The following is a 57,671-nucleotide window of genomic DNA, read 5'->3' as shown; positions in this document are numbered from 1 at the left end:
GTGCACTCCGGTGCCTTCGGGCTCGACGGGATCGCACTGTCGATGCCGTCGGTCGTCGGGGGGAACGGCGCGTTCCCGATCGCCGAGACGCCTATGTCCGAAACCGAGGCGGGACTGCTCGCGGCATCCGGCGACGCGATCCGCGCGACCATGCAGACGCTCGGTCTCTGACGCCGCAGAGGGCTCACGCCGGGAGCGTCGCAACGCCTGCAACAGCGGCCGCTGACGCGAGCGCGGCATCGCGAGTCGCGAGCGGAAGCCCTTCGCGCTCGGCGACGATCAGGTAGGCCGCGTCGTAGGCGCTCAGGGCGTGTTGCCGCGCCGACTGCAGGAGCGAGGCGGGATCGAGGTCTCGCACGACGTGGATCGGCAACGAACGGAGGAGCGTCGAGCGGCGGGCCACCTCAGCCTCGCTGAGGCGTCCTCGCCGCTCCGCAACGGCGAGGACGTTCGCGACCTCGTACTCCCAGATGACCGGCACGATCGCGCCCCCGTCGGCGAGTCGATGGAGCAGCGCGTCGGACTCGGGCCGGGCTTCGTCCTCGAAGCACCAGCTGAGCGCGACCGACGCGTCGAGCACGAAGGCGCTCGTCACGCCCGACCCTCCTCGATCAGGCGCCGCACGTCCGCGCCGAGGCGCGACCCGGATCGTGCCGAAAGCAGGGCGGCGACGGTCTCAGCTGCGGGGGCGGACGGCTGGTCGGTCGGAACGAGCCGGGCCACCGGCATGCCGTGCCGCGTGATGGTGATCTCCTCGCCGGCCTCGACGCGCTCGATCAGCGCGGGCAGGTGGGTCTTCGCCTCGTACGCTCCGACGGTGGACATGAGGACAGACTAGTCGGAGACCGGTCGGAATGGAATGGGAGCGGGCCTCTCACGCGAATTCCGATGCCGTGTCGATCGGGCGTCTACCCGTTCGACGTCATCAGTGAGAGGGTCGAGACGCGACCCCGACGCGAGGAGCGAACCACCATGACGAAGTACATGATGATCATGCGAGCCACCGACGACGCCGTCGAGGCCTTCCAGGACATGCCGTTCGACGAGGTCATCGCGGCGATGGGCCGCTACAACGAGGAGATGATGAAGGCCGGCATCATGCTGGCGGGCGAAGGCCTCTCCGACGCGAGCGAGGGCTTCGTCGTCGACTTCACGGCCGAGGCGCCGCTCGTCACCGACGGCCCCTACGGCGAGACGAAGGAGCTCTTCAACGGGTTCTGGATCATCGACGTCGCCTCGAAGGAGGAGGCCGTGGAGTGGGCGCGACGCTGCCCCCTCGGCCCAGGCTCGAAGCTCGAGGTGCGGCGCGTGAACGACATCGAGGACTTCCCGCAGGACAACGAGTGGATCCGGAAGGAGGTCGGCTGGCGGGCCGAGCAGGCCGAGCGCCTCGCCGCCGACGCCCGTCGCGGTGCCGCTCAGGCCTGACCTGCCCGGGCGCACGTGACCGACGAGACGGACGCCGCGGCGGCGCGGCCGGCGGACCCCGAGTCCGCCCGGCGCGCCGTCGCCGCCGTGTGGCGCATCGAGTCGGCACGCATCGTCGCGACCCTCACGCGCATGGTCGGCGACTTCGCGCTCGCCGAGGACCTGGCCCAGGACGCGCTCGCCGAGGCGCTCGCGCAGTGGCCGGCCTCGGGGATCCCCTCGAACCCGGGCGCGTGGCTCACCGCGGTGGCCAAGCGCCGGGCGATCGACGGCTGGCGCCGCCGGGAGCGCTACGACGAGCGGCTCGCGGCGATCGCGCACGACCTCGAGCGCGAGCAGGCCGAGGCGACGGATGCCACGGGCGACCTGCCCTACGACCCCGACGCGATCGACGACGACGTGCTCCGGCTCGTGTTCGTGTCGTGCCATCCGGTGCTCTCGCGCGAAGCGCGCGTCGCGCTGACGCTCCGCGTGGTCGGAGGTCTCACGACCGAGGAGATCGCGCGGGCGTTCCTCACGCCCGTGTCGACCGTGCAGCAGCGCATCGTTCGGGCGAAGAAGGCGCTCGGCGCGGCCGGGGTGCCGTTCGAGGTGCCGCCGCGCGACGAATACCCGGAACGCCTCGGCACGGTGCTCGGCGTGCTGTACCTGATCTTCAACGAGGGGCACTCGGCGTCGGCGGGTTCCGACCTGATGCGGCCCGAGCTCAGCCGTGAGGCGTTGCGGCTCGCCCGCGTGCTCGCGTCGCTCGTGCCCCGCGAGCCCGAGGTGCACGGGCTCGTCGCCCTCATGGAGCTCACCGCGGCTCGGTTCCCGGCCCGGCTCGACGCGAACGGCGACGCGGTGCTGCTGGCCGACCAGGATCGCCGTCGGTGGGATCGCTCGGCGATCACCCGGGGCCGTGCGGCGCTGGCGCGTGCCGACGCGCTCGGCCGCGGCCGGGGGCCGTACGCCCTGCAGGCGGCGATCGCCGAGCAGCACGACGTCGCGGCATCCGTCGACGACACCGACTGGGCCGCGATCGTCGCGCTCTACGAGGCGCTCGGGCAGGTCGCGCCCTCGCCCGTGGTCGAGCTGAACCGGGCCGTCGCGGTCGCGATGGCCGACGGACCGGAGGCGGGACTCGCGATCGTCGACGAGCTCGCCGCCGACGGCCGATTGGCGCGGTACCACCCGCTGCACGCCGTGCGCGGCGAGCTGCTCGAGCGGCTCGGGCGGGCGGATGACGCGCGCGAGGCGTTCGCGGAATCGGCGCGCCTCACGGCGAACGAGCGCGAGCGCGCGGTGCTGCTCGCGCGCGCTGCGACCGGGCGCTGAACGCGGAACGGGCCGCCCCCGAGGGGACGGCCCGTTCGCGAGTGCGGCGCGGTGAGCGCTAGTCGCGCGTGATCGCGAGGATGCGCAGGATCTCGAGGTACAGCCAGATGACGGTGACCATGATGCCGAAGGCGCCGGTCCAGCCGTACTTCTTCGGGAGGCGGTTGCGCACGCCCTGCTGGATGAAGTCGAAGTCGAGCACGAGCGAGTACGCGGCCATGATGACGACGAGCACGCCGATGATGAGACCCAGCGGGATGCCGGCGATCTCGGCGCCGCGGAGGCCCCACGGGTCGTCGGTCACGCCGAAGAGCATGAGGCCCATGTTCACGAGCGAGAACACCAGGTAGCCGACCATGGCGACGAGGAAGATCTTCGTCGCCTTCTTCGACGCGCGGATCTTGCCCGAGGCGAACAGCGCGAGCGTCACGCCGACGACCACGAGCGTCGCGATGACGGCCTGCGCGACGATGCCGCCGCCGTAGGCCATCTCGTACCAGGCCGAGATGCCGCCGACGAAGATGCCCTGCACGCCCGCGTACGCGAGGATCAGCGCGGGCGACGGCTCCTTCTTGAAGATGTTGACGAGGGCGAGCACGAAGCCGACGAGGCCGGCGCCGATCCAGAGGAACGGCACGGACTGGACCGTGAGCCAGCCGATCGCGGCACCCACGAGGAGCACGCCGAAGGCGGCGGCCGACTTGGCGATCGAGTCCTCGATCGTCATGACGTCGCGGTCGGGGAGCGTCGCGGGCTGGTTGTACATGTCCTGCAGCTGCTGGGCGGACATGTCCTGTGCGACAGCCACCGCCCCCTGGCCGGAGGTGAACGCCTCGTTGCGTGAGAAGGCGGGGTTGTTGAGAGCCATTGCTGTGGTTCCTCTGCTTTCGGCTTTCCGTCGTGTGGAGGGGAATCGCGCGACCTCGCGGTCGCGTTGATCAAATCTACCCGTTCCAGCGGTGACAACGCCGTGAAATCCCCCGGCATTCCGGGGCGGATGCCGCGTCGGCCCTCGCTACGCTTTCTCCATGCTGCGCGATCTCGCCGAGCGTCCGTTCGTCATCGGGCATCGCGGCGCGTCCGGCTACCGCCCCGAGCACACCGAGGCCGCGTACCGGATGGCGTTCGCGCTCGGCGCGGATGCGATCGAACCCGACCTCGTCGCGACGCGCGACGGCGTGCTCGTGCTGCGTCACGAGAACGAGATCTCGGGCACGACGGATGTCGCCTCCCGCGCCGAATTCGCGTCGCGCCGCACCACGCGCGAGGTCGACGGCCGCCCGCTCGCGGGCTGGTTCACGGAGGACTTCACGTGGGCCGAGCTCGCGACGCTCCGCGCGACCGAGCGGCTGGGCGGCATCCGCCTGCACAGCGCGAGCTTCGACGGCCGGTACCCGATCCTGCGCTTCCGCGACCTCCTGGGGCTGCTGGATGCCGCGACCGACGAGTCGCGGCGGATCATCCGCCTCGTCGCCGAGTTCAAGCACGCGACGCACTTCGCGGCCCTCGGGCTGCCGCTCGAGGAGCTCTTCGCCGCCGAGCTCTCGGCCGCGGGCTGGGGGCGCGGCGACGACCGCCTCGTGTCGGAGTCGTTCGAGCCCGGGCTGCTCGACCGACTCGTGTCGGCGGGGGTGCGCGGCACGCGCGTGCTGCTGGTCGAGGACCGTGGTGCGCCGTTCGACCTGGTGGCCGCCGAGGGCTCCGCGGCGAGGAAGTACGACGCGTTCGTCAGCGAACGGGGGCTGCTCGCGCTCGGCGGCGTGGTGCACGGGGTGAGCGTCGGCAAGGGGCGTCTCGTGGGCGGCGGCGGCACGTCGGCGTCCGCGACGGTGACGACGGATGCCGCGGCGGCGCGCCGCGCGCGCCCCGATGCCGCACTGCGCGGGTCCGACCTCGTCGACGCCGCGCACGCCGCCGGGCTCGCGGTGTACACGTGGACGCTCCGCCCCGAGAACCGCTTCCTCGCGCCCGAGTTCCGGCGCGGCTCTTCGCGGAGCGCGTGGGGCGACTGGCTCGGCGAGTTCATGCGGATCATGGACACCGGCGTCGACGGCGTGTTCGTCGATCACCCCGACCTCGGCCTCGAGGCGCGGCGGGCGTACTTCGACGCCGAGGAGCAGGTCTGAGGCGCCGCCACCGTCCTCCGAATGGCCGTGCCGCGCTGTCGGATGCCGCGCCTAGACTTGTCGCGACATGACGCTGATCCTCGACCCCGACGACCCCACCGGCTGGCGCGAGGCGCCCGGCGCGGCCGACCGCGAGCGAGCCGACGAGGCGCGCGGCGCGCGCCACGCGGCATCCGATCGCCTGACCGCCGGGCTCAACCCGCAGCAGCGCGAGGCGGTCGAGTACCGCGGGCCCGCGCTGCTCATCGTCGCGGGCGCCGGGTCGGGCAAGACCCGCGTGCTGACCCATCGCATCGCGAGCCTGATCGACGGGCGCGAGGCGTGGCCGAGCCAGATCCTCGCGATCACGTTCACCAACAAGGCCGCGGCCGAGATGCGCGAGCGCGTCGAGGCGCTGCTCGGCGAGGCCGCGGGCGGCATGTGGATCTCGACGTTCCACTCGGCGTGCGTGCGGATCCTGCGGCGCGAGGCCGAGGCCATCGGGTTGAGCTCGACGTTCACGATCTACGACTCGGCCGACCAGCGCACCATCCTGAAGCGCATCATCAAGGAACTGGACGCCGACACGCTCGGCTTCACGCCCGCGAGCGCGCAGGCCAAGATCTCCAAGCTGAAGAACGAGCTCTCCGACGTCGAGAGCTACGCGCGGAACGTGAACACGAGCGATCCGAACGACGTGATGTTCCTCGAGATCTTCCGCCAGTACACGCGGCGGCTGCGCGATGCGAGCGCGCTCGACTTCGACGACCTCATCAGCGAGACGGTCTACCTGTTCCGCGCGTTCCCGAAGGTCGCCGCGCTCTACCAGCGGCGCTTCCGGCACATCCTCGTCGACGAGTACCAGGACACCAACCACGCCCAGTACGCGCTGATCCGCGAGCTCACGAGGCCGGTCGAGCCCGACGTCGTCGCCGAGCTCGACGCGCACGGCGTGCTCGTGCGCGGGCTGACGGATGCCTCGGGGGCGATCCCGGGCGCGAGCCTCACGGTCGTCGGCGACTCCGACCAGTCGATCTACGCCTTCCGCGGCGCAGACATTCGCAACATCGTCGAGTTCGAGCGCGACTTCCCGGGCGCGAAGGTCGTACTGCTCGAGCAGAACTACCGGTCGACGCAGAACATCCTCTCGGCCGCGAACGCCGTCATCTCCAACAACTTCGACCGCAAGGACAAGAAGCTCTGGACGGCCGACGGCGACGGCGACAAGATCACGGGCTATACCGGGTACTCGGCGCACGACGAGGCGCAGTTCGTCGCCGACGAGATCGAGGCGCTGCACCGCGCCGGTGTCGCGTACCGGGACATCGCGGTGTTCTACCGCACCAACGCGCAGACGCGCGCGCTCGAGGAGATCTTCGTGCGCTCGGCGCTGCCGTACCGGGTGGTCGGCGGCACCAAGTTCTACGAGCGGGCGGAGATCAAGGACGCGATGGCGTACCTCATCGCCGTCGCGAACCCGCTCGACGAGCTCGCCCTCCGCCGCATCCTGAACACGCCGAAGCGCGGCATCGGACCGGCCACCGAGACGTCGATCGCGAGCTTCGCCGAGCAGAACGACCTGTCCTTCCGGCAGGCGATGCGGGCCGCGGACGGCCTCGGGCTCGGGCCGAAGATCACGAAGGCGATCCTCGACCTCGCGACCCTGCTCGACGCGGCCGCCGCGATGCTCGTGCCCTCGCAGAAGGGCATCGACGAGGGTACGAACGAGGGCGCGTCGAAGGTGTCCGACGTGCTCGCGTTCCTCATCGAGGGGTCGAAGCTCGTCGAGACCCTCCGCACGAGCCGCGATCCGCAGGACGAGACACGGGCCGAGAACGTCGAGGAGCTCGTCGCCCAGACGAAGGACTTCGACCGGGAGAACCCCGGCGCGAGCCTCGTCGACTTCCTCACCCAGGTGTCGCTCGTGGCCGCCGCCGACGAGCTCGACGACGCGTCGGGCACGGTCTCGCTCATGACGCTGCACACCGCGAAGGGTCTGGAGTACCACGCGGTCTTCCTCACTGGCATCGAGGAGGGGCTGCTGCCGCACCAGATGTCGGCCTCCGAGCCCGGCGGCCCCGCCGAGGAGCGCCGCCTGTTCTACGTGGGCATCACGCGCGCCCGCAAGCGCCTCTACCTCTCGCTGGCGATGAGCCGTGCCCAGTTCGGCGAGGTCTCGGTGGCCATGCCCAGCCGGTACCTGCAGGAGATCCCCGACGAGCTCATCGACTGGAAGCAGTCGCCGGGCATGGCGAACAGCCGCGGCGGCAACCAGCCCCGCGCCCTCAACGCGCGGCGCGGGTTCGGCGGCGGCGCGGGCGGTGGCGGCGCATGGGGCACGCGAGACCGCGACCTCGAGCGGTTCAGCGTCACGAAGTCCGCGGCGCCGAAGACCGAATGGGCGAACCGGGTCACGGGCACCGTGCGCGACAATGGCGACCTCACCCTCGAGGCCGGCGACCGCATCCGCCACACCGACTTCGGCGAGGGCACCGTCCGCCAGGTGACCGGCGAGGGCACCAAGCGCATCGCGCACGTCGCGTTCGACTCGGCCGGCCAGAAGAAGCTGCTCATCAAAATCGCGCCGATCGAGAAGCTGTGAGCTGGCCGATCCGCGCGCAGCGCACCGTGTACGAGAACCCGTGGATCCGCGTCGTCGAGGACGACGTGGTCCGGCCCGATGGGGCCGAGGGCATCTACGGCGTCGTCGAGATGCGCAACCCCGCGGTGTTCGTCGTCGCGATGACGGACGCCGAGGAGGTCCTGCTCGTGACCGTCGACCGGCACACCGTCGGCCGGTCGATCGAGGTGCCGGCAGGAGGCTCCGACGGGGAGGAGGCGCTCATCGCCGCCCGGCGGGAGCTGCTCGAGGAGACCGGGTTCGAGGCCGACGCATGGCGCGAGATCGGCGCGATGACCGCGCTCAACGGCATCTGCCGGGCGCCCGAATCGGTCTGGCTGGCGACCGGCCTCCGCGCCGCAGCGGGCGGGACGGGCGGGCATGCCCACGGCCAGGCTGAGGAGGGGATCCACGACGTCCGCGCGGAACCCTGGGGCGAGGTCATGCGGATGATCCGGGACGGCGAGATCACCGACGGCGAGAGCGTGGCGGCGCTCATGTACGCGGCGCTCGCACTCGGTCGCGTCGGGTGACCGTTCCCAGCAACCGCATAGCCATCGCACGGGGAGGGGATAGACCCCGGGCGCACCATCGGGACATGGCATTCCTCGTCCACGACGCTCGACACCTCGAGCGACCCACGCGGCCGATCGGCGGTGACGAGCGAGCGCGTGCCGGGCGACGGCTGTGGCGCGTCGACCTGCTGCAGGCGGCGGCCGTGGCATCCGTCGCCATCGCCGTCGCGTTGTTCCTCGCCGAGGGCGGGGCCACGCGCTTCGGCGACCCGGGCGCCGCACTCACGTCGCTGGGCATCATCGCCGGCCTCGCCGCGACCGACCTCGTGCTCGTCATGCTGCTGCTCGCGGCCCGGGTGCCGCTCATCGAGCGCGCCGTCGGGCACGATGCGGCGATGGCATTCCACGGCAGGCTCGGGAAGCCGGTGCTCTACCTCCTCCTCGCCCATGGCGTGCTCCTGCTCGCCGGATACGCGATCGCCGACGGCATCGATGTCTGGGCCGAAGCGGTCGCGATCTGGAACCTGCCCGACCTCCCGCTCGCGATCCTCGGGTTCGCGCTGTTCCTCGCCGTCGTCGTGAGTTCGCTCGTCGCGGTGCGCCGGAAGTTCCGGTACGAGGTGTGGCACGTCATCCACCTGCTCGTCTACGTCGCGGTCCTCGCCGCGCTGCCGCACCAGTTCAGCGTCGGCGGCCTGTTCGTCGTCGGCACCTGGCAGTGGGCGTACTGGCTCGTGATCACGTTCGGCACCTTCGCGGCGGTGATCGGATGGCGCGTCGTCGCGCCCCTCGTGGCGTCGCTGCGTCATGGGCTCGTGGTCGAGCGCATCGATCCGGTCGGCGACCCGCGCGACGGCGTGGTGTCGGTGACCATGCGAGGCCGACGGCTCGCCGCGCTCCGCGCGACGGGCGGGCAGTTCTTCATCTGGCGCTTCCTCTCCGCCGGCCAGTGGTGGCAGGCGCACCCGTACTCGCTCTCCGCGGCCCCGCGCGGCGACCGGCTCCGCATCACCGTGCGGGCGCTCGGTGACGGGTCGGCGAGCCTCGGCGGCATCCGCCCGGGTACGCGCGTCGCGCTCGAGGGGCCGTACGGCATCTTCAGCGAGGCCTCCCGCAGTCGCCGACGGCTGACGCTCGTCGCCGCGGGTATCGGCGTCACGCCGATCCGTTCCCTGCTCGAGTCGGCGACGTTCCGGCCAGGTGAGGCGACCGTGGTGCTCCGCACGCAGGGACCGGCCGAGGGGTGGCTCCTCGACGAGGTGCGCGAGCTCTGCCACCAGCGGGGCGCCACGCTGATCACGGTGCCCGGCGGTCGCGGTCGCGGCTGGCTCACGCCGTCGGCCGAGCGCCAGGGGCTGCACCTGCTCGCCCTGGCCCCCGCCGTCGCCGACAGCGACCTCTACGTCTGCGGGCCGCGCGGCTGGGCCGAGGGCGTCATCTCCGAGGCCCGCGCCGCGGGCCTGGCACCCGAGCAGATCCATCACGAGAGGTTCGACTGGTGAGAACGCGCGCACTCCTCCTCGCCTCCGCGGCCTCGGCGGCGGCCATCCTCGGCGGCTGGCAGCTCGGCGACGCCGCGACGACGTCGCTCACGGTCGGCAGCACGACCACGACGGACACCTCGGGCACCGGTGGCACGAGTTCGTCGCAGTCGTCGGATGCCGCGGCACCCGCCGGCTCGTCCGCCTCCGCCTCGGGGGCCGCCGACGGCACGTACACCGGCACCAGCGTCTCGACCCGGTTCGGGAACGTGCAGGTGCAGGTGACGATCTCGGGCGGAGCGATCACCGACGTGACCGCGCTGCATCTGACCGACAGTGACGGGCGATCGATCCAGATCAGCAATCGCGCGGCGCCGATGCTCCGGTCGGAGGTACTGCAGGCCCAGTCGGCCTCGGTATCGATGATCGGCGGGGCGACCTACACGAGCGCCGCGTACCTGCAGTCGCTCCAGGCGGCGCTGGACCAGGCAGGGTTCTGACGGTGGACGCCGTGGAGCCTCGCACGGGTCGCGTCTCCGGCGACGGGCTTCCTCCCGGAGTGTTCGAGGCGATGGGCACCGTGGTGAGTATCCGGGTCGGGGGGACGGGCGAGCACGCGGATGCCGCGACGGCCGCGGCGTCCGCGGTCTTCGCCAGATGGGAGGCGCACTGCAGCCTGTTCGACCCCGATTCGGAGCTCAGCCGGGTCGGCCGCGGCGAGCTCGCGCTCGTCGACGCGAGCGCCGACGTCCGTGACGCCTACGCACTGGCGCTGCATTGGCGGGATGCGACGGACGGCGCGTTCACGCCGCATCGCGGCGACGGACTGATCGACCTCAACGGCGTGGTGAAGGCGCTCGCCGTCGAGGAGGCGGGGGAGGCGCTCGACCGCGCCGGGTTCAGGGGCTGGGCGATCGGCGCCGGTGGCGACGTGCTCGTCGCGCAAACGCACGGCGATCCGGCCGGGCCGCCGATGGGCATCGGCATCGTCGACCCGGCGGACCGGTCGGCCCTGCTCGCGCGAATCGACCTCGACCCCCCGCGTCGTCGCGCGGTCGCGACGTCGGGCAGCGCCGAGCGCGGCGACCACATCTGCACCCTGCCCGGTGCAGGGCCGTCTCCGTTCCTGCAGGTGAGCGTGGCCGCGGCCGACCTCGTGACCGCCGATGTGCTGGCGACCGCGATCGTCGCGGGCGGCCGCACCTCGCTCGACGACCTCGCCGATCGACACGACATCGACGTGCTCGTGGTGGCGCGCGGTGGCGGCCTGCTGGCGACACCGGGGTGGCCTCGCGGCGCGCATGCGGGCGGTGATCGATCCGGGGCGACCGTTGCCGGTGGTCAGCATCCGCAGTCGGCGGCGTCCTCCGTGGGCAGTGTCAGCTGAAGCGTGGTCGAGTAGTCTCCGTCGAGGTGGGAGTGTCCGAGCTTCAGCGTGACCTGCTTTCCCGCCTTGCCGGGCACGCCGACGAAGCGCAGCTGCGTCGAGGTCGTCTCGCCCGCGTCGATGTGGCGACGATGGGTGCTCAGCCGACCGATGGGCTCGCGCCCGCCGAGCTTCGCGGAGACGATCTCGACCTCCTCTGCGGCGGTGAGGCCGTAGTTGGTCGTCCGGATGAGGGCGACCAGCTCGCCCGCGGTGTCGCGCGAGAGCTCGACGTTGACACCGAGATCGATACCGAGTGCGTGCAGTTGGTTGGGCCGGTCCCGTTCGGGCTGATTTCGCTGCGTGGTCTTCTTCGCAGACGGTGCGGGTGCTGGCGAGGCGAACACCGCCGTGTCGGAGGTGCCGGTGACGGCGGCCGCGGCGAGGGTGGCGTGCGACCCCGAGATGACGCCCTTCGATCCACCGACGGTCCAGGGATCGGGTACGTCCGAGCAGCCAGAGTTGATCTTGGAGGTGCCGGCGCCGCCGAGCCGCGGCCAGCCGTGGCGGGCCGCGATCACGTCGATCAGGTTCGCGCCGAGTGGGAATACGCCGTGCGACAGCTCGTACGGGTCGAAGAGGGTGTGCAGCACCTTGTCGTCGATGAGGGTGGTCACGCCCTGCCTCAGCATGTAGAAGGCGCAGAGGACGCTGAGGTCGTCGTCGTTGCTGGCGGGCCATGGTACGTACCCGTTCGTCAGCCAGAACCAGCCGTTGTCGTAGTACAGCTCGCCGTTGACCTCGAGCAGGTCCGGTGCGCCGAGGGGCTCGTCTCTGCCGCAGACCGACCATTTCCATCCGGCGGTTGCGGCGAGTGCCTTCCATGCGGACATGGCGTATTGGCGTTGGCCCGCGATCATGAGCGTGTCGCGGTCGGTGCTGTTCCAGGTCCAGGCCGGTGCCTGGCTGATGATCTGTCCGCCGATCGCGGCGAGGAGACCGTAGTCGCGGGTCGCTGCAGCCTTCTGCGCGTCCATCGACAGGAGCGAGCTCTCGAACGCGTCGATGAGCTGCTGGTCGAGGTTCGCGATCGTGTCCTGCACCTGGTCGCTGTCGGATCCGCTGGTCGAACCGGCGAGGGTGCATGCCGCGCCGATGATGCCGGCGACGGCGCCGGCCATCGGGGTCGCCGTCAGGCTGAGCCCCGCGGCGGCGACGTTGGCGACGAACGACAGGATGGACAGCGTGAGCGAGGTGCTCGACGGGTTCGTCAGTTTGATCGTATTGCCGACCGCTTGGAGGGCGATGTCGTCGCCGGTGTAGGTGGCCGTGAGGAGGGAATTCACGTTGTCATACCATGTGTTCACCTGGTCGGCCCAGTTAAGCTCGGTGGTGAGCTGTTCGCAGACCGCGGCCCACTGGGCGGGGTCGATCGTCGATCCCGCGGGCAGGGCCGGGGTCGGGTGGAGCTGTTCCTCGTATGTGGACAGGTCGTCGCTGTTGCCGTAGATGTCCCGCACGTTCTTTCCGGGGATGCCGAGCAGCTCTGCGGCGTATGCGTACGCGGCCGGGTCGAGCGTCGGCCACGGTGCCGACGTCGGTGCCCAGCTCGCCTCGGGCAACATGCGGAAGGTCTCGATCGACATGGAGGAGCGGCCGAAGAGCACGTCGACGGTGCCCGACTCGGTGGCCGGCATGTGCGGGTTGGCGGCCGCGCTCGTCTTGACCCGCGCAGGTTGGATCGTCCGGTAGTACTGGCTGGCGTTCCATCCGTCGGCGTCCGACCATGCGGGGCCGATCGGCAGGAACTGCCAGCCGGTGTCGGTGTACTTCCACGCCAGGATCTCGTAGCCGCTGCGGACCAGGATCTCAGCTCGTCCGTCGCCGTCGAGGTCCGCGGCTTGGAGGGTCACGTAGTACTGCGGGTTGGCCCAGCCGTCGCTGTCTTCCATCATCGGCCCCGGGGGCAGTTCCTGCCAGCCGGTGCCGGTGAACTTCCACGCGCGGATCTGGGTGTTGTTGCGGATGAAGATCTCAGCTCGTCCGTCGCCGTCGAGATCCGCGGCCTGGAGGGTCCGGTAGTACTGCGGGTAGTTCCACTCTTCGGCATTCGAGAGCCCCGGCCCCGCAGGCAGCGCCACCCACTGCCCCGCGCTGTACCGCCACGCGACGATCCCGTCGGCGCTGCGCGCGAAGACCTCGGCCCGGCCGTCGCCGTCGAGATCGGCGCACTGGATCGTCTCGAACATGCTCGGGTCGATCCATCCGGCACCATCCGACATCGCGCTGATGGTGGTGAGCTGCGTCCATGACGTGCCGGTGAGCTTCCACGCTCGAAGACCGTCGGTGTACCGCACGAGCAGTTCGTCCTGGCCGTCGCCGTCGATGTCGGCGCACTGCATCGTAGAGAAGTACCACGGGAACGCCCAGAGCAAGCCGGTCATCGGATTCGTGACGCCGAGATCGGTCCAGGTCTCGGTGGCCGGATCGTAACGGTGCACCTCGACACCCTTCGGGCCCCAGCCGATCAGCTCGGCCCGACCGTCGCCGTCGAGGTCGGCCGTCTGGATGGTGGTGTAGTACCACTCCTCGTCCCACCCGGCCTCGTCGCCGAAGACCGTCGAGGGCGGCAGCGCGAGCCACTGCCCGGTATCGGCGTCGAAGCGGAAGGCACTGATGCCGGCCGGACCGCGATAGATGAGCTCGTCCTGACCGTCGCCGTCGATATCGGCATTCTGCCGCGTCTTGCAGAACACGCGCCGACCCGCCTGGATCGTCTCGTAGTACTGGGGCTGGTCGAGGTTCAACCCGTCGCTGAGCATCGGCAACGCGAGACCCGACCCCCCATTCGCCGGAGCAGCGAATGCGCGCACGGACGGACCCGTCGATGCCATCACGGCCGCGGCCGCGCTCCGATCGAGGAGGCCCGGCAACGCGCCGGCACCGAGGGCGACCGCGGTCGACCCCTGCAAGAAAGTCCGCCTCGAAAATGCCTGACCCGCACCCGACATGGTGACCCCCGCAGTCCGCTCGCCCGCGCGAGACGTCGATGCGGACGCTACGCCCCGCTTCGAGGATCCGCACGACCCCCGTTCGGTGGACGAACGGACCCGCCCGTCAGACCGCCCCGCCGAGCAGGGCGCCGATGATCCACGTCACGACGAGGGCGAGCGCGCCGCCGACCACCACCCGGGTGATCGCACGTGTGCGCGGGGCACCGCCGATCCAGGCCGAGAGCCAGCCAGTGATCGCGAGGGCGATCACGACGGCGACGAAGGTGGTGATGATCCGCCACTCCGGCGGCGGGAGCAGGATCGCGAGCATCGGGAGGACGGCGCCCGTGAGGAATGCCGCGGCCGACGCCCATGCCGCGTGCCACGGGTTCACGACATCCGTCTCGGAGATGTGGAGCTCGGCCTCGAGGTGCGCCGCGAGTGCGTCGTGCTCGGTGAGCTCGCGGGCGACGCGGTCCGCCGTCTCCTCGGAGAGCCCCTTCGCGCGGTAGATCGCCGTCAGTTCGGCGAGCTCCTGCTCGGGCATCGTGGCGAGCTCGCCCTTCTCCTTGGCGATCAGGGCGTGTTCGGTGTCGCGCTGGCTGGAGACCGAGACGTACTCGCCGAGGCCCATCGAGATCGCGCCGGCGACCACCGAGGCGATGCCCGCGATGAGGATGGCTGCGACATCCGTCGTCGCCGCGGCGACGCCGACGACGAGCGCAGCGACCGAGACGATGCCGTCGTTCGCGCCGAGCACGCCCGCCCGCAGCCAGTTGAGCTTCTCGTGGACCTTCCCGTCGTGGGGATCGGTGCGGTGCACCGGTTCGGCCGTGGCATCCGTCATGGCGGCAGTCTCGCAAAGCGGAGCGCCGCTCGCCAGCATGGTGAGCCTCACCTGAGCAGGCGCGGTCGCACGCGCCGCGACGGAGACCCGCGGGTTCGGCGGCCCGTCGACGACGGAGTACCATGGTCGCGGTTCGACTTATCTCGACATCGAGGTATCTTGACGTCGAGACTCTCACAGCCGGGCCCCTCACCCACCCATCCCTGCGCGCATTCCGCGCGAACGATAGGAAGCAGAGCGTGGATCTTTACGAGTACCAGGCCAGAGACCTCTTCGAGAAGTACGGAGTGCCGGTGCTCCCGGGCATCGTCGCCGACACCCCCGAAGACGTGCGCGCCGCAGCCGAGAAGCTCGGCGGCGTCGTCGTCGTCAAGGCCCAGGTGAAGACCGGCGGCCGCGGCAAGGCGGGCGGCGTCAAGGTCGCCAAGAACCCCGACGAGGCGGAGGAGGCCGCGAAGGCGATCCTCGGTCTCGACATCAAGGGCCACGTCGTCAAGCGGGTGATGGTCGCCGGCGGTGCGCGCATCGCGCAGGAGTTCTACTTCTCGGTGCTGCTCGACCGCGCCAACCGCTCCTACCTCTCGCTCACGAGCGTCGAGGGCGGCATGGAGATCGAGCAGCTCGCGGTCGAGAAGCCCGAGGCGCTCGCCCGCATCGAGGTCGACCCCGGCACGGGCATCAGCCCCGAGAAGGCCCGCGAGATCGCGGTCGCCGCGAACTTCCCGGCCGAGCTGGTCGACAAGGTGGCCGACGTGTTCGTCAAGCTCTACGACGTCTACACCGGTGAGGACGCGACGCTCGTCGAGGTGAACCCGCTCATCCTGTCGGAGGACGGCGAGGTCATCGCCCTCGACGGCAAGGTCACGCTCGACGAGAACGCCGAGTTCCGTCACGCCGGCCACGCCCTCCTCGAGGACAAGGCTGCAGCCGACCCGCTCGAGGCCAAGGCCAAGGAGCTCGACCTGAACTACGTCAAGCTCGACGGCGAGGTCGGCATCATCGGCAACGGCGCGGGCCTGGTCATGTCGACCCTCGACGTCGTCGCCTACGCGGGCGAGAACCACGGCGGGGTGAAGCCCGCGAACTTCCTCGACATCGGCGGCGGCGCCTCGGCCGAGGTCATGGCCAACGGCCTCTCGATCATCCTCGGCGACGAGCAGGTGAAGTCGGTCTTCGTGAACGTCTTCGGCGGCATCACCGCGTGCGACCAGGTCGCCAAGGGCATCGTGGGCGCGCTCGCCGAGCTGGGCCACGAGGCGAACAAGCCGCTCGTCGTGCGCCTCGACGGCAACAACGTGGCCGAGGGCCGTCGCATCCTCGAGGAGGCGGCGCACCCGCTCGTCACCCTCGCCGACAACATGGACCAGGGCGCCGACAAGGCCGCCGAGCTGGCGAACGCCGCGTAAGCGCAGAAGGACAGGATCACTGCAATGACGATCTTCCTGAACAAGGACAACAAGGTCATCGTCCAGGGCATCACCGGCGGCGAGGGCTCGAAGCACACCGCGCGCATGCTCGCCGCTGGCACCCAGGTGGTCGGCGGCGTGAACGCCCGCAAGGCCGGCACCACTGTGCTGCACAAGGACAAGGACGGCAACGACGTCGAGCTGCCCGTGTTCGCGTCGGTCACCGAGGCGATCGAGGCCACCGGCGCCGACGTCTCGATCGCGTTCGTGCCGCCGGCCTTCACCAAGGACGCGGTCGTCGAGGCCATCGACGCCGAGATCCCGCTCCTGGTCATCATCACCGAGGGCGTGCCCGTGCAGGACTCGGCCGAGTTCTGGGCCTACGCCAAGGAGAAGGGCGGCCTGACCCGCATCATCGGGCCGAACTGCCCCGGCATCATCAGCCCCGGCGAGTCGCTCGTCGGCATCACCCCGGCGAACATCACCGGCAAGGGCCCGATCGGCCTGGTCTCGAAGTCGGGCACCCTGACGTACCAGATGATGTACGAGCTCCGCGACCTCGGCTTCTCGACCGCGATCGGCATCGGCGGCGACCCTGTGATCGGCACGACGCACATCGACGCGCTCGCGGCGTTCGAGGCCGACCCCGAGACCAAGGCGATCGTCATGATCGGCGAGATCGGCGGCGACGCCGAGGAGCGCGCGGCCGACTTCATCAAGGCGAACGTGACGAAGCCGGTCGTCGGCTACGTCGCGGGCTTCACCGCGCCCGAGGGCAAGACCATGGGCCACGCGGGCGCCATCGTCTCGGGTTCGGCGGGCACCGCGCAAGCGAAGAAGGAGGCCCTCGAGGCCGCCGGCGTGAAGGTCGGCAAGACGCCGTCCGAGACGGCGCGCCTGCTCCGCGAGGTCTACGAGGCGCTGAGCGCGTAGGCAGCGGATGCCGCGGCCGGCGCACTCGCGCCCGGTCGTGCCGCACCGGAGGAGCCCCGTCGGCGAATGCCGGCGGGGCTCCTCGTGTCAGGCGTGAGCTGCCTTCTCAGCTCACGGGTCGATGATGATCACGCAGGTGTAGGTGCCCGGCTGCAGGTTGTTCTTGGTGAGCGACCCGTCGCCGTTCGCACCGGTCGTGGCCTCGAAGGGCGGGTCGGCTGCGGCGTCGCAGTCGATCGTCGACGCCGTGCCGCCGTCGATCTGCGAGTCGACCGTGATCGTGAAGTTCGTCAACGGCATGTTGGTGAACGTCACGGGCGTGGCGGTGTCGCAGGTTGTGTCGGCCACCACTGTCGCGTTCTGCGGGTTGGCGGAGGTCACCGCGTAGCCGGTCGGCACCTGCTCGGTGACGGTATAGCTGCCTGCGTCGATGCCGGCGATGCACGCCACGCCGCTGGCGTTGGTCGTCGCCGTGGTGCCTGCGGGCAGCGAGCCGCCCGAGACGTTGAACACGACGCCGGCGTGCGGCTGCGTGGTCGGCGTCGCCGCCGCGTGCTTCTTCGTCTTCACGATCTTCAGGGCACCGCAGTTGTTGATGCCGGTCTCGAGCGGTGCGATGAAGTCCTTCATCGCGGCCGTGAACGAGTCTGACGAGCGGCTCTTCAGGTAGGCGCTGCCGAAGGCGACGCAGTCGTCGCCGACGATTGCCGAGAAGTCGACCGTCGCCTCGCCGAACGTGCGCGGCGAGATATCGCCGAGTCCGTCGGCCTCAGCGGAGGGGATCGCCGACGTGTTGATCGACCCGGTCGCGTCATTCGTCGCGCTCAAGTTCACGCGCGTGCCCCAGCACGGAGTGCTGTTGGCCGCCTCGCACTGCGACTTCGGTCCGCTGGCGACCCAGGTGGAAAGGAACAACTGCGGGTTGGTGCCCCCCTGGGACAGGTCGTATTGGATGAGCAGGTCGCCCGCGGTTCGCTCTGGAGTGACGCCGTTCGACGAGATGGTCTCCGACTGGTTGAACTCGAAGTCCATGTTCGTCGTGCCGGAGGGATCCTGCACGCGGTGCCAGAACATGTGGAGGAAGTCGCCGCCGGCCGTCTCTTCGAGGTACGTGCCGAAGTTCTTCAGGTCGGACTTGTTCGGCGGAATGCTCCCGTCGACGACGCTCGGAACGAGCGTGTCCTCCTTCGAGCCCTGGCCGAACGAGTCGTCGCCCGAGCCGCTCGCGAGGTCGGCCTTGCGGGCCTCGGCCACGTTCGCCCAGTCGAGGGACGGCGGGGCCGTGTGGTCGACCTTGAGGTTGGCGTCTGTGTCGATCTCGAAGTTGCTGCCCGCCAGGCTCACATCGCCGTGGGCCGCGAGCGCCGGCCCGCCGATCAGGGCCGTCGCGCCGAGCGCGAGGAAACCGGTGACGGCGGCTGCGCGTAGACATCGCCGCCGGAATGTCGCGCGATCCTCGGATGTGCGGGGTCGGGGTGTGGATGGCATCATCGCCTCCGGTGTCGCAGGTTCGTCCGGTCCGGTCGGACCGGACGGCCTCTGCGGGCGGTGGGCGGACTCGGGCGGTCCGCAACGGCGCGTCCGACGAGGTGGGTAGGAGCTTCACCGGGCGTGCATCGCGCCGTAGGGGTCTCTCACGCCATTCCGCACGTTACTCGCGAGCAACCACCACCGGAAGATAACCTGAGGAATACTCAATACCCCCAGATCGGGGGACGCACGCAAGGGTCCCGCCGGCCCAAGCCGGCGGGACCCTCTGGATCAGTGATCTGCTCCCTCCTCAGTTCACGGGTCGATGATGATCACGCAGGTGTACGTCCCCGGCTGGAGGTTGCTCTTGCTGAGCGACCCGTCGCCGTTCGCACCGGTCGTCGCCTCGTACGGCGGGTCGGCTGCGGCGTCGCAGTCGATCGTCGACGCGGTGCCGCCGTCGATCTGCGAGTCGACCGTGATCGTGAAGTTCGTCAACGGCATGTTGGCGAACGTCTTGACCGCGCCGGCAGGCGTGTCGCTGCAGTCAGCAGCGCTCTCGGATACCGAGGCGGTCTGCGGGTTCGTCGACAGAGCGACGTAGCCCGACGGGACGGACTCGGTCACGGTGTAGTTGCCGACGAGGCTGCTGACCACGAGGTTCGGGACGCACGCGATACCTTGGGCGTTCGTCTGGACGACGATTCCCTGCGTGAGGTTGCCACCCGTGACCGTGAAGGTCACGCCTGCGTGCGGGTGGTCGCCCGGCCCGGACGCGGCGTGCTTGCGGGTCTTCACGATCTTTATGGCGCCCTTCTCACGCGCGTTCGTGAACGTGCAGGTCACGGTCTCGCCGGCCTGCAACGAGATGGACTGCGGATCAGACGAGTCGCTGCAGGTCTCGCTGGTGAGGTTCCAGCCGGCCGGCACCGTCTCCGAGACGTCGTATGAGCCCGGCGTCAGGTTGGCGTACGTGTTGGAGTCCTTGCCCCCTGCGCCGGCGGCCGTCGTGGTGAGCGTGAATGCGGCATCCGGCAGCGTGCCCGACGTGAAGTCGAACGCGCCGAACCCGTCACTCGTGATCTTCTCCACGATGATGCTGCCCTTCGCCTGGTTGGTGTAGGTGCACTCGAGCACGTCGTCCGCGTCATCCAGGTCGAACGTCACCGTTCCGGTCAGAAGATCGATGTCTTCCGGGTCCACGGTCACCCCGACGCTGTCGGAGCAGTCGATGCCGATCAGCGTCCAGCCGCTCGGCGGTGTCGACTCGGTCACCGTCAGGCCGGTGCCGAAGAAGACGTTCTCGTACTCCTGGGTGTCGCTTCCGGTCTCACCGGTCAGGCTGAAGATCGGGTTGTCCCCGTCATCCTGCGTCTCGATCGCGGTCGTGAAGTCGAACGTCGTCGAGTCGCCGGCGGGATCGGTCTCCTTGTGGATGACCACTTTCGCGCAGTTGGTGAGGTCCGTCGGGGCCGGCGCGATGTAGTCCTTCATCGCCGCCGTGAACGAATCGGAGGACCGGCTCTTGAGGTACGCGCTTCCGAACGAAACGCACTCGTCGTCGCCGACGATCGCCGAGAAGTCGACGGTCGCCTCGCCGAACGTCCGGGCGGACACGTTGCCGAGTCCGTCTGTCGCTCCGGCGAGGATCGCGGTGGTGTTGATGGATCCGGTCGCGTCGCCCACCTCGCTGAGGCTGTCACGTACGCCCCAGCATGGGGTCGCGTTCGCGGCCTCGCATTGCTCCTTGGGTCCGGTTGCGACCCACCTGGAGAGGAAGAGCTCTGGATTGGTGCCACCATTCGCGAGGTCGTACTGGATCAGCAGGTCCCCGTCCGTGCGCTCGGGTGTGACCCCGTTGCCAGAATCGACATCGGACTGGTTGAACTCGAAGTCCATGTTCGTCGTGCCGCTGGGATCCTGCACGCGGTGCCAGAACATGTGCAGGAAGTCGCCGGCCGGCGTCTCCTCGAGGTACGTGCCGAACGTCTTCAGGTCGCTCTTGTTCGGTGGGATCGATCCAGAAACCGGTGAAGGCACAGGGGTGTCTTCCTTGGAGCCCTGGCCGAACGAGTCATCACCGGTGCCGGACGGCAGGTCCGTCTTCCGGTTCTCGTCCACGGTGGCCCAATCGAGGTCACCGGCCACATCGACCACGAGGTTCGCGTTGGCGTCGATCTCGAAGTCGCTCCCCGTCAGGCTCGGAGGCGGCGCCTGCGCAGATGCCGGGGCGCCGATCAGTGCCGTACCTGCGAGGGCGAGGAAGCCGACGCTCGCGGCTCCGCGCAGACATCGCCGCCGGAACGTCATCCGTTCGTCGGGCGTTCGGGTTGTTGTGAGGGGCATCATCGCCTCCCGGTTCGCAGTTTCGTCCGGTCCGGGCGGGCCGGACGCTCCGCTGCGGGCGAGCGGGCGAATCTCGGGTGGTTCGTCTTCGGCGCGTCCGGCGACGGGGGTAGGTCGTCGCGGGCGTGCGTCGCGCCGTAGTGGTCTTAACGCCATTCCGCACGGTACTCCGATATGAGGAATGCTCAGTACCCCAGATCGGGGCACGCGCGTGGCAGAGTTGAGGACATGAGTGGGGTCGATCGGGGTGTGGGCGGTTCGCAGCGCCGCACGACGGATCGGAGACCGTCACCGCCCTCGCCCGCCGAGGTCCTCCGCACCAGCTTCGTGACCGAGGAGTCGGTCTACGGCGTCATCCTCGTCTCGGGCATGATCGTCGTCGCGGGCGGGCACGGCGAGAGTTCGTGGCGCGTGTTCTGGACCGTCGTCATCACGGTCATCGTGTTCTGGGCCGCCCACGTGTACGCCGGCACGGTCGCGCACCACGGCTTCGACGACCACCGCATGGTCAGCCTCGGCGAGGCGTTCCGCGGCGCGCTCCGTCGTTCGTTCGGCATGCTCGTCGCGGCGCTCATCCCGTCGTCGATCCTGCTGCTCGGCGCGGCGCGCGTCGTTCCTGACCTCTGGGCCATCTGGACGGCGCTCTGGGTCGGCGTGATCGTGCTCGCCGTCCTCGGCTTCATCGCCTTCCGGCGTCGGGGGTCGAGCCTCCTCATCCAGGTCGCGGGCGCGCTCGGCACCGCGACGTTCGGCTTCGCGATGATCCTGCTGAAGGCCATCATCCACTGACGACGGATGCCGCGGCGGCGTGTCGCGGGACCATCGGCCCGCCCGCGGGAGGCGACCTCGATATCGTCGGCAGCGAAGCCGAGCCGGGGGAGTGGGCGCAGATGAGCGACGCGACGAACACCGACGACGACCTGCGCGCCAGGATCGCCGAACTCGAGGCCGAAAACGCCAGGCTGCGCGCCGACGCCGCGGAGACGCGCGACCTGTCGGCCGACGTGGCGGCCGCGGCATCCGTCTCACCCGAACGCCCGAAGCGCCGACGCGGCCGGACCGTCGCGGCCGTCGTGCTCGTGGTGATCGGGCTCCTGCTCGCACCCGTCGCCGTCATCAGTGCCTGGGCGCGCGCCGAGCTCGTCGACACCGACCGCTTCGTGGCGACCTTCGGTCCGCTCGCCGACGACCCCGACGTGCAGAAGTTCCTCGCCGACGAGGTGACCACGGCGATCGAGGCGCAGGTCGACATCCCGCAGCTCACCTCCGACGTCTTCGACGGCATCCGCACGCTCGACCTGCCGCCGCGGGCGGAGGACGCACTGGGACTGCTGGAGGCCCCGGCGGCGCAGGGCCTCAGCGCCTTGCTCTCGTCGACCGTGGACGGCTTCATCGCCTCGGAGGCGTTCGCGAACGTCTGGGATGCCGCCTTGCGCGCGAGCCACACGCAGTTCGTCGCCGCACTGCAGGGCGACCCCGACGCGATGCTCCAGATCGGCGGTGACGGCACCCTTTCCATCCAGCTCGGGCCGATCATCGAGGCCGTGAAGGATCGCCTGAGCGAGCAGGGCGTCGGCTTCGCCGCGGCGATCCCGGTGATCGAGGGCAGCGTGCAGATCGCGCAGGCCGACTCGTTGGTCCTGGTGCAGACGATCTACGCACTCGCCGTGGGAGTCGGAACCTGGCTGCCGCTCATCACGCTCCTGATCCTCGCCGCCGGTGTCGTCGTCGCCAAGCGACGCAGCGTCGCGCTCGCCTGGACCGCGGGCGGGTTCGCGCTCGTCATGCTCCTGACCCTCGCCGGCTTCGGCACGGGCCGGATCTTCTTCGTCGGCGCGGTGAGTCCGACGATCATGACGCGCGGCGCGGCGGAGGCCATCTTCGGCGGGCTGACCGAGCTCATGGTCTCGACGATCACCGCGCTCACGGTGCTCGCGATCGCGCTCGCGATCATCGCCTGGCTCTCCGGGCCCTGGTCGGCGGCGCGGCGCGTGCGCGGGTTCTCGGATGACACGTTCAACGCGGTCCGGCGCAGTGCCGCCGACCACGGCATCACGACGGGCCGATTCGGAATCGGCCTGCACCGTTGGCGGATCGCGGCCTACGCGGGCATCGCGGTGATCGCCTCGCTCGTGCTGTGGTTCTCGAGGCCGCTCACGGTGTCGGCCGTGGCGTGGACGGTGGTGATCGCCCTGCTGGCCGTGCTGGTCGTCGAACTCGTGCGCCGACCCGACGAAGTCGTGCTGGTGGAGGTCGAACCCGAACCCGAGCTCGAGTCGGAACCGCTCGCGAGCCCGTGATCGCGTCCGCTCCCGCCGCCTGAGGCGCGGGAGCGGCATCCGCTCGCACGGGACCGCACGTCGTGCACGGCGCCCGGCCGCGCCCGGGTTAGGCTCGCGTGCGATGAGACGCACGACGATCGCCCTGCTGGCCGCGCTCGAGGCCACGGTCGCGGTCCTCGTCGGCCTCGGCCTCGCACTCGTGCCGCTGATGCTGCTCTGGGCCGTGCACTTCGGCCTCGCCGCCCCGGTCGACGCGTTCTTCCGCGCCGCGGCCGACGCCTGGCTCCTCGGCCACGGCGTCGACCTCGTCGTGCAGCTCGACCCCGCGACCGCGGCCACGGTCGGGATCGCCGGGGCGGACGCCCCGTTCACCATCGGCATCGCACTGCTCGGCTTCGCGGCGATCACGTTCCTCTTCGGCCTGCGCATCGGCCGCCGCGCGACCGCGACCGGCACGCCCGTCGTGGGCGCCGTCTCGGCGGTGCTCGTGACCGCCCTGCTCGGAGCGGGGCTCGCGGTGCTCGTCGCGCATCCGATCGCGCAGCCGGTGCTCTGGCAGGCGGCGGTGCTGCCGGGCCTCGTCATGGGCGGCGGGGTGCTCGCGGGCGTGGCGGTCGCCTTCGGCCGGTCGGGTTGGGCGACGGATGCCACGACGAGCGCCGTGCGCGATCGACTCGACACCCTTCCGTTCGTCGCCTGGGCGGGCATCCGCTCGGCGATCCGGATCGGGGTGGGGTCGGCGGTCGGAGTGATCGGCGTCGCGGCGGCCATGCTCGCGGTGCGCATCGTGATCGACCATCCGACGATCATCGGGCTGTACCAGACGCTCGGCGCGGGCGTCGACGGCGGAATCGTGATCACGCTCGTCGAACTCGCGCTGCTGCCGAACCTCGTCGTCTGGGCCGCGTCGTGGATGCTCGGACCCGGTTTCGCGGTCGGCGCCGGCACGCTCGTGTCGCCGAGCGTGACCCTCATCGGGCCGGTCCCGGGGCTGCCGATCCTCGGCGCGCTGCCCGCGGACGGGGCACCGCTCGGCGTGCTCTGGCTCGCGTTGCCCGTGCTCCTCGGGTTCGGCGGTGCGGTCCTCGTCGGGCGCGGCAAGCGCGAACGCGACCACGAGCCGTGGTGGGCCACGCTCGCGGTCGGGGCGGGCGCCGGCGTGGTCGCGGGTCTCCTCATGGGAGCGCTCGCGTGGGGCTCTGGCGGTGCCGTCGGACCGGGGAACCTGGTCGAGGTCGGGCCGGACGCCCTGCTCGTCGCCGGCGTCACCGCGGCGAGCGTCGGCGTCGGGGCGATCGCGGGTGCATTCGCGGCGCGCGCTCGCTCCCGCGGTGCGGACGACGCACCGGCGGAGTCGCCGGGTGGTCCGTGGTGGCGCGAGGCCGGTGGCGACGAGCCCCGCGAGGCGCCGGCGGAGCCGTCGTCGGATTCGGCGACCGCCGGACGCAACTCGTCGGACGACGTCGAGACGGTCGAGATCGAGGGCCTGACGCGGGGGAGCCGCGGCCGCTGAGCGGCGATTTCAGCGCCATCCGCCGCCGTGTTATCCTCACGGACAACAAGCCCCCGGTTCCCCTGACGCGCTGCGGCGCGCCCCGGCGGCTGCGCATCATCGCGCCACCCCGCACCGCACTCGATGAGGAGTCACATGACCGAGACCGCTGCCCGACCGCGGCCCGCCTCCGCCCCCGACCCGGCCATGGGCCCCGCCTCCGGCCGCCACGACGGCAAGGGCCTCGCGACCGGAACCCTCGGCCTCTGGGGCTCGACGGTCATCGGCCTCGCTTCGACGGCGCCCGTCTACTCGCTGGCGGCGACGCTCGGCTGGGTCGTGCTCGCCGTCGGCGCGCAGGCGCCCATCGCGTTCATCATCGCGTTCGCGCCGATGCTCCTGATCGCCTTCGCCTACCGCGAGCTCAACCGAGAGATCCCCGACTGCGGCACCACGTTCACCTGGGGCACCAAGGCGTTCGGCCCGTGGATCGGCTGGATGGGCGGATGGGGCGTCGCGGTCGCAGGCGTCGTCGTGCTCGCCAACCTCGCCCAGATCGGCGGCATCTACTTCTGGCTGCTCATCGACGAATCGCTCGCCGAGGACCCGGTCGTCGTGACCGTCACCGGCGTCGTCTTCATCGCCGCGATGACCTGGATCAGCTGGCGCGGCCTCGAGATCGGCGAGCGCCTGCAGAACGTGCTGCTCGCCATCCAGTACGTCGCGCTCGCCGCGTTCGTCGTGCTCGTCATCGTGCAGTTCGCGACGGGCACCGCGCCCGCGAACGCCATGCTCCCGACCCTGGAGTGGTTCAACCCGTTCGGCTTCGAGGACTTCTCGGGCTTCGTCGAGGCGATCCTGCTCGCCCTCTTCATCTACTGGGGCTGGGACACCTGCCTCGCCCTCAACGAGGAGACGAAGGACCCGAAGCGAACGCCCGGCCGTGCCGCCGTGCTCACGACCGTGATCCTGCTCGTCACCTACGTCGGCGTCACCGTCGCCGCGATGGCGTACGCGGGCCTCGGCAGCGAGGGCTTCGGGCTCGGCAACGAGGCCAACGCCGACGACGTGTTCTTCGCGCTGAAGGACGCGGTCTTCGGCCCGTGGTCGTGGCTGCTCGTCGTCGCCGTGATGATCTCGGCGGTCTCGTCGACGCAGACGACCATCCTGCCCACGGCCCGCGGCACGCTCGCGATGGCGGTCTACCGCGCGCTCCCGGAGAAGTTCGCGAGCGTGCACCCGCGCTTCAAGACGCCGGCGTTCTCGACGCTCCTGATGGGCGCGGTCGCGATCCTCTTCTTCGTGGGCATGTCGCTCATCAGCGACAACCTCATGCAGGACACGATCCTCTCGCTCGGCCTGGCCATCGCGTTCTACTACGCGATCACCGGGTTCGCCTGCGTCTGGTACTTCCGGAGGACGCTCCGCGACAGCGCCCGCAACCTGTGGTTCCGCGGCATCCTGCCCTTCATCGGCGCACTGCTGCTCTCGGCGGCGTTCGTGTTCTCGGTCGTCGACATGCTCGACCCCGACTACGGGTACACGGTGCTCTTCGGCGTCGGCGGCGTGTTCGTCGTCGGCGTCGGATCGCTCGCGCTCGGCGCGGTGCTCATGCTCGTGTGGGCGGTGTTCCCGGCGTCGAAGCCGTTCTTCCGCGGCGAGGCGCTGAACGAGGAGACCGACGTCCTCGTGCCCGACGACGACGAGCTCGTCATCGCCGACGCTGAGCGTCAGGTCGCGGGCCGGTAGTCCCGGTCCGACACGGCGAGCGGATGCCGCGGCGCGAGCCCGCGGCATCCGCTCGCCGTTGTCTCGGGCCGGCCGCGCGGATCGGCGCGCACGTGCGCGGGCGGGTGCGTGTCATCCGCTCACCTGCGCGGCGGGTACCCTCGTAGGGTGCTGAAGCTCGTCGTGCTGATCTCGGGCACGGGATCGAACCTCCGCGCGCTCCTCGAGGCGTCGGAGGACGCCGAGTTCCCCGCGAGGGTCGTCGCCATCGGCGCCGACCGCGACTGCGAGGGCCTGGCGCTCGGCGAGGAGTTCGGGATCCCGGCCTTCACCGTCCCCTTCACCGCCTACGACTCGCGCGACGCGTGGGGCGAGGCGCTCATCGCGCAGGTCCGCGCGTGGGGCGCCGACCTCGTGATCCTGTCGGGGCTCATGCGGCTCGTGCCGCCCGCCGTGGTCGACGCGTTCAGCCCGAACCTCATCAACACGCACCCGGCGTACCTGCCCGAGTTCCCCGGCGCGCACGGCGTGCGCGACGCGCTCGCCGCGGGTGCCACCGAGACCGGCGCGAGCCTCATCGTCGTCGACAACTCGGTCGACGGCGGCCCGATCATCGCGCAGGAGCGCGTGCCCGTGCTGCCCGACGACACCGAGTCGACGCTCCACGACCGCATCAAGCCCGTCGAGCGGCGCCTGCTCATCCAGGCCGTCATCGACATCGCCAACTCGCACCTCGACCTGAAGGAGCTCGCCCGATGAGCGGAGCCAAGATCGACCCGAGCCTCTACCGCGAGCGGGATCTCGTTCCCGTCAAGCGCGCGCTCATCGCCGTGAGCGACAAGTCCGGGCTCGTCGAGCTCGCCTCGGCGCTCGTCGAGGCGGGCGTCGAGATCGTGTCGACCGGCGGCACCTCGAAGGCGATCGCCGACGCGGGGCTCCCGGTGACCCAGGTCGCGGACGTCACGGGCTACCCGGAGCACCTCGACGGGCGCGTGCGCACGCTGCACCCCGCGGTGCACTCGGGCCTCCTCGCCGACCTCCGGCTCGAGCACCACGAGCGCGAGCTCGCGCAGCTCGCGATCGCGCCGTACGAGCTCGTCATCGTGAACCTCTACCCGTTCGTCGAGACCGTCGCCTCGGGCGCCGAGGCCGACGAGATCGTCGAGCAGATCGACATCGGCGGACCCGCGATGGTGCGCGCCTCGGCGAAGAACCACGCGAACGTCGCCGTCGTCGTCTCGCCCGACCGCTACGACGAGGTCGCCTCCGCCGTGCGCGATGGCGGCACCACGCTCGCGCAGCGGCGCGACCTCGCGCGCGAGGCGTTCCGCCACACGGCGACCTACGACATCGCCGTGGCCTCGTGGATCGGCAGCGTCGTCGCGCCCGACCAGGCGGTCGAGGAGTCGCCGTTCCCCGCGTGGGTGGGCGCGGCCTGGACCAAGGACGCCGACCTCCGCTACGGCGAGAACGCGCACCAGAAGGCCGCGCGCTACTCGGCCGTCGGCGGCCGCCCGGGCATCGCCCAGGCGCGGCAGCTGCACGGCAAGGAGATGTCGTACAACAACTACGTCGACGCGGATGCCGCGGTGCGGGCCGCCTACGACTTCGACGCGCCGGCCGTGGCGATCATCAAGCACGCCAACCCGTGCGGCATCGCCGTCGCGGCATCCGGTGCGGCCGACCCGATCGCCGACGCCCACCGGCGCGCGCACGAGTGCGACCCCGTCTCCGCCTTCGGCGGCGTCATCGCGGCGAACCGCACCGTCACCCGCGAGATGGCCGAGACCGTCTCGGGCATCTTCACCGAGGTGCTCGTCGCGCCGGGCTTCGAGCCCGACGCGGTCGAGATCCTCACGCAGAAGAAGAACATCCGCCTGCTCGAGCTGCCCGAGGGCTTCACGCCGCCCGTGACCGAGATCCGGCAGGTCTCCGGCGGCCTCCTGCTTCAGCAGGCCGACCGGTCGTTCGCGCCCGCCGCCGAGTGGACGCTCGCCGCGGGGGACCCGGCCGACGAGGCGACGCTCGCCGACCTCGAGTTCGCGTGGCGCGCGTGCCGTGCCGTGAAGTCGAACGCGATCCTGCTCGCCTCCGGCGGCGCCTCGGTCGGCGTCGGCATGGGCCAGGTCAACCGCGTCGACTCGTGCAAGCTCGCCGTCGAGCGCGCCGGCGAACGTGCGGCCGGCTCGGTCGCGGCGTCCGACGCGTTCTTCCCCTTCGCAGACGGGCTGCAGATCCTGCTCGATGCGGGCGTGACGGCCGTGGTCCAGCCCGGCGGGTCGGTGCGCGACGAAGAGGTCGTCGCCGCCGCGAAGGCCGCCGGCGTGACCATGTACTTCACGGGCGAGCGGCACTTCTTCCACTGACGCCGGGGCGGCGCCGAGCGGTGGCTCCGCGGCGGTACCCTTGAGGTGAAGGCGCCCACGAAGCGCCCGCACAGCCGCGCCCACAAGGCGATGAGTACAAGGAGCCGATCGATGTCGATCACCCACGCCCCCGCGCCGTCCCCCTCCCACGGGGTCCACGCCGCACTGCCCGTCGAAGCCCCCGACCACGAACGCGTGCTCATCACGCGCGGTCCCCGTTCCGGGCTCACCATCATCGTCGCGGTGCACTCCACCGCACTCGGCCAGGCCCTCGGCGGTGCCCGCGTCTGGCACTACGAGCACTGGACCGACGCGCTCGCCGACGCGCTGCGCCTCTCGCAGGCCATGACCCTGAAGAACGCCGCAGCGGGCCTCGCGCGCGGCGGCGGCAAGTCGGTCGTCTGCATCCCCGCCGGCGAGACCCTCGACGAGGCGCGTCGCCACGACGCGATGCTCGACCTCGGCGACGCCGTCGAGTCGCTCGGGGGTGCGTACATGACCGCCGAAGACGTCGGCACGAGCGCCGAGCTCATGTCGGTCGTGCACGAGCGCACCGAGCACGTCTGCGGCCTGCCCGCCCACGAGGGCGGCGTCGGCGAGCCGGCGGATGCCACGGCGGCCGGCGTCCACGCGGGCATCCTCGCGACGCTCGACCACGTGTTCGGGTCGCGCGACGTCGCGGGCCGCCACTTCGTCATCGCCGGGCTCGGCCAGGTCGGCGGACGACTCGCCCGCGCGCTCGCCGCGGGCGGCGCACGCCTCACCGTGGCCGACGTGCACGAGGGCAAGCGCGCGCTCGCCGAGGAGCTCGGCGCCGAGTGGGTCTCGCCCGCCGACGCGCACCGGGTCGAGGCCGACATGTTCGTGCCGTGCGGCCTCGGCGGCGTGCTCACGCCCGAGGTCGTGCAGGAGCTCCGCGTGCGGGCCGTCGTGGGCGCGGCGAACAACCAGCTCGCCGAGCGCGACGTCGCGCGGATGCTGCGCGGCCGCGGCATCGCGTGGGCGCCCGACTTCGTCGTGAACGCCGGCGGCGTCGTCTACCTCGACCTCGCCTCGGCACCCGGCATCGGCCAGGACGAGCTCGACCGGCGCATCGCCGGCATCGGCGACGTCGTGGGTGCGGTGCACCGCGACGCCGACGCGGCCGGGATCACGACGCTCGAGGCCGCCGAGCGGCTCGCCGCGGCGCGTCTCGACGCGGCGCGCTGACCTGATCAGGAGTGCGGGGCGACGGTCTGCCGTCGCCCCGCACCGTCGTCCCCGGACGACGTCGACGGCGACGTCCGGGGCGCTCCGGCGCGTGCGCGACGCCTCCCGCCCGGCCGATAGGCTCGTCCGCATGACGCCCCCCGCGACCCAGCCCCCGGCCGTGCCCGCCCTCGATCCCGCGCAGGCGACGGTCGCCCGGCGCTCGATCGCGGCCATGGCCTCCGCGGGGGCGGTCGCGCTCATCGCGTTCGGTGCGGGCGTCATCGCCAACCTGCTCGCGCGCGAGCAGAACCCCGCCGTGCTCGCCCAGTCGGTGCCCTACTTCGCGCTCGCCACGGTCGTGCTGTGGGGCCTGCTCTGCATCGGCAACGCGCTCGGGGCGCTCCGCGCCTGGTTCCTCGCCCTGCCCGTCGGGCTCACCTCGGCCGTGCTCGCGACGCTGCTCGCCGCGAGCGCGAACGTGATCACGAGCGGGGTGCAGGTCTCCGCCCAGGTGTTCTCCCTCGTGCTCTCGAGCCTCCTCGGGTTGAACCTCCTCTTCATCGTCGCGGCCGTGCTGGCCGAGGTGTTCGTCGCCCCGCGCGTTGCCGCGTGGGTGCTCGCGCACCGCCCGCGTCGCGCCGCACGCCGCGTCGCGTTCGTGCGCATCCCCGCCTCGAACCTCGACGAGGGCGAGCTCACCCACCTCGAGCGCCGGCCCGTCGACCAGGCGCTCGCCGACGAGCAGTGGGACGACTACTGCGCGGCGCTCGTGGCAGAGGGGTGGGAGACCGTCGAGGTCGACGCCGCACCCGACCTGCCCGACTCCGTCTTCATCGAGGACACCGTGGTGTTCTTCGGCGGCCTCGCCGTGCTCGCGAGCCCAGGCGCCGAGTCCCGCCGCGCCGAGGTCGAGGCCGTCGAACGCGCCGTCCGCGCCATGCCCGGCGTCTCGATCGCGCGCATCGCCGCGCCGGGCACGCTCGACGGCGGCGACGTCCTGAAGGTCGGTTCGATCGTCTACGTCGGAGCGTCCTCGCGCACGAACGCCGAGGGCATCCGCCAGCTCCGCGGCATCCTCTCACCGCTCGGCTACACCGTCGTCGCCGTGCCCATGACGAAGGCGCTGCACCTGAAGAGTGCTGTGACGGCGCTGCCCGACGGCACGATCATCGGCGACCCGGCGCTCATCGAGCACACGTCGCTGTTCCCGCGCTTCCTCGCGGTACCCGAGCCCGAGGGCGTCGCGGTCGTGGTCCTCTCCGACGAGACCCTGCTCATGTCGGCGTCGGCGCCCGAGACCGCCGCGCTCCTCTCCGGCCTCGGCTACCGCGTCGTCACGGTCGACATCAGCGAGTTCGAGAAGCTCGAGGGCTGCGTCACGTGCCTGTCGGTGCGGGTGCGCTGAGCCGATCGCGCACGCGAGCGCCGCGGTCGGGCGCTCGAACTCAGCTCTTGCGTCACCCGCGGGCTGGGGCATAATCTGAAGGGCTGTCCGCTCGGGGAACCATCCGGCGGGCGATGGGCTCGTGACCACGACGCAGGAGGACGACATGAAGTACACCGGCATTCCCGCCCGCACCGTCGCGGCGTTCGGTGCATTCGTCCCGGCGCTCGCCTCCACCGCCACGGTCGCCCGGGGCTAGCTCCAGACACCGTCCAGCCGGCGGGACGCCGGCCGTTTCCCGCGAGGCCCGACGCCTCGCCGCTCTCGTCCGCGCGCGATCACGTGCGCGACATCCGCGTCTCCCTCCGACGAGTCCGCACCCTCGCGACCCGTCGCGCTTCCCGGAAGGAACCCGGCGTGACCGCCACCCGACCCACTCTCCATCCACCCCACGCCGAGCGCACCGGAACGGTGCGCGCCCTCATGCGGCTCCGCACGTACGTCGGCCCTGCCATGCCCGCGATCTACGCGAGCATGGCCGCCTACCTCGTCGCGCAGCTCATCGCCCTCGCGATCCCGCAGGTGCTCGAGGCGATCGTCGACGGCCCGCTCGCCGACGGCGACCGCGACGCGATCGTGCCGCTGGCGCTGCTCGTGCTCGCCCTCGGCGCGGGCGAGGCCGCGATGTTCGCCTTGCGCCGCTGGCTCGTGATCGGCCCGACCACGAGGGTCGAGGCGCGCATGCGCGACGCGCTGTACGCCAAGCTGCAGGACCTCCCGGTGAGCTTCCACGACCGCTGGCCGAGCGGCCAGTTGCTCTCGCGTGCGGTGAGCGATCTCGGCCTCATCCGCCGGTGGCTCGCCTTCGGCCTCGTGCTCCTCGTGATGAACCTCGTCGTCATCGTCGTCGGGGCCGTGGTGCTGATCTCGATGAGCTGGATGCTGGGACTCGTGTTCCTCGCCTGCTCGATCCCGCTGTGGATCGTCGGCTACCGGTTCGAGGGGCGCTACTCCGAGGTCTCGCGTCGCAGCCAGGACCAGTCGGGCGACCTCGCCACCGCGGTCGAGGAGTCGGTGCACGGCATCCGCGTGCTCAAGGCGTTCGGCCGGGGCAAGCACGCCCTGAGCTCCTTCCGTGCCCAGGCCGAGCAGCTCCGCTCGACCGAGATCGAGAAGGCGCGCCTCGACGCGAACATCTGGGTGTGGATCCTCATCGTGCCGGCGGTGGCGCTCGCGATCTGCCTGGTTCTCGGCGTCCAGCTCGCCGCACAGGGCGAACTGTCGGTCGGGCAGCTCGTGGCGTTCTTCGCGACCGCCGCCGTGCTCGCCTGGCCCATCGAGTCGATCGGCTTCCTGCTCGCGTTCTCGCTCGATGCGCGGACGGCGACGGACCGCTACTTCGACATCATGGACAGCGAGAACGCCGTCCGCGACCCGGAGCGACCCGCGGCGCTCGACGCGCCGCGCGGCGAGCTCGCGTTCACCGACGTCCACTTCCGCTACCAGGATTCGCCGGAGCGCTTCGGCGACCTGCTCGACGGCGTCGACCTCGTGCTGCGGCCCGGCGAGACCATGGCGCTCGTCGGCCTCACCGGGTGCGGCAAGACGACGATGACGGCGCTCACCACGCGCCTCTACGACGTCACGAGCGGTTCGGTGACGCTCGACGGGGTCGACGTGCGCGCGTTCCGGCGCGAGGAGCTGCGCCGGCACATCGCGATGGCGTTCGAGGACGCCACGCTGTTCTCCGCGTCCGTGCGCGAGAACGTGCTGCTCGGCAGGCCCGAGCTCACGGGAGACGCAGCGGCCGACCCGGCGGTCGCGGCCGAGGCGGAGCGCGTGCTCGACGAGGCGCTGCGCATCGCGCAGGCCGGGTTCGCGTACGACCTGCCCGACGGCGTCGACACCAAGGTCGGCGAGGAGGGCATGAGTCTGTCCGGCGGGCAGCGCCAGCGGCTCGCGCTCGCGCGCGCCGTGGCCGCCAAGCCCGCGGTGCTCGTGCTCGACGACCCGCTGTCGGCGCTCGACGTGGCGACCGAGGCGCGCGTCGAGGCCGAGCTGCGCACCGTGCTCGCCTCGACGACCGCGCTGATCGTCGCGCACCGACCGTCGACGGTGATGCTCGCCGACCGCGTCGCCCTCCTGGAGGACGGGCGGATCACCGCGGTCGGCACCCACTCCGAGCTCCTGCACGAGTCGGAGCACTACCGCTTCGTGATCTCGAGCCTGGAGGACGAGGAGCGCCGCGCCCAGGCGGAGGCATCCGACCTGATCGACGGCGAGGGTCTCGAGTCGCGGCCGACTGCGTCGGTCGCGACTCGACCGGCGGAGCAGACCGAACCGAAGGAGGCGATCCGATGAGCACCGTGAACGGCGTGCAGGGCGAGGAGCGCGACGAGTACACCAAGGCGGAGTCGCGCTGGATCCGCAGGCGGAGCCTGCGCCTGCTCGGCTCCCTGCTGCACCCGCTGCGCGCGCAGCTCTGGGTGACGATGGCCGTCATCGTCGTCTCGACGGCGGCCCAGGTCGCCGGCCCCGCGATCATCGCGTACGGCATCGACCAGGGCCTCCCGGCGCTCATGCGGCAGGACTGGCTGCCCGTCGGCCTCGCGGGGCTCGCATACCTCGTGACGGGCGCCGCCGGCGCGTTCCTCATCGCGTGGTACATCCGCATGGCCGCGCGCGTCAGCCAGGCCGTGCTCATCGACCTGCGCACGCGCGTGTTCCTGCACACGCAGAAGCTGTCGCTGGAGTTCCACGAGTCGTACACGTCGGGCCGGATCATCTCGCGGCAGACGAGCGACCTCGATGCGATCCGCGAGCTCATGGACGAGGGCATCAACCAGCTCGTACGAGGCCTGCTGTACATGCTCTTCACGGCGATCGCGCTCGTGTGGCTGGACTGGCTCTCCGGGCTCGTCCTGCTCGCGACACTGCTCCCGCTCGTGGCGCTCACGCGCTGGTTCCAGGTGCGCTCGCAGAAGCTGTTCCGGCGCTCGCGCGTCGCGAGCGCGAAGCTCATCGTGCAGTTCGTCGAGACCATGACGGGCATCCGCGCGGTGCAGGCGTTCCGGTCGGAGCGTCGCAACGAGCGCGTCTTCGGCGACCTCGTCGAGGACTACCGCGACGTGAACGCCCGCGCGCTCGGGCTGTTCGCCGTGTACAACCCGGCGCTCAACTTCATGGGCTACGTCGCGGTCGCCGGCGTCCTGCTCATCGGCGGGTTCCGCGTGGCCGACGGGGTGCTCGAGGTCGGCGTGCTGCTCGCGGCGGTGCTCTACACCAAGCGCTTCTTCGACCCGATGGAGGAGCTGGCGATGTTCTACAACTCCTACCAGTCGGCCGCGTCGGCGCTCGAGAAGATCTCGGGCGTCCTCGAGGAGCAGCCGAGCGTGCCCGACCCGGCCGAGCCGGTCGACCTCTGGACGGCCGACGGCCGGGTGCGGTTCGAGTCGGTCGAGTTCGCCTACACGCCCGACCGCGTCGTGCTGCCGCGCTTCGACCTCGATGTGCCGGCCGGGCAGACGGTCGCGCTCGTCGGCTCGACGGGCGCGGGCAAGTCGACGCTCGCGAAGCTGATCTCGCGCTTCTACGATCCGACCGACGGGGTCGTCGAACTCGACGGCGTCGACCTCCGCCGGATGCACCCGAAGGACCTGCGCCGCGCGATCGTCATGGTCACGCAGGAGGCGTACCTGTTCTCCGGGTCGGTCGCCGACAACATCGCGCTCGGCAAGCCCGAGGCGACCTTCGACGAGATCGTGTCGGCCGCGAAGGCGGTCGGTGCGCACGAGTTCATCGAGGGCCTGCCGAACGGCTACGACACCGACGTGAACAAGCGCGGCGGGCGCGTCTCGGCGGGCCAGCGCCAGCTGATCTCGTTCGCGCGCGCGTTCCTCGCGGACCCGGCGGTGCTGATCCTCGACGAGGCGACGAGCTCGCTCGACATCCCGAGCGAGCGCCTCGTGCAGGAGGGCCTGCAGACGCTGCTCGCCGACCGCACGGCGGTCATCATCGCGCACCGCCTCTCGACGGTCGCGATCGCCGATCGCGTGCTCGTCATGGAGCACGGCCGCATCGTCGAGGACGGCTCGCCCGCCGACCTCATCGGCGGCACGGGCCGGTTCGCAGCGCTGCACGCCGCGTGGCGCGACTCGCTCGTGTAGCGGTAGCGGTGCGGCGGGGCGGATGCCTCGGGCGCGAGCTCGAGGCATCCGCCCCGGTATCGCCCGGCGACGCACGGTCGGCGCGGCGCCGTCAGGCGGGCGAGACCTCGACGACCGGCGTCCGCGCGATGCCGTTGAAGCCCGTCGCGGTCGCCCAGGTGTAGGCGCCCATCATCGGCGACACCAGCAGGTCTCCGTCGGCGAGCGGCGGCAGCGGCAGGTGCCGCGCGACGACGTCGACGCTGTCGCACGTCGGCCCCGCGAGCGTCACGGGCACGCGCATGCGGGTGAGCACGCGTCGCGCGGCCCGCTCGGCCGCGTCGTCGCCGACCGGCTGCACGCCGAGTTCCGCCGCGGCGAAGAGCAGCGCGTGCACGTCCTCCGCGGGGATGTTCGAGTAGGCGCCGTACAGGCCCTCGTCGAGGTGGTGCCAGCGGCCGTCGGCGCGGTCGTTGGTGCCGATCACGCGCGTGACGAGCGTCATCGCCGGCGCGGCGACGAAGCGGCCCGGTTCGATCACGACGCCCACGTGCGCGGGCACGGCCGCGAGGGCCGGGCGGATGCCACGGGCGAGCTCGGCGAGCGTCGGCACCGGTTCGTCGTAGCCGACGGGGAACCCGCCGCCGAGGTCGAGCAGCTCGAAGCGGAGGCCGTGCCGCGCCTCGAGCGAGCGCATGAGCCGCAGCGTCGTCTCGATCGCCCGCACCCACGGCGCGGCCGACGTGGTCTGGCTGCCGACGTGGAAGGTGAATCCGCGGACCGTGAGCCGGAACCGAAGGCAGCGCTCGACGAGCGCGGCCGCGTCCTCGGGGGCGACGCCGAACTTCGAGGACAGGTCGGACTTCGCGTCGGGATTCGGGAACGACAGGCGCACGAGCACGCCCACGTCGTGCGTCGGGAGCCCCGCGAACTTCGCGACCTCCGACGGACTGTCGACGACGAAGGTGCGGATGCCGCGGAGGTACGCACCCGTGATGTCGGCCACCGACTTCACCGGATGGGTGTGCAGGCACCGCCCGATCGGGACGCCCTCGCGCTCGAGCAGGTCGATCTCGCCGCGCGAGGCGACCTCGAAGGACGCGCCGAAGCCGTGGACCGCGCGGATCACCGACGGGTGGGGGAGCGACTTGGTCGCGAAGTGGATCGCGGCGTCCGGCAGCTCCCGACGGAGTGCGAGCAGCTGCGTCGCGACGCGGTCGACGTCGAGCAGGAACAACGGCGACCCGTGCTCGCGCACGAGTGCGGCGAGCCGGATGCGCTGCGCGTAGGCCGCGAGCTCGCGCCGCACGAGCTCTCGGTGTGGCGGCAGCTCGGGCAGCGGCCCGGTCGCCGTGCCGAGGCGGCGCCGAGCCGGCCGAGGCCGTCGCGGGCGGAGGTCGCTCGTCGTGGCGGGCGCGTCGGCCGGGCCGGGCACGAGCCGGGCCGGGTCGGTCGCCGTCTGGCGCACGAGGGTCATCGGAGGGCTCCGCCCAGGCTGGGTGCCGACTGCGCCCGTCGGTTCGGGCGGGCGGGCGGGGTCGTGGACCGAGTGGTGCCCGCGGGCGGCGGGCTCGCGGCATCCGCCCCGCCGTCGGGCAGGATCACCCGTCGGCCGAGCTCGAACGAGACGATCGCGACCGCGTAGAACACGGCATCGGCGGCGAGCTTGCCGACGAGCCATCCGGTCGGGTTCGGGCCGAGCGCCGTCGTCGCCGCGAGGAGGAGCGCGGGCCGCACGAGGAACGTGTCGAGCGCCTCGGCCGGGCCGAACTCCGCGACGAGGCCGCGCAGCGTGAGGACGATCGCCGCGAAGGCCCGGCGCGGGGCACTCCGGTGGCGGCGCACGCGCCGCGAGGCGAGGTGGCCGCGGATGCCGCGGACCAGGACGAGTGCGTAGTAGCCCACGCCCTCCGCGATCGTCCCGGCGACCGCGGCGGCGACGAGCGAACCCGTCGCCTCGTACGCGACGGCCGCGCCGGCGACGGCTGCGACCGTGCCGAGGATCTCGAGCGGCAGGTACCGCACGATCCACCCCGTGACGCGTCCGCGTTCCGATCCGAGCATGCGTCCAGCGTCGCGACGCGGCGCGCGCGCCGGATCGGGGCGGTCACCCCGAGCCGGTCGGGGACACCACTGAACGCCCCGCGCCGGGGCCGGTCGGTCAACCGAGTGGCGCGCGCTCCACGCGGTCGTCCGTGCGCGGGAGCCGTCGGATGCCGTCGGGCATCCACCACACGACGTTCGCCCACACCACGATGAAGGCCGTCGCGGCGATCGTGTCGCCGAGCAGCGGCGCGATGCCGAGCGTGACGAGCTTCGCGAGCGCGTAGGCGCCGAGACCCGCGATGACCGAGGCGACCGTGACCGTGAACCAGTTGATGAGGTTGATCCAGGCGATGCGTCGCCGCTCGCCGGTCGCCGCGGGGCGTTCGTCGTCGTCGACGATCGGACGGTACCGGATCCGGAGCCAGTCCCAGGTGAGGGCGATCGTGACCGCGGACGCACCCACGGCGAGGGCCACCCAGTTCAGGTCGCGCGGAACCTCGAGCGCCGCCGGCGTGTGGTCGCGGGTCGCGAACTCCGTGAGCAGCTGCGCGATCGGCAGCACGCCGCCGAGCAGCGCGAAGACCGAGATCATCCCGATCGTCCGCGCCTCGCGGCCCGGGATCGGGGCCCGCGAGGCGGCGGTCGCCGCTCGCACGGCGATCGCCGTGAGCACGATCGTGACGCCGAGGCAGAGCAGCATCAGCAGGAAGTTGCTGCCGATGATCGCGATCACGAACGGGAAGACGCTCGCGATCGCCACGCTCGCCATGAACCAGGCCGGGCGGAGCGCGCGCTTCCGAGCCTGCCCCGCCGCGCGGCCGAGTTCGCCGCCCAGCGCCTCGGCGACCGCCGACCAGTGGCGCAGGCGCGAACCGACGGACCCGGCGATCACGGCGACGGCGACGAGGCCCGACACGAGCGCGACCCCGAGCCACCAGATCGAGTCGAACTCGACGTCGTCCCACGTCAGCAGCCAGGCGACCGCGGCGACGAAGCCCGAGACCAGGGCGAGTCGCGGCGGGTCGAACAGCGTCGGGACGGGAACGAGGAGGGGCCGGAGCAGGAAGAGGGCGGCCCAGGCGAGCCACCGCATCCCCCGCCCGACGGGCTGGACGACGACGCGATCGAACAGGCGGACCGTGCGCGAGGCGATCGCGAACCGGTACGAGGGGTCGAGGTTGAAGATCGTGTCCGTGCCCGCGCGCATGCGCGCCCGTCGGGCGGTTCCCGCCTCCTCGAGCGACGCGGATGCCGCGGGTGCCGCGGGTGCCGACTCGGGGTCCTGGGCCGCCGCCCGCGCCGGACCGGGCACGGGTTCGAGCGGCGACAGGGCGCGGGCCACCACCTCGGGCTCGTCCGCCTCGGCCAGGACCGCGTCCTGGAGGATCCGGACCGCTCGCGTCGTCTGCACCGCATCGGAGGCCAGCGACGTGAGGAACCTCGCGATGCCGGCGGCGCCGTCGAGCCGGCCCCACCACCAGTCGTTGACCCGCCAGTCGCGGGCGAGGAAGCCGAGGAAGTTGCCGACGCCGTACCCGGCGAGCTTCGATCCCCGGTCGAGGGAGACCTCCGCCGAGGCCGCCTCGACGGCCGCGGCGGCCTCGCTGGGCGACAGGTCGGGGGTCCGCAGGACGCGGCCGAGCATCGAGTACCACCGGTCCTGCGCGAGGGCGAGGTACTCCTGCGGGTCGGCCGGCGGCTCGTCGACGCCGATCGCCCAGTAGCGCACGCTCGAAAGGGCCGGCGGGATGCCGGCCGAGTGGTACAGCGGCGGGAGGTCCACGGCCGACAGCATCGGGCCCTCGGCGAGCGGTCGCCACGGCGACCCGGCCCAGCGCGGTTCGAGCTCCCGGCTCCCCGCGGCGATCTCGCGTTCGACGTTCACGATCGCGATCCGCAGTCGCGCGACCGCCCGGTCGAGGCCGTCCCACAGGTCGGGCTCGCGGAAGCGGCGGCTCTCCGCGAGCCAGAGGTCGATCCATCCGCGCAGGTCGTCGGCGGTGGGGTCGACGCCGCGCTCGGCGAAGTCGGCCGTCGCCTCGAGCACGCGGACCGTCACGCGGTCGCGCCACGCGAGCGCGGCCGTGAGCGCGGCGTAGGCGGCCTCGCGCACCTCGCCGAAGGCGAACCCGTGCCGCGCGCCCGGCTCGGCGGGAAGGGCCTCCAACGCCCGGGTCCAGCCGAGCACGCAGTTCGCGGCATCCGCGAGCGCCAGCGGCGAGCGGGCGAACGCGTCGCGGTGCGACGGCGGAAGCGCCGCCACCCGGTCGGTCGCGGCATCCGCCATCGCCGTCAGCCTGACGAGCGGGATCGGACGGTACCGCCGCCGGTGCTCGAGCGAGGAGTGCAGCTGCCACAGGCTCGGCGCCGCGATCGTCTCGGCCAGGTGGTCGGCGAGGTCGACGGCCAGCGCCCTGAGGTAGGCCGGCCGGCGGGCGACCACGCCGGCCGGATCGGCGAGGGCGCTCGCGACGAGCGGCGCCGCACCCTCGAAGCGCGCCCTCGCGACCTGCTGGTCGGTGTTGAAGCGCTCGAGCTCGGCGACCTCGCGGGCGACCGACTCGCGACGCAACTGCTTGTCGAACATGGACTTGATCGCCCGGAAGAACCGGGAGGCGTTCGGGTCCCAGTCGACGCGGCCGCCGAGCGGCGGGTCGGGTTCGGGGTCGAGGAAGATCATCGCCCGGTCGGCCCGGCGGTCGGACACGCGCGAGCGGGCCGCGCGCAGGGCGCGCTCGATCGGCACGTTGTCGAACACGGCGCCGTCGACGACGCGGTACGGCGTCGACGCCTCGGCGCGATGGCCCGCGAACGCGAAGCGCATGCCGGGCCCGCCGTCGATGCCGGCTTCGTCGCCCGTGCCGGCATCCCCGTGGAACGAGTCGATCGCTGCCGGCTCGAACCCTCCGGGGAGCGACGAGGTCGAACGCGCCGCGAGCGCCAGCCGCGAGAGGTTCGTGAGGTCGTCGTCGCGCACGGCGGGGTCGACGGGACGGTCGGTCGTCTCGAGCTCGCGATGCCGCGCGGGGATGCGGTTGTCGAGCCGGTGGCCGTCGTCGCCGACGAACCGGAAGTGCCCGCGTCCCTCGTTCGCGTCCTCCTCGAACTCGTCGTTCGCGTCGATCACGGTCGCGGAGAGGTCGACGGCGGTGTACTCCGACACGAGGTCGGGGTGCCGGTCGTCCGTGTCGTAGATCTCGACGAGGGCCTTGTCGGTCTCCGAGCGGAAGTACTTCTCGCCCTGCATGAGCGCGAGGATCCGACGCGCGCCGGGCGGGTGCAGCAGCCCCCAGAAGCCGCCGACCGACCCCCAGGTGCGCAGCAGCCGATCGAGCCCGGTGCCGGCGCGCTGGGCGACGGCGTACACCACGGCGTTCAGGCCGCCGGCGCTCGCTCCCGCGAGCAGGTCGAACTCGACGCGGTCGTAGCCGGCGGCATCCAGCATCTCCGCGTACGCCCGGAGGCGCACGCGGACCGGCTCGGTGAGGGGGCGGCCCGGCGTCTCCGGCACGATCGCGAGCGTGAGGTCGCCGAGGTCGTAGAGGCGGATGCGGCGCAGGACGTCGAGCTCGGCGACCGTCCCGCCGATCCAGACGGCGAGGCTCACGCCGCCGCGCATCGCGAGCGCGACGCGCAGGGTCCGGTTGAACGACGGGGTCGCCCCGGGCCGGCGTGCGAGCACGTCCGCGACGCGCTCTCCGCTCGGGACGACGACGAGCTCGACGCGACGTCCGGTGGTCGTGACGCCGGTGGTTGCGGATTCGGCGGACACGGCCCCGCCGGGCGCGGCCCCGCCTGGCGGGGACGCCGACGCCGCGGCCGCCGTCGGTCGCGGGACGGGGGCGGATGCCGGCGTCGAACCGGATCGGACCATGACGCTCCTCGGGTGGACGGCGCGGGCCGGCGCCTCGGGGGTCGACGCGGCAGGCAGGGTGCGCGACCCGAACCCAGCGTGGCACGGCTGCGCCCCCGGATGCACGGGGCTGTCCCCACAACGGGGTCCCCCGGGGTCGGGGTGCGGCGCGTATTCTCGGCAGAAGGCGGCGCATGGACGTCGGGGGCTCACGCACGCCTTCGATCGGAGGTGCCTGGATGGTTGAGCGCACGGAGGAACGGCCCCTGAGGGTCGCCATCGCGGACGACGCGCTGCTGCTTCGCGAGGGGATCGCGAAGGTGCTCGAGGGCGGCGGCATCGAGGTCGTCGCCTCGGTGGGCACCGCCGACGAGCTGCTCGCGACGATCGACGACCTCGACCTCGACGCCGCCGTGCTCGACATCCGCATGCCGCCGACGCACCGCGACGAGGGCATCGTCGCGCTCGAGCGCATCCGCCAGGACGGCAGCGAGATCGGCATCCTCCTGCTCTCGATGTACGCCACGCCCGAGTACGCCCTCCGCGTCATGGGCGCGGGCAGCGGCACGGGATACCTGCTGAAGGAACGCGTGTCCGAGCCGCAGACGCTCGTGCGCGCGGTCCAGACCGTGGCGTCCGGAGGATCGGTCGTCGACCCCGAGGTGGTCGAGCAGCTCGTGCAGCGCACCCGCGCCGACGACCCGCTCGCACGCCTGACCGAACGCGAGCGGTCGGTGCTCGAGCTCATGGCGCAGGGGTACTCGAACGGCGGCATCGCGCAGACCCTGTTCCTCGGCCTCAAGACCGTCGAGACGCACGTGCGCAGCATCCTGCAGAAACTCGACCTCGAGGAGTCGCCCGAGCACCACCGCCGCGTGCTCGCGGTGCTGACGCTGCTCGGCCAGAGGTGATGCCCTTGTGATGGCCCCAGGCCGCCGCGGGCGCATCGCGCGTCGCACCGCCGTGATCGCGACGGTCGTCGCCATCAGCCTGTTCATGGAGGTCTCCGGCTACCTCGCCACGCCCGTTGACCTCCGGCCCGAGCTGTCCTGGACCACGGTGCACGCGATGGTCCCGCTCGTGTTCGCGGCCTGCGCGGGCGTCGCGTGGGCGATCGGGCCGAATCCGGTGCCCTCGCGGCTCATGATCGTGTTCGTCCTGTTCTGGATCCCGCAGGCGTTCTACCCGGTCATCGAAACGCTCGGATGGCTCTGGCCGATCCTCCGCGGCGTCGACCTCGGCTGGGCGGTGGTCGCCGGGATCCTCGTGCTGGTCTACCCGCGCGGCGGCCTCGGGGACCGCTTCGACCGGGTGATCGCGACCACCGCGCTCGTGGCGACGGTCGTGAACTTCTTCACGGTCCTCGCGCTCGCCGGCCCCGACTCCGTGCCCTGCGACTGCGTGCCGAACCCGTACCGGCTCGCCGAGGCGCCGACCGTGTTCGCGATCGTCGACATCGGCTACCGCTTCGTCGGCGTCGCGCTGGCGATCGCCATCGCGATCCGGCTGCTGCTGCGGTGGGTCCGCGGCAGCGTGCCCGCGAGGGCGGTGGCCTTCCTCATGCCGGTCGCGCTGCTGTCGTGGGTGAGCACGCTCGCCACGCAGATGATCCACTACGCGACCGGGACCCCGCCGAACCTCGCCCTCGACACGGTGTCGCTCATCGCGATGGCGTCGGTGCCGGTCTGCTTCGTCGCGGGCATCGCGCACGCGCGCAACATGCGCGCCCGCGTCGCCGACCTCATGCGCATCACGCGCGAGGGCGCCGACCGCGGGCTGTGGGCGGAGTCGCTCGCCCGCACGCTCCGCGACGATTCCGTGCGGGTCTTCTGGTGGGACGAGGAGCGCGGGCGGTACGTCGACGCCGCCGGGCGCCCGATCGACTCCGCCGAGGAGGGTCGCGGCCACAGCATCCTCCCGGTCGCCTCGCCGAGCGGCCTGCCGATCGCGCTGATCCGCCACGACCGCGTGCTCACCGACAACATGCGCCTGCTCGACGGCGTGTCGAGCGCACTGCGGCTCTCGGTCGACAACGGCCGGCTCAGGTCGGAGATCGAGCGGACGCTCGACCAGGTGCGCCAGTCGCGGCAGCGCATCGTCGAGGCGGGCGACGAGGCCCGCCGGCGGATCGAGCGCGATCTCCACGACGGCGCGCAGCAGCACCTCGTCGCCGTCGGCATGCAACTGCGCATCGCGGCGAACGCCGCGCGCGCCTCGGGCGACGACGCGGTCGCCGGCGAACTCGAGCAGTCGATCGGCACGCTGAACCAGGGCCTCAAGGAGCTTCGGGAGCTCGCGCACGGCATCCATCCGAGCCTGCTCTCCCAAGGCGGCCTGGCGCTCGCGCTGCCCGAGCTCGCCGGGCGCTGCCCGGTCCCGGTCGACATCGCGGTGCAACCCGAGGGGCGGCTCGCCGAGCTCGTCGAGTCGACGGCGTACTTCGCCGTCGCCGAGTCGCTCGCGAACGTCGCGAAGCACTCGAAGGCCACGCGAGCGTGGGTCCGTGCGTACGTCGAGGGCGACGAGCTCGTGCTGACCATCCGCGACAACGGCGTCGGGGGCGCGTCGCTCGACCGCGGCACCGGGATGCTCGGGATCGTCGACCGCATCGACGCGGTCGGCGGATCGGTCGGCCTCGCCAGCCCGCCCGGAGCGGGAACGACCGTCACCATCCGGATGCCGGCGCACCTCGAGGTCTCGGAGGCCCTCCCGGGTTCCGGCGCAGGCCTCCTGGTCGCCGCCGAGCCGGGTGTCGAGCCGCCGGATGCCGCGGCGGCGCCGGACCCGTCGAACACCGTCGCACCGGGCGTCGTCGGTTCTCCCGCCGACCGCTGAGAGGGCCGCTGACGCGCCGCGTCAGCCGCGCCAGCGGCAGGCCGCGAGGTCGATGCGGTAGCCGTCCTCGTCGTCGACGGCTCGCATCGGGATGCCCTCGGCGACGTAGTGCCGGCGCGCGGCATCGGCGTGCCCGGCGGGCGGGCGTCCGCCGGCGCGGATCACCCGCCACCAGGGCACGTCGCCGCCGTAGCGCGCCATGACCTGTCCGACCGCCCGCGCGCCGCGCGAGCCGAGCGCCGCGGCCACGTCGCCGTAGGTCATGACCGTACCGGGCGGGATGTCGGACACCACGGCGAGCACGGCGTCGACGAAGCCCTCGCCGTTCCGCGGCATCCGTCGCCCCTCGACCGGGTCGTGGACGACCGGGTCAGCCGGCGAGCTCGAGCGCGCCGATGACGTCGCCGTACTGGGTCTCGCCGACGTCGCGGAAGCCGATGCGGTGGAAGAACTCGCCGGGGCCGCCCTCGCCCGGCTCCCACAGCACGGTGATGCGGTCGAACCCGCGGCTCTTGGCCTCCTCGGCGAGCGCGTGCGCGAGGAACCGGCCGACGCCCTTGCCCTGCGCCTCGGCGTCGACGTTGATGCGCCAGATGCAGGCCCGGAACTCCTCGTGCTCGTTCTCGGGGTCGAAGTTGCCGTGGATGAAGCCGACGACCTTGTCGTCGCTGAGCGCGACGCGCTGCCACGCCGTCGCGGGGTTCACGACCGAGGACTCGGCGGCGTAGGTGACCGGTGCGATGAACTGCTCCTGGCCCGGCTTCAGCGACAGGGTGTTCGCGGCGACGATGTTCGTCGCGTTCAGTTCTTCGAGTCGCAGATCAGCCATGCATCGCAGCCTAACCGGATGACGTGTCGCGCGGGTAACCCCATGCATCCGGATGCGACGCCTGCTGGGCGCGGTCCGCGGCCGATCGATCTCTCGATGTCGAGATATTCCGGTGACGCGGTAAGCTGGTCGACGGCGTGTCCGGACACCCCCGAGACTTCCTCGCTTCCCAAGCAATCCCACGAGATCCCAAGGAGACCGCCCCTTGTCGAAGATCAAGGTCGAAGGTACCGTCGTCGAACTCGACGGCGACGAGATGACCCGCATCATCTGGCAGGCCATCAAGGACCAGCTCATCCACCCGTACCTCGACGTCAACCTCGAGTACTACGACCTCTCCATCCAGAAGCGCGACGAGACCGACGACCAGATCACGGTCGACGCGGCCAACGCGATCAAGCAGCACGGCGTCGGCGTCAAGTGCGCGACGATCACGCCCGACGAGGCGCGGGTCGAGGAGTTCGGCCTCAAGAAGATGTGGCGCTCGCCGAACGGCACCATCCGCAACATCCTCGGCGGCGTCATCTTCCGCGAGCCGATCATCATCTCGAACATCCCGCGGCTCGTGCCCGGCTGGAACAGGCCGATCATCGTCGGCCGCCACGCGTTCGGCGACCAGTACCGCGCCACCGACTTCAAGTTCGAGGGCCCCGGCACGCTCACGATGACCTTCACCCCGCAGGACGGCTCGGAGCCGCAGCAGTTCGAGGTCTTCCAAGCGCCCGGCTCGGGCATCGCCATGGGCATGTACAACCTCGACGCGTCGATCCGCGACTTCGCGCGCGCCTCGCTGAACTACGGTCTCGACCGCAACTACCCGGTCTACCTCTCCACGAAGAACACGATCCTGAAGGCCTACGACGGCCGCTTCAAGGACATCTTCCAGGAGGTCTTCGACACCGAGTTCAAGGAGAAGTTCGACGCCGCCGGCATCACCTACGAGCACCGCCTCATCGACGACATGGTCGCGGCGTCGCTCAAGTGGGAGGGCGGCTACGTCTGGGCCTGTAAGAACTACGACGGCGACGTGCAGTCCGACACCGTCGCGCAGGGCTTCGGCTCGCTCGGCCTCATGACCTCGGTGCTCACCACGCCCGACGGGGGCATCGTCGAGGCCGAGGCGGCGCACGGCACGGTGACGCGCCATTACCGCCAGCACCAGCAGGGCAAGCCGACCTCGACCAACCCGATCGCCTCGATCTTCGCCTGGACGCGCGGGCTCGCGCACCGCGGCAAGCTCGACGGCAACCAGGCGCTGATCGACTTCTCGCACACGCTGGAGGACGTCGTCGTCAAGACGGTCGAGCAGGGCGCCATGACGAAGGACCTCGCGCTCCTCGTCGGCCCCGAGCAGGAGTTCCAGACGACCGAGGAGTTCCTCAACACCATCGACGCGAACCTCAAGGCGCGCCTCGGCGCCTGAGCCGCCGCGCTCGAACGGTTCGAAGGGTCGGATGCCGCGTGCATCCGGCCCTTCGCCGTACTCGGGCCCGGGCGAGCCCCGGCCCGCGGCGGGCTCGGGACATCGGTCCCTCGGATGAGCCGTCCCGCATCGGGGAGGATGGGGGCATGGCCCGCGGCATCCGTCTCGTCCGTCGCTACCCCGTCGTCGCGCTCACGCTCGCGATCGGGCTCGTCGGGATCGTGCTCGCGCTCGCGGGTGCCGGATGGCTCGTCGCGTGGATCTTCAGCGTCTACGCGCTCGCCGTGGCGGCCTGGCAGGCCGTCGGGATGGTGCGCGACATCCTGCGCGGGCACTGGGGCCTCGACATCCTCGCGGTCACCGCGATCGTCGCGACCGTGGTCGTGGGGGAGTACGTCGCCGCGCTCATCGTCGTGCTCATGCTCACGGGCGGCGAGGCGCTCGAGGACTACGCGAGCCGCCGCGCGAAGCGCGAGCTCGACGCGCTGCTGACCCGCGCGCCGCAGCACGCGCACCGCGTGGTCGACGACCACTTCGTCGACGTCCCGGTCGACGAGGTCGAGCCGGGCGACGTGCTGCTCGTGCGGCCGAGCGAGATCGTGCCCGTCGACGGCGAGCTGCGCTCCGCCGAGGCATCCGTCGACGAGTCGTCGATCACGGGCGAGAGCGTGCCCGTCGAGAAGCACACCGGCGACGGCCTGTTGAGCGGCTCGGTGAACGGGCTCGCCGCGATCGAGATCACGGCGACCGCGCGCGCGGCCGACAGCCAGTACCAGCAGATCGTCGCGCTCGTCGCCGAGGCGGCCGCGAGCAAGGCGCCCGTCGTGCGGCTCGCCGACCGGTACGCGGTGCCGTTCACGGTGTTCTCGCTGCTGCTCGCCGGATTCGCGTGGTGGATCTCGGGGGACCCGGTGCGATTCGCCGAGGTGCTCGTGCTCGCGACACCGTGCCCGCTGCTCATCGCGGCGCCGGTCGCCTTCATCGGCGGGATGAGCCGCGCGGCGCGCAACGGCGTGATCGTCAAGGGCGGCGGCGTGCTCGAGCAGCTCGCCCGGGCGCGCACCGCGGTCTTCGACAAGACGGGCACGCTCACGCACGGCTCGCCCGAACTGGTCGCCGTCCGTCCCGAGGCCGGGTTCGACGCCGACGAGCTCCTCGGGCTCGTGGCCTCCGCCGAGCAGTACTCGTCGCACGTGCTCGCCGAGTCGATGATCGACGCGGCGCGAGAGCGGGGCATCCGGCTGCGGGAGGCCGCGGCCGCGAGCGAGGCCGCGACGAACGGGGTCGTCGCTCGGATCGACGGCCGCGAGGTCGTGGTCGGCAAGTTCGCGTTCGTCGCCGAGCACGCTCCGGAGGCCCGGCGCACCGGGATCGCACCCGGCGAGCTCGCCGTGTACGTCGCGGTCGACGGCGCCTACGCGGGCGCGCTGCTCGCGCGCGACCGCCTGCGCGGCAATGCGGCGGCGACGCTCGCCCGACTCGACGAGCTCGGCGTGCACCACACGATGATGCTCACGGGCGACGCGCAGGCGACCGCCGACCACATCGCCGAGGAGCTCGGCATCGAGCGGGTCCGCGCCGAGTGCCTGCCGGCCGACAAGGTCGCGGAGGTCGCGGGCATCGCCGACCGCCCGGTGATCATGGTCGGCGACGGCGTCAACGACGCGCCCGTGCTCGCCGCGGCCGACGTCGGCATCGCGATGGGGGCGCGCGGCGCGACCGCCGCGAGCGAGTCGGCCAGCGCCGTGATCCTCGTCGACGACGTCTCGCGCACGGCGAAGGCCGTCGAGATCGGGCGCGACACCGTGCGCATCGCGCTCCAGTCGATCTGGATCGGCATCGCCGTGAGCATCGCGCTCATGCTCGTCGCGACGTTCGGGGTCATCCCGGCGACGGTCGGCGCGCTCCTGCAGGAGGTCGTCGACCTCATCACGATCCTCGCGGCACTCCGCGCGATCGGGGGCCGGCGCGATGCGCGTGCGCCCGACGTCGGCGACCGGGCGAGTGCCCGTGAGGAAGCATCCTCCGACGCACGCGGCTGACGGACGGCGCGTTCTCCGCGCAACGACCGAGGCCCCGGTCGCCGGGCGGAGACCGGAGGACGCGGCAGTGTCCCATGGGTGCGCGGTTCCGCGACGGATGCGCAGGTCCGCTCCCGCGCACTCGTCGCGGAACCGCGCACTCGCGGCCGGAAGTGGCGACGGGCGCGCCACCGCCAGGTCACGGGTTTGTAAAGAACCTGAACGAATTTCGTCCGAGGGGTTGCGTGAAGGTTTGTTCGTAAGGTGTACTAACAAACGTGACGGCAACGGAAGCAGCACCCGGGCAGGCGCCCGCAGGCATCGCACTCGGCGGCGCGCGCACGGCAGGGCCGGCCGCGCCGGCGGCGACCGCGGGCCAGCTCTTCGCGGGCCGAGCGCTCCGCACCTCGGGCAAGGTCCTCCCCGAGCACGCCCGCAGCCACAACCGCTCGCTGGTCCTGCAGACGCTCTACAGCCAGGGCGCGCAGAGCCGGGCGGATGTCTCGCGCGAGACCGGCCTCACGCGCGTCACCGTCTCCGACCTCGTCGCCGAGCTCATCGGCGAGGGCCTCGTCGTCGAGCTCGGCCACCGCGAGGACGCGCGTCCCGGCAAGCCCGCGACGCTCATCGACATCGACCGCACCGGCCACCACGTGGTCGCCCTCGACCTCTCCGAGCACACCCGCTTCCGCGGCGCCGTGCTCGACCTCGACGGCACGACCGTCGCCCGGGCCGAGGTGGCCCTCGACGGCGCGACCGGCGAGCGGGCGGTCGAACTCGTCACCGAGCTCCTCGACGGACTGCTCGCCCTCACGACCGCGCCCGTGCTCGGCATCGGGGTCGGTTCGCCCGGCGTCGTCGAGCCCAACGGCGTCGTCCACTCCGCGCCGAACCTCGGTTGGACCGACCTCCCGCTCCAGGAGCGGCTGCAGGCCGCGTTCCACCTGCCCGTGCACGTCGCGAACGACGCGAACGTCGCCGTGCTCGCCGAACATGCGGGCGCCCCCGGCGACCTGCTCCTCGTCAAGGTCGGCCACGGCGTCGGCGCCGGGCTCATCGTCGGCGGCCGACCGGTGATCGGCGCCGGCAGCGCCGCGGGCGAGATCGGCCACGTCGTCGTCGGCACCGACGGCGGCCCGCGCTGCGCGTGCGGCAAGCAGGGCTGCCTCGAGGCCTGGCTCGCGGTGCCGCGACTCACCGCCGAGCTCGAACGACTCGGCGAGGCGGATGCCGCGGCATCCGCTCGCGAAGAGACCCTGCGGGAAGCGGGCCGACGCCTCGGCATCGTGCTCGCCCCCGTCGTCGGTGCGCTGAACCTCTCCGAGGTCGTGCTCAGCGGACCGGCGGAACTGCTTGACGGCCCGCTGCTCGAGGCGGCCGTCGAGACGGTCCGGAACCGGACGATGACGGAACACCACCGGGAACTGAGGCTCCGAATGACCGCGCACGGGCAGGACATCGTCCTGCGCGGGGCGGCCGTCATGGTCCTCTCCGGCCAACTCGGGGTCTCCTGACCCCACCCCCCTGCACCACGGGTGGCAGCACCCCCGCTCCCACCTTCCCCCTACGAAAGGAAACCACGCAATGAGGAACCTCGGCATCGTGGCGCTCGGCGCCGCGGCTGCGCTGACCCTCGCCGGGTGCGCCACCACCGGAGGCGACGCGGCCTCCGAGGAGGGCGCGGAGATCCGCGTCTGGCTCGTCGGCACCGACACCCCCGACGCGGCGCGCGAGCTGCTCGTCGAGACCTTCGAGGAGCAGCACCCGGGCTCCACGCTCGTCATCGAGGAGCAGTCGTGGGACGGCCTCGTCGACCGCCTGACCACGAGCCTCTCCGGCTCGGACAGCCCCGACGTCGTCGAGGTCGGCAACACGCAGGCGCCGGCCTTCACCTCGGCGGGCGCGTTCATGGACCTCACCGAGCACTACGACGAGCTCGGCGGCGACGACCTGCTCCCCGGCTTCGTCGAGGTGGGCTCCTACGACGAGAAGTTCTACGCGGCACCGCTGTACTCGGGCTCGTCGCTCGTGTTCTACAAGAAGGACGCGCTGGCCGCGTCGGGCCTCGAGGTCCCGACCACGCTCGACCAGTACGTCGACCAGGCGATCCAGCTCGCGAACGACAACCCCGGCAAGTCGGGCGTCTGGTGGCCCGGCCAGAACTGGTACGCCGCGCTGCCCTACATCTGGGAGGCCGGCGGCGAGGTCGCCGTCCCGGACGGCGAGGAGTGGGACGCCCAGCTCAGCTCCGCCGAGTCGATCGAGGGCCTCGAGATGGTCCAGAAGGTCATGACCGAGGCGTCGAAGGCCCCGAAGGACGCCAACGAGTCGAACCCGCAGGTCGGCTTCTGCGACGGCACGTCGCTGCAGCTCGCGGCTCCGGCCTGGGTGAAGTGGTCGATCCTCGCACCCGAGGACGCCGAGACCCCCGGCTGCCCCGACCAGGAGGAGAACCTCGGCGTCTACGCGCTCCCGGGCGCTGACGGCGACGCCGCCCAGGTCTTCGCCGGCGGCTCGAACATCGGCATCTCGGCCAACACCAAGCACCCGGAGCTCGCGCTCGACGCGCTGAAGATCATCCTCTCGGACGAGTTCCAGACGATCTACGGCGAGAACGGCCTCGTGCCGGCGAAGCTCTCGCTCGGCGACACGGTCGGCACCGACGAGGTCGCCCAGGCGATCTCCGCCGCGGCCGGCAACGCCAAGCTCACCCCGGCCTCGCCGAAGTGGGCCGACGTCGAGGCGGCGGGCATCCTGCAGGACCTCTTCGTCAACATCGCGCAGGGCGGCGACGTCGCCCAGCTCGCCGAGGAGGCCGACCAGCAGATCGAGGACATCCTCAACGGCTAGTCCTTCCCCCGCGGTGCGGCCGCGCGCACACTTGACGTGCGGCCGCACCGACTCCCACAGGCCCCGGGCCGGCAGTGCCCCACACACGCTGCCGGCCCGGCACCATGAGCGGGCACCGCCCGCGGCATCCACACCTCGCCGTCAGACGCAGGAGCCCCACATGACCACCACCGACACCGGCCTCCCCCCGGCCGTGAGCGCGGTCGACGGCGAACGCATCGTCACCCCGCAGCCCGCCCCGCCGCCGAAGCGACGCCGCTTCAGCCGCCGCGCCGGGGGCCTCACCCCCTACGGCCTCCTCGTCCCCGCCTCGCTCGTGCTCGCCGCGATCGTCGGCTGGCCCCTCATCCAGCTGCTCATCACCTCGATGCAGGAGTTCGGCCGCGCGCAGGTCTTCGGCGCCCCGCCGACCTGGGTGTGGTTCGAGAACTACGTCTCCGTCCTCACCGATGTCACCTTCTACGAGGTGCTCGGCCGGAGCCTCGTCTTCGCCGCGGTGTGCGTCGTGACCACGATGGTCCTCGGCACGCTCATGGCGCTCCTGCTGCAGCGCCTGCCCAAGGGCTTCCGCCTGCTGCTCTCGCTCGGCATGCTCCTCGCGTGGGCGATGCCGCCGCTCTCGGCGACCATCGTCTGGGGCTGGATGTTCGACACCGACTACGGCATCATCAACTCCGTCCTCGTGAACGGGTTCGGGCTCGAGCAGTTCCAGCAGCACTCGTGGCTCATCGACCCGCTGAGCTTCTTCCTCGTCGCGGGCATCATCATCGTCTGGGGCGCCGTGCCGTTCGTGGCGTTCACCATCTACGCCGGCCTCACGCAGGTGCCCGACGAAGTGCTCGAGGCGGCCCAGCTCGACGGCGCCGGCGCGTTCAAGCGCTTCCGGCTCATCACCTTCCCGTACCTCAAGCCGATCTTCCTCATCACGACGATCCTGCAGATCATCTGGGACCTCAAGGTGTTCACGCAGATCTTCGCGCTGCAGGACATCGGCGGCATCCGCGCCCTCACCAACACGCTCGGCGTGTACATCTACCAGGTCTCGATCGCGGGCGGCGACTTCGGCACGGGCGGCGCGATCGCGGTGATCACGGCGATCATCCTCATGGTCGTCTCGCTCTACTACGTCCGCCAGACCATCAAGGAGGAGGAGCTGTGAGCGCCACCACCGCCATCGTGACGGGGTCGAGCACGCGCCCGGCTCCCGGCCGCCGGCGCGGCCGCAACCGCCTCTCGACCGCGCTCTGGAGCGCCCTGTCGGTCGTGCTGTTCGCGCTGTTCGCGTTCCCCGTCTACTGGATGGTGAACACGTCGTTCCAGCCGAACAACGAGATCCGCGGCTCCGAGATCCACTTCTGGCCCGACAACTTCACGCTCCGCAACTACGCCACGGTGCTCTTCGACCCGGGTCGCACCCCGTTCGCGCCGGCCGCGGTGAACTCGCTCGTCGTGACGCTCACGACGGTGCTCGTGGCGCTGGTCTTCGCGTTCCTCGCGGCGATCGCGGTCACCCGGTTCCGGTTCAAGAGCCGGCGCGGGTTCATCGTGATGATCCTCGTCATCCAGATGATCCCGGGCGAGGCGATGATCGTCTCGATCTTCCGGGTGATCGACGGATGGCACCTGCTGAACACCCTGATCGGCCTCACGATCGTGTACGTCGCCACGGTGCTGCCGTTCACGATCTGGACCCTGCGCGGGTTCGTGAACGGCGTCCCGGCCGACCTCGAGGAGGCGGCCATGATCGACGGATGCTCCAGGGCCGGTGCCTTCTGGCGGGTCACGTTCCCGCTGCTCGCCCCCGGGCTCGTCGCGACCGGCGTCTTCGGCTTCATCCAGGCGTGGAACGAGTTCGTGATCGCGCTCGTGCTGAACGCCCGGCCCGAGATGATGACGCTGCCCGTGTGGCTGCGCACCTTCCTGGTGGCGAACGGCACGACGAACTGGGCGGCCATCATGGCGGGCTCGACCCTCATGGCGATCCCGGTGATCGTCTTCTTCCTGATCGTCCAGGGGCGGATGACGAGCGGACTCGTGAGCGGAGCGGTCAAGGGATGAGCACCACGATCCAGGGCGGCGCGGGCCAGGGCCTGCGCCGCGACATCCTCACGACCCTGCTGCCCGGCTTCGCCGGCCCCGTTGCGCCCGAGTGGCTGCTCGGCCTGCTCGCCGAGGGGCTCGGCGGGGTGTGCGTCTTCGGCTCGAACGTGGTCTCGCCCGCGCAGCTGGCCGGCCTCACGGCCGAGCTCCGCGCGGCGAACCCGCTCGCGGTCGTCGCGATCGACGAGGAGGGCGGCGACGTCACGCGCCTGTTCTTCGAACGCGGCGCCCCGTACCCCGGCAACGCCGTGCTCGGCCGCATCGACGACGTCGAGCTCACGCGCGCCGTCGGGCGAGCGGTGGGCGAGGCGCTGGTCGCGGTCGGCTGCACCATGACGTTCGCGCCCGACGCCGACATCAACTCGAACGCGCAGAACCCGGTGATCGGCGTGCGCAGCTTCGGCGCGGAGCCCGGGCTCGTGGCCCGACACACCGCGGCGTGGGTCGAGGGCGTGCAGTCGGCCGGCATCGACGCGAGCGCCAAGCACTTCCCTGGGCACGGCGACACGGCGACCGACTCGCACCTCGCGCTGCCGGTCGTCGACCTGCCCCTCGAGGCGCTGCACGAGCGCGAGCTCGCGCCCTTCCGCGCTGCGATCGAAGCCGGCACCCGCTCGATCATGACGAGCCACATCCTGCTCCCGCAGCTCGACGCGGAGCACCCTGCCACCCTGTCTCCCCGCATCCTGCACGGCCTGCTCCGCGGGGAGCTCGGGTACGAGGGCGTCATCGTCTCCGACGCCCTCGACATGGCCGGGGCGAGCGGCGGGCGCGGCATCCCCGAGGCTGCCGTGCTCGCGCTCGCCGCCGGCTGCGACCTGCTCTGCATCGGCACCGACAACACCGGCGAGCAGATGGAGGGGATCGCGCAGGCGATCGCCGATGCCGTCGCATCGGGTCGGCTCGCCGCCGAGCGGGTGGCGGATGCCGCGGCCCGCGTCCGCGCGCTCGCGGCCGATGCCCGTCCGTCCGGCCGGCCCGTGGCATCCGCCGCCGCGCCGGGAACCATGCCGCTCGAGCTGCCGGAGGGGCTCGCCGACCGCGTCGCCGCGTCGTTCCACGTCGCACCCGGTGCGCTCGACCGCCTCTGCGCGACCGGTTCGGTCGGCACGATCGTGCGCGTCGAGACGGTCGCGAACATCGCGGTCGGCGGGGTGCCGTGGGGTCCGTTCGCGCTCGCCGCGGTGCCCGATGCCGCTCGCCCCGCACCGGACTGGCTGACGGATGCCGCGGAGGTCGTGCTCGACGCCGCGACCCCGCTGGCCGACCCGGCCGCGCTCGCGGGCCCCGTCGTCGTCATCGGCAAGGACCTCCACCGCCACGCCTTCGCGGTCGACGCGATCGATCGGCTTCGGGCGGCGCGCGCTGACGTCGTGACGGTCGACATGGGCTGGCCGAGCGAGGACCTGGCGTACGCCGACCTCGCGACCTTCGGCGCGTCGCGCGGCGTCGCTGCGACGTTCGCCGAGCTCGTGCAGGACGCGCTGACCGCCGCGGCGGAGGTGTCGTGAGGCTCGGGATCGACATCGGCGGCACCAAGACCGCGGCCGTCGCGATCGGCGAGGACGGCGAGCTCAGCGACCAGGTGCGCATGCCGACCGGGTTCGGCGCAGAGGCGGTCGTCGCCACCGCGCTCGCCACGGTCGAGCGGATGTCGGAGCTCGCCGGGGTCGAGGCTCGCGCGTTCCACTCGATCGGCATCGGCATCCCCGGTTCGGTCGACTCGGGGACCGGTCGCGTGACGCACGCCGTCAACCTCGGCCTCGAGGGCCTGGACCTCGGACCGCGGCTCGCGGATCGGCTCGGGGTCGACGTGCGGGTCGAGAACGACGTGAAGGCGGCCGCGCTCGGCGCGCACCACCTGCTCGGCGTCGCCGACGGCATCCGGGCGCACTCGATGGCCTACCTGAACCTCGGCACGGGCCTCGCCGCCGGCATCGTGCTCGACGGCCGCCTGCTTCGCGGCGGCCGCGGCGTCGCGGGCGAGATCGGGCACATCCCGGTCGATCCGGCGGGGGAGCGGTGCGCCTGCGGCCAGCGCGGCTGCCTCGAGACGCTCGCGTCGGGTTCGGCGCTCGCGACGCTGTGGCCGAGCACGCACCGGTATCCGGCGATCGACCTGTTCGACCGCGCGGATGCCGGCGAGCCGGCGGCCGTCGCGGCGTGCGAGCGCTTCCTGGTCGGCGTCGCCTCGGCGGTGCGCCTGCTCGCGCTCACGACCGATGTCGACGACATCGTGATCGGCGGCGGGCTCGCGGCACTCGGCGACCGGCTGCTCGCGGGGACGCGCGGCGTGCTCGCCGACTGGGCCGAGGACTCCGCGTTCCTCGCCTCGCTCGACCTGCCCCGCCGGGTGCAGGTCATCCCGCGCGGATTCCCGGCGGCCGCCGTCGGCGCCGCCCTGATCGGAGAGGAACTGGAGGCACCGGCATGGCAGAGGTCGTGATCGTGCGCGACGAGGAGGAGGCCGGCGAGCTCGCGGCATCCGCCGTCGCCGACCTGCTGCGCCGACGCGCCGACGCGGTGCTCGGGCTGGCGACGGGGTCGACGCCGCTCAGCACCTATCGCGCGCTCGCGCGTCGCATCGACGCCGAGGGCATCGCGGTCGCCGGCGTTCGCGGGTTCGCGCTCGACGAGTACGTGGGCCTGCCCGCCGGGCACCCGGAGGGGTACCGCCAGGTCATCACGCGCGAGGTCGTGGAGCCGCTCGGCCTGACGCCCGGACTCATCCGCGTGCCGAACGGCGACGCGGCCACGATCCGCACGGCGGCCGACGAGTACGAGGCCGCGATCGACGCGGCCGGCGGGGTCGACCTGCAGATCCTCGGCATCGGGCGCACCGGGCACATCGGATTCAACGAGCCCGGTTCCTCGCTCGCCTCGCGCACGCGCGTGAAGACGCTCACCGAGCAGACCCGCATCGACAACGCCCGCTTCTTCGACTCGATCGACGACGTTCCCATGCACTGCATCACGCAGGGCATCGGGACGATCCTCCGCGCGCGGCACCTCGTGCTGCTCGCCTTCGGCGAGGCGAAGGCCGACGCCGTCGCGGCGGCCGTCGAGGGTCCGGTCTCCGCGAGCCAGCCCGGGTCGGCGATCCAGCTGCACCCGCACGCGACGGTCATCGTCGACGAAGCGGCCGCATCGCGGCTCGAGCACGCCGGCTACTACCGGCACGCCTGGGCGAACAAGCCCGACTGGCAGGGCATCTGAATCCTCAGTGCACGAGCGCCTCGCCGAGCGCGGCGAGGTAGGCGTCCTCGTCGAAGTCGTCGAGCAGCGCGCGCTGCAGGATGAACCCCGGGGCGGCGCTCAGGATCACCGGTGTCACGCGCTCCGCCCAATCTCCCGGATCGCCCTCGACGCGGTCGGGGTGCGCGCGGGCCCACTCGGCGAGCTGCGCGCCGATCGCCCCGCGCAGGCGCAGGAAGACGACCTGGACGAGGTCGCGGATCTCGCGGTCGATGATCGCCTCCGACCACAGCTGGGGGAGGACCGCGCTGAAGGGTTCGTTGCGGATGCCGCCGAGCAGCGTCGCGATGATCTCGCCGGGGGCGAGCGGGCCGCCGCCTCGGCGGCGCTCGGCGAGCTCGATCCGGCGCGACTCGAGCACGCGTGCGGCGGCGGCGGCGAACAGCTCCTTCTTGCCGTCGGGGAAGTTGCCGTAGATCGCGCCCGCCGAGAGCCCGGAAGCCTCGACGAGGTCGGCGATCGAGGTCTTCGCGTAGCCGCGCTCGGCGAAGCAGCGGAGCGCGACGTCGAGGATCTCCTCGCGTCGCGCGGCCCGGTACTCGTCGCTCACCTTCGGCATCGGCTTCCTCCCGTCGCTTGACGATCCTACGTCTCGGGTCCATTATAAAGAACGAGCATTCGTTTTTTATGAAGGAGCCGCTCATGTCCTCCCACCCCACGCATCGGACGCCGATCGGCCGAGCCGTCGGCATCGGCGCCGTCCTGTCCCTCGTCGTCGGCGTCATCCTGCTCGCCTTCGCGTGGCCGTCGGTCACGGCCGAACCGAAGGACCTTCCCGTCGGCATCGTCGGTCCCGACGCATCCGTGACCCAGGTCGAGGACCGCGTCGCCGACGAGGCGGAGGGCGCCGTCGCGCTCGAGCGGTACGACGACCGCGACGCAGCCGTCGCCGCGATCCAAGAGCGCGAGGTCTACGGCGCGATCGTCCTCGGGGACGCACCGACCGACGCACCCGAGGTGCTCACCGCGACCGCCGCGAGCCCCGCCGTCGCGCAGCTGCTGAACGGCCTCGCGGCCCAGCTCCAGGCCGGCATCGACGAGCAG

Annotated in this window: 46 protein-coding genes (2 of these 46 running past the window's edge); 33 read left to right on the top strand and 13 right to left on the bottom strand. The window is 71.8% G+C overall.

Going from position 1 to position 57,671, the window contains the following annotated elements:
* Positions 1-171, top strand: the end of a protein-coding gene (locus GJ743_RS04180) for an L-lactate dehydrogenase (protein ID WP_155050670.1). The gene continues 774 nt to the left of window position 1, outside the view; 171 of the gene's 945 nt are visible here — the last part of the coding sequence; the start codon falls outside the window, past its left edge; its stop codon occupies positions 169-171.
* Positions 172-184: 13 nt separating this feature from the next.
* On the opposite strand, the gene GJ743_RS04175 is transcribed toward GJ743_RS04180, so the two are convergent.
* Together GJ743_RS04175 and GJ743_RS04170 are read right to left on the bottom strand one after the other, a co-directional pair.
* Entirely contained in the window at positions 185-595 is a 411-nt protein-coding gene (locus GJ743_RS04175) for a type II toxin-antitoxin system VapC family toxin (RefSeq protein WP_328288769.1), read from the bottom strand.
* Positions 592-825, bottom strand: coding sequence for a type II toxin-antitoxin system Phd/YefM family antitoxin (locus tag GJ743_RS04170; RefSeq protein WP_155050669.1), 234 nt, complete (start codon positions 823-825; stop codon positions 592-594). The genes GJ743_RS04175 and GJ743_RS04170 overlap by 4 nt, the downstream gene beginning before the upstream one ends.
* 147 nt (positions 826-972) lie before the next feature.
* On the opposite strand from GJ743_RS04170, the gene GJ743_RS04165 reads away from it, so the two are divergent.
* Together GJ743_RS04165 and GJ743_RS04160 are read left to right on the top strand one after the other, a co-directional pair.
* Entirely contained in the window at positions 973-1,428 is a 456-nt protein-coding gene (locus tag GJ743_RS04165; RefSeq protein ID WP_155050668.1) for a YciI family protein, read from the top strand.
* 15 nt (positions 1,429-1,443) lie between these two features.
* A complete protein-coding gene (locus GJ743_RS04160) occupies positions 1,444-2,745 on the top strand; it encodes an RNA polymerase sigma factor (RefSeq protein WP_328288768.1) in 1,302 nt (433 codons plus the stop codon).
* 58 nt (positions 2,746-2,803) lie between these two features.
* Here GJ743_RS04160 and GJ743_RS04155 read toward each other — a convergent pair whose 3' ends face one another.
* The gene (locus GJ743_RS04155; RefSeq protein WP_155050667.1) at positions 2,804-3,613 is read right to left on the bottom strand and encodes a Bax inhibitor-1/YccA family protein; all 810 of its coding nucleotides are present in this window, start codon (positions 3,611-3,613) and stop codon (positions 2,804-2,806) included.
* 160 nt (positions 3,614-3,773) lie between these two features.
* On the opposite strand from GJ743_RS04155, the gene GJ743_RS04150 reads away from it, so the two are divergent.
* From GJ743_RS04150 to GJ743_RS04125, 6 genes are all read left to right on the top strand, one after another.
* The gene (locus GJ743_RS04150; protein WP_155050666.1) at positions 3,774-4,871 is read left to right on the top strand and encodes a glycerophosphodiester phosphodiesterase family protein; all 1,098 of its coding nucleotides are present in this window, start codon (positions 3,774-3,776) and stop codon (positions 4,869-4,871) included.
* Between the two features lie 67 nt (positions 4,872-4,938).
* Entirely contained in the window at positions 4,939-7,452 is a 2,514-nt protein-coding gene (locus GJ743_RS04145; RefSeq protein WP_155050665.1) for an ATP-dependent helicase, read from the top strand.
* Positions 7,449-8,003, top strand: a complete 555-nt coding sequence (locus GJ743_RS04140; RefSeq protein ID WP_328288767.1) for an NUDIX hydrolase — start codon at positions 7,449-7,451, stop codon at positions 8,001-8,003. Before GJ743_RS04145 ends, GJ743_RS04140 begins: the two co-directional genes overlap by 4 nt.
* Positions 8,004-8,068: 65 nt before the next feature.
* Positions 8,069-9,487: a ferredoxin reductase family protein gene (locus GJ743_RS04135; RefSeq protein ID WP_230386444.1), complete on the top strand. Its 1,419-nt coding sequence runs from the start codon at positions 8,069-8,071 to the stop codon at positions 9,485-9,487.
* Complete coding sequence (locus tag GJ743_RS04130) at positions 9,484-9,966, top strand: FMN-binding protein (protein WP_328288766.1); 483 nt, start codon at positions 9,484-9,486, stop codon at positions 9,964-9,966. The genes GJ743_RS04135 and GJ743_RS04130 overlap by 4 nt, the downstream gene beginning before the upstream one ends.
* 11 nt (positions 9,967-9,977) lie before the next feature.
* Positions 9,978-10,853, top strand: a complete 876-nt coding sequence (locus GJ743_RS04125) for an FAD:protein FMN transferase (RefSeq protein WP_328288765.1) — start codon at positions 9,978-9,980, stop codon at positions 10,851-10,853.
* Here the strand turns inward: GJ743_RS04125 and GJ743_RS04120 are convergent.
* Both GJ743_RS04120 and GJ743_RS04115 read right to left on the bottom strand, forming a co-directional pair.
* Positions 10,808-13,654 carry an FG-GAP repeat domain-containing protein gene (locus GJ743_RS04120; RefSeq protein WP_230386461.1) on the bottom strand — a complete coding sequence of 949 codons (2,847 nt, stop codon included), beginning with the start codon at positions 13,652-13,654 and terminating at the stop codon, positions 10,808-10,810. The genes GJ743_RS04125 and GJ743_RS04120 overlap by 46 nt on opposite strands.
* Before the next feature lie 295 nt (positions 13,655-13,949).
* On the bottom strand, positions 13,950-14,672 hold the full coding sequence (locus GJ743_RS04115; protein WP_155050663.1) for a VIT1/CCC1 transporter family protein: 723 nt from the start codon (positions 14,670-14,672) through the stop codon (positions 13,950-13,952).
* A gap of 239 nt (positions 14,673-14,911) precedes the next feature.
* Here GJ743_RS04115 and sucC point away from each other — a divergent pair, with 239 nt between their 5' ends.
* Together sucC and sucD are read left to right on the top strand one after the other, a co-directional pair.
* Positions 14,912-16,078, top strand: a complete 1,167-nt coding sequence (gene sucC, locus GJ743_RS04110; RefSeq protein ID WP_328288764.1) for an ADP-forming succinate--CoA ligase subunit beta — start codon at positions 14,912-14,914, stop codon at positions 16,076-16,078.
* Between the two features lie 24 nt (positions 16,079-16,102).
* Positions 16,103-17,011 (top strand): succinate--CoA ligase subunit alpha, encoded by a 909-nt coding sequence (sucD, locus tag GJ743_RS04105; protein ID WP_155050661.1) that lies wholly within the window; start codon positions 16,103-16,105, stop codon positions 17,009-17,011.
* A gap of 111 nt (positions 17,012-17,122) precedes the next feature.
* On the opposite strand, the gene GJ743_RS04100 is transcribed toward sucD, so the two are convergent.
* The gene (locus GJ743_RS04100; RefSeq protein WP_155050660.1) at positions 17,123-18,499 is read right to left on the bottom strand and encodes an MSCRAMM family protein; all 1,377 of its coding nucleotides are present in this window, start codon (positions 18,497-18,499) and stop codon (positions 17,123-17,125) included.
* A gap of 297 nt (positions 18,500-18,796) precedes the next feature.
* Entirely contained in the window at positions 18,797-20,827 is a 2,031-nt protein-coding gene (locus tag GJ743_RS04095) for an MSCRAMM family protein (RefSeq protein ID WP_155050659.1), read from the bottom strand.
* Between the two features lie 228 nt (positions 20,828-21,055).
* On the opposite strand from GJ743_RS04095, the gene GJ743_RS04090 reads away from it, so the two are divergent.
* The 10 genes from GJ743_RS04090 to GJ743_RS04045 all read left to right on the top strand — a co-directional run bounded on the left by GJ743_RS04090 (position 21,056) and on the right by GJ743_RS04045 (position 35,436).
* On the top strand, positions 21,056-21,616 hold the full coding sequence (locus GJ743_RS04090; protein ID WP_155050658.1) for a hypothetical protein: 561 nt from the start codon (positions 21,056-21,058) through the stop codon (positions 21,614-21,616).
* A gap of 101 nt (positions 21,617-21,717) precedes the next feature.
* Complete coding sequence (locus GJ743_RS04085) at positions 21,718-23,127, top strand: hypothetical protein (protein WP_155050657.1); 1,410 nt, start codon at positions 21,718-21,720, stop codon at positions 23,125-23,127.
* 103 nt (positions 23,128-23,230) lie between these two features.
* A complete protein-coding gene (locus tag GJ743_RS04080) occupies positions 23,231-24,622 on the top strand; it encodes a cell division protein PerM (RefSeq protein ID WP_155050656.1) in 1,392 nt (463 codons plus the stop codon).
* Between the two features lie 186 nt (positions 24,623-24,808).
* On the top strand, positions 24,809-26,350 hold the full coding sequence (locus GJ743_RS04075; protein WP_155050692.1) for an APC family permease: 1,542 nt from the start codon (positions 24,809-24,811) through the stop codon (positions 26,348-26,350).
* A gap of 147 nt (positions 26,351-26,497) precedes the next feature.
* The gene (purN, locus tag GJ743_RS04070; protein ID WP_328288763.1) at positions 26,498-27,088 is read left to right on the top strand and encodes a phosphoribosylglycinamide formyltransferase; all 591 of its coding nucleotides are present in this window, start codon (positions 26,498-26,500) and stop codon (positions 27,086-27,088) included.
* Positions 27,085-28,695, top strand: coding sequence for a bifunctional phosphoribosylaminoimidazolecarboxamide formyltransferase/IMP cyclohydrolase (gene purH / locus GJ743_RS04065; RefSeq protein ID WP_155050655.1), 1,611 nt, complete (start codon positions 27,085-27,087; stop codon positions 28,693-28,695). Before purN ends, purH begins: the two co-directional genes overlap by 4 nt.
* 111 nt (positions 28,696-28,806) lie before the next feature.
* A complete protein-coding gene (locus GJ743_RS04060) occupies positions 28,807-29,904 on the top strand; it encodes a Glu/Leu/Phe/Val dehydrogenase dimerization domain-containing protein (protein ID WP_155050654.1) in 1,098 nt (365 codons plus the stop codon).
* A gap of 130 nt (positions 29,905-30,034) precedes the next feature.
* Positions 30,035-31,291: a dimethylargininase gene (gene ddaH / locus GJ743_RS20090; RefSeq protein ID WP_155050653.1), complete on the top strand. Its 1,257-nt coding sequence runs from the start codon at positions 30,035-30,037 to the stop codon at positions 31,289-31,291.
* 462 nt (positions 31,292-31,753) lie between these two features.
* Positions 31,754-33,631, top strand: coding sequence for an ABC transporter ATP-binding protein (locus GJ743_RS04050; RefSeq protein WP_155050690.1), 1,878 nt, complete (start codon positions 31,754-31,756; stop codon positions 33,629-33,631).
* A complete protein-coding gene (locus GJ743_RS04045) occupies positions 33,628-35,436 on the top strand; it encodes an ABC transporter ATP-binding protein (protein ID WP_155050652.1) in 1,809 nt (602 codons plus the stop codon). The genes GJ743_RS04050 and GJ743_RS04045 overlap by 4 nt, the downstream gene beginning before the upstream one ends.
* Positions 35,437-35,527: 91 nt before the next feature.
* Here GJ743_RS04045 and GJ743_RS04040 read toward each other — a convergent pair whose 3' ends face one another.
* The 3 genes from GJ743_RS04040 to GJ743_RS04030 all read right to left on the bottom strand — a co-directional run bounded on the left by GJ743_RS04040 (position 35,528) and on the right by GJ743_RS04030 (position 41,233).
* Positions 35,528-36,892, bottom strand: a complete 1,365-nt coding sequence (locus tag GJ743_RS04040; protein WP_155050651.1) for a type III PLP-dependent enzyme — start codon at positions 36,890-36,892, stop codon at positions 35,528-35,530.
* Positions 36,889-37,479, bottom strand: a complete 591-nt coding sequence (locus tag GJ743_RS04035; protein WP_155050650.1) for a hypothetical protein — start codon at positions 37,477-37,479, stop codon at positions 36,889-36,891. Before GJ743_RS04035 ends, GJ743_RS04040 begins: the two co-directional genes overlap by 4 nt.
* Positions 37,480-37,576: 97 nt before the next feature.
* Positions 37,577-41,233, bottom strand: a complete 3,657-nt coding sequence (locus tag GJ743_RS04030; RefSeq protein WP_196216911.1) for a DUF3376 domain-containing protein — start codon at positions 41,231-41,233, stop codon at positions 37,577-37,579.
* Between the two features lie 320 nt (positions 41,234-41,553).
* Between GJ743_RS04030 and GJ743_RS04025 the strand changes: the two genes are divergently transcribed.
* A complete protein-coding gene (locus GJ743_RS04025; RefSeq protein WP_196216910.1) occupies positions 41,554-42,225 on the top strand; it encodes a response regulator transcription factor in 672 nt (223 codons plus the stop codon).
* 10 nt (positions 42,226-42,235) lie between these two features.
* A complete protein-coding gene (locus GJ743_RS04020; protein ID WP_155050648.1) occupies positions 42,236-44,149 on the top strand; it encodes a sensor histidine kinase in 1,914 nt (637 codons plus the stop codon).
* 21 nt (positions 44,150-44,170) lie between these two features.
* Here the strand turns inward: GJ743_RS04020 and GJ743_RS04015 are convergent, their stop codons facing one another.
* Together GJ743_RS04015 and GJ743_RS04010 are read right to left on the bottom strand one after the other, a co-directional pair.
* Positions 44,171-44,485, bottom strand: coding sequence for an MGMT family protein (locus GJ743_RS04015; protein ID WP_155050647.1), 315 nt, complete (start codon positions 44,483-44,485; stop codon positions 44,171-44,173).
* Between the two features lie 34 nt (positions 44,486-44,519).
* Positions 44,520-44,978, bottom strand: coding sequence for a GNAT family N-acetyltransferase (locus GJ743_RS04010; RefSeq protein ID WP_155050646.1), 459 nt, complete (start codon positions 44,976-44,978; stop codon positions 44,520-44,522).
* Between the two features lie 205 nt (positions 44,979-45,183).
* On the opposite strand from GJ743_RS04010, the gene GJ743_RS04005 reads away from it, so the two are divergent.
* The 9 genes from GJ743_RS04005 to nagB all read left to right on the top strand — a co-directional run bounded on the left by GJ743_RS04005 (position 45,184) and on the right by nagB (position 56,588).
* Positions 45,184-46,401 (top strand): NADP-dependent isocitrate dehydrogenase, encoded by a 1,218-nt coding sequence (locus tag GJ743_RS04005; RefSeq protein WP_155050645.1) that lies wholly within the window; start codon positions 45,184-45,186, stop codon positions 46,399-46,401.
* Between the two features lie 146 nt (positions 46,402-46,547).
* Positions 46,548-48,443 carry a heavy metal translocating P-type ATPase gene (locus tag GJ743_RS04000; protein WP_155050644.1) on the top strand — a complete coding sequence of 632 codons (1,896 nt, stop codon included), beginning with the start codon at positions 46,548-46,550 and terminating at the stop codon, positions 48,441-48,443.
* 299 nt (positions 48,444-48,742) lie between these two features.
* Positions 48,743-49,936 (top strand): ROK family transcriptional regulator, encoded by a 1,194-nt coding sequence (locus GJ743_RS03995; RefSeq protein WP_376862043.1) that lies wholly within the window; start codon positions 48,743-48,745, stop codon positions 49,934-49,936.
* 70 nt (positions 49,937-50,006) lie between these two features.
* On the top strand, positions 50,007-51,272 hold the full coding sequence (locus GJ743_RS03990; RefSeq protein WP_155050643.1) for an extracellular solute-binding protein: 1,266 nt from the start codon (positions 50,007-50,009) through the stop codon (positions 51,270-51,272).
* A 160-nt stretch (positions 51,273-51,432) separates the two neighbouring features.
* On the top strand, positions 51,433-52,431 hold the full coding sequence (locus GJ743_RS03985) for a carbohydrate ABC transporter permease (RefSeq protein ID WP_155050642.1): 999 nt from the start codon (positions 51,433-51,435) through the stop codon (positions 52,429-52,431).
* Complete coding sequence (locus GJ743_RS03980; protein WP_328288761.1) at positions 52,428-53,330, top strand: carbohydrate ABC transporter permease; 903 nt, start codon at positions 52,428-52,430, stop codon at positions 53,328-53,330. Before GJ743_RS03985 ends, GJ743_RS03980 begins: the two co-directional genes overlap by 4 nt.
* On the top strand, positions 53,327-54,883 hold the full coding sequence (locus GJ743_RS03975) for a glycoside hydrolase family 3 protein (RefSeq protein WP_155050641.1): 1,557 nt from the start codon (positions 53,327-53,329) through the stop codon (positions 54,881-54,883). Before GJ743_RS03980 ends, GJ743_RS03975 begins: the two co-directional genes overlap by 4 nt.
* A complete protein-coding gene (locus tag GJ743_RS03970) occupies positions 54,880-55,818 on the top strand; it encodes an ROK family protein (RefSeq protein ID WP_196216909.1) in 939 nt (312 codons plus the stop codon). The genes GJ743_RS03975 and GJ743_RS03970 overlap by 4 nt, the downstream gene beginning before the upstream one ends.
* Positions 55,803-56,588, top strand: coding sequence for a glucosamine-6-phosphate deaminase (gene nagB / locus GJ743_RS03965; protein ID WP_155050639.1), 786 nt, complete (start codon positions 55,803-55,805; stop codon positions 56,586-56,588). Before GJ743_RS03970 ends, nagB begins: the two co-directional genes overlap by 16 nt.
* Before the next feature lie 4 nt (positions 56,589-56,592).
* Here nagB and GJ743_RS03960 read toward each other — a convergent pair whose 3' ends face one another.
* The gene (locus tag GJ743_RS03960; RefSeq protein WP_155050638.1) at positions 56,593-57,186 is read right to left on the bottom strand and encodes a TetR/AcrR family transcriptional regulator; all 594 of its coding nucleotides are present in this window, start codon (positions 57,184-57,186) and stop codon (positions 56,593-56,595) included.
* A gap of 83 nt (positions 57,187-57,269) precedes the next feature.
* Between GJ743_RS03960 and GJ743_RS03955 the strand changes: the two genes are divergently transcribed.
* Positions 57,270-57,671 carry the beginning of a hypothetical protein gene (locus GJ743_RS03955; protein WP_155050637.1) on the top strand. Its footprint extends 855 nt past the window's final position, so the window shows 402 of its 1,257 coding nt (coding positions 1-402); it begins with the start codon at positions 57,270-57,272; its stop codon lies beyond the right edge, outside the window.

This window comes from Agromyces bracchium, from assembly GCF_009709675.1.
GTDB classification, from domain to species: Bacteria; Actinomycetota; Actinomycetes; order Actinomycetales; family Microbacteriaceae; genus Agromyces; species Agromyces bracchium.
This window is presented reverse-complemented; position numbering and strand designations above follow the sequence as displayed.

Coding starts and splice junctions, on each gene's coding strand:
- GJ743_RS04170 (WP_155050669.1), bottom strand. CDS start 825: ATGTCCACCGTCGGAGCGTACGAGGCGAAGACCCACCTGCCCGCGCTG.
- GJ743_RS04165 (WP_155050668.1), top strand. CDS start 973: ATGACGAAGTACATGATGATCATGCGAGCCACCGACGACGCCGTCGAG.
- GJ743_RS04155 (WP_155050667.1), bottom strand. CDS start 3,613: ATGGCTCTCAACAACCCCGCCTTCTCACGCAACGAGGCGTTCACCTCC.
- GJ743_RS04150 (WP_155050666.1), top strand. CDS start 3,774: ATGCTGCGCGATCTCGCCGAGCGTCCGTTCGTCATCGGGCATCGCGGC.
- GJ743_RS04145 (WP_155050665.1), top strand. CDS start 4,939: ATGACGCTGATCCTCGACCCCGACGACCCCACCGGCTGGCGCGAGGCG.
- GJ743_RS04135 (WP_230386444.1), top strand. CDS start 8,069: ATGGCATTCCTCGTCCACGACGCTCGACACCTCGAGCGACCCACGCGG.
- GJ743_RS04120 (WP_230386461.1), bottom strand. CDS start 13,654: ATGCTCAGCGACGGGTTGAACCTCGACCAGCCCCAGTACTACGAGACG.
- GJ743_RS04115 (WP_155050663.1), bottom strand. CDS start 14,672: ATGACGGATGCCACGGCCGAACCGGTGCACCGCACCGATCCCCACGAC.
- sucD (WP_155050661.1), top strand. CDS start 16,103: ATGACGATCTTCCTGAACAAGGACAACAAGGTCATCGTCCAGGGCATC.
- GJ743_RS04100 (WP_155050660.1), bottom strand. CDS start 18,499: ATGCCATCCACACCCCGACCCCGCACATCCGAGGATCGCGCGACATTC.
- GJ743_RS04095 (WP_155050659.1), bottom strand. CDS start 20,827: ATGCCCCTCACAACAACCCGAACGCCCGACGAACGGATGACGTTCCGG.
- GJ743_RS04090 (WP_155050658.1), top strand. CDS start 21,056: ATGAGTGGGGTCGATCGGGGTGTGGGCGGTTCGCAGCGCCGCACGACG.
- GJ743_RS04085 (WP_155050657.1), top strand. CDS start 21,718: ATGAGCGACGCGACGAACACCGACGACGACCTGCGCGCCAGGATCGCC.
- GJ743_RS04080 (WP_155050656.1), top strand. CDS start 23,231: ATGAGACGCACGACGATCGCCCTGCTGGCCGCGCTCGAGGCCACGGTC.
- GJ743_RS04075 (WP_155050692.1), top strand. CDS start 24,809: ATGGGCCCCGCCTCCGGCCGCCACGACGGCAAGGGCCTCGCGACCGGA.
- purH (WP_155050655.1), top strand. CDS start 27,085: ATGAGCGGAGCCAAGATCGACCCGAGCCTCTACCGCGAGCGGGATCTC.
- GJ743_RS04060 (WP_155050654.1), top strand. CDS start 28,807: ATGTCGATCACCCACGCCCCCGCGCCGTCCCCCTCCCACGGGGTCCAC.
- ddaH (WP_155050653.1), top strand. CDS start 30,035: ATGACGCCCCCCGCGACCCAGCCCCCGGCCGTGCCCGCCCTCGATCCC.
- GJ743_RS04050 (WP_155050690.1), top strand. CDS start 31,754: ATGCGGCTCCGCACGTACGTCGGCCCTGCCATGCCCGCGATCTACGCG.
- GJ743_RS04045 (WP_155050652.1), top strand. CDS start 33,628: ATGAGCACCGTGAACGGCGTGCAGGGCGAGGAGCGCGACGAGTACACC.
- GJ743_RS04040 (WP_155050651.1), bottom strand. CDS start 36,892: ATGACCCTCGTGCGCCAGACGGCGACCGACCCGGCCCGGCTCGTGCCC.
- GJ743_RS04035 (WP_155050650.1), bottom strand. CDS start 37,479: ATGCTCGGATCGGAACGCGGACGCGTCACGGGGTGGATCGTGCGGTAC.
- GJ743_RS04025 (WP_196216910.1), top strand. CDS start 41,554: ATGGTTGAGCGCACGGAGGAACGGCCCCTGAGGGTCGCCATCGCGGAC.
- GJ743_RS04020 (WP_155050648.1), top strand. CDS start 42,236: ATGGCCCCAGGCCGCCGCGGGCGCATCGCGCGTCGCACCGCCGTGATC.
- GJ743_RS04015 (WP_155050647.1), bottom strand. CDS start 44,485: ATGCCGCGGAACGGCGAGGGCTTCGTCGACGCCGTGCTCGCCGTGGTG.
- GJ743_RS04010 (WP_155050646.1), bottom strand. CDS start 44,978: ATGGCTGATCTGCGACTCGAAGAACTGAACGCGACGAACATCGTCGCC.
- GJ743_RS04000 (WP_155050644.1), top strand. CDS start 46,548: ATGGCCCGCGGCATCCGTCTCGTCCGTCGCTACCCCGTCGTCGCGCTC.
- GJ743_RS03990 (WP_155050643.1), top strand. CDS start 50,007: ATGAGGAACCTCGGCATCGTGGCGCTCGGCGCCGCGGCTGCGCTGACC.
- GJ743_RS03985 (WP_155050642.1), top strand. CDS start 51,433: ATGACCACCACCGACACCGGCCTCCCCCCGGCCGTGAGCGCGGTCGAC.
- GJ743_RS03975 (WP_155050641.1), top strand. CDS start 53,327: ATGAGCACCACGATCCAGGGCGGCGCGGGCCAGGGCCTGCGCCGCGAC.
- nagB (WP_155050639.1), top strand. CDS start 55,803: ATGGCAGAGGTCGTGATCGTGCGCGACGAGGAGGAGGCCGGCGAGCTC.
- GJ743_RS03960 (WP_155050638.1), bottom strand. CDS start 57,186: ATGCCGAAGGTGAGCGACGAGTACCGGGCCGCGCGACGCGAGGAGATC.